We start from the raw sequence: 57,671 nt of genomic DNA, 5'->3' as shown, positions 1-57,671 counted from the left end.
GACTCAAAGACATTAGTGAAAATATTCATATAATCAGCATTGTCGGCCGCTTTTTAGAACACTCTCGGATTTTTTATTTTCATAACAATACACAAGAGGAAATCTATATCGGCAGTGCTGACTGGATGCGCCGCAACCTAGATCGCCGAGTAGAAGTAATTACCCCAGTAAAAGACCCAGATATTGCCAAAGATTTGCAAGAAATTATGGGAATTATGCTCGCAGATAATCGCCAAGCTTGGGAATTACAAGGCGATGGCAGTTACATTCAACGCCGTCCATACAATGATTCTCCCGAAGCTAATTCACAAAAAATTCTCATGAATATGGCATTACGCTCAACTGGTGTAGCCTCAAAGCTGATTGATTAAAAAATAAGTTACTTCTACCTTGACAACTAGCTCAACTTAGTTTTTTATAAAACTTGACTTTTTTGAGAAGTTATCTAAGTTTTTTGTCATGGGTTAAGACAAGTTATTCAACCATAGGATAGAGTTAGTGCTGGCATTTGTTCCCATAGACTAGAGAGGTTCTTCTGAAATAATTTCGTCTTTTCTCTCAATGTTAATGTTATCCTGTGATCTTTCTACCTTGCGTGTTCTAGTAGTTGATGACCACGAACTGACTCGTTTAACCTTACAATTAATTTTTTCTTGCCAGGAAAATATTCAAGTAGTAGGTTTAGCCAGCAATGGTGAAGAAGCTATAGAAATGGTTAAACGTTGCCATCCTAATGTAATTGTTTTAGATTTACAAATGCCAGTCATGGATGGCTGGAGTGCGTCTAGTCACATTAAAGCTATATCGCCGAACAGCCAGATCCTTGCTTACTCCTCAGTGGAAGACGTAAATTTTCAGGGGACAAAGGCAATGTCTAACTTTGATAACGTTTGCAAGAAAGATGTACCTACAAGCGAACTTATTGCCTTAGTTAGGCAGTTAGGTCAAGGTGCAGGAGATCGTTCAGTTGTAGGATAAATGATACAGCTATGTTGCTTCGTCAACTCAGACTTAGTTAAATTCTGACGATTTGAAGACAATGATACTACTGAGTAACGTCGGTATAACCTGAAGTTGACGGTTAAACCGACGCAATTTTTGATAATTTCTACTCTACCGGAATGGTGCGTCTAAATTCATCAATTAATTCATCCAGTTCTTCCAAAGCCTGATTTACGTCAACTCTCAAAGTTCCCAAATTTGGTTGCTCTAGTAGCCCTAACAGGTACTCGCGTTTGCTTTGAACTGCGCCAATTCGTTGTTTTATAGTCTGTAAATCCATTTTTTTTCCTAATCTTTAACTACCTTTAAATTTAAAGTTAACTCAAAATCCAATATTCTGGGGCAATAATACGCCCTTACTAGTCTACTACACGAACTTTGTGGGTTAGAAATCCGTTTCCTTGCGTCTACGGAAATTCTTGTATAAAGAAGGCAGAACCTCTTGACTTCTTACGGTGTCAGTCTTTAGCTAGCAATTTTGAGTTGGTTGAATATTACCGTCTAGAAACGATGTTCTTCCCTAATTAGTTATTCATAGCCGATGATAATAAAACTGAGGTATTCAGACTTTATACTAATTTAAGCTCATGCTACGCCAAATTTCTTTAGGAACACTCGGTTTAACTATCGGCGGTATATTAACCATCATGGGTTTCGTCGCCTATGGTGCTAATAATGCCACATTAAATCTTGTCGGATTTTTTTACGGAATTCCTCTATTGTTGGGAGGATTGGCGCTGAAAGCTAATGAACTCAAGCCAGTACCCTTTACCCAAACTACGTCACCGTCAGCATTGATATTGCGCCAACAGCAAGCAACTGATACTCAAAATAAAATTCGCAAAGATATTACCCGATATTGTTACGGTCAAGATGCTCATCTAGATACAACACTTTCTTTTCTGGGTTTGAGTCCCTCAGACCAGGAACGACCAACAGTAACAGGTTTGCGAGAAACAGAAGTTAATGGCGGCTATGCCCTAGTTTTAGAATTTGATTCACCGCTAATACCAATTGATGTCTGGCAAAAAAAGCAGGAAAAAATGACCAACTATTTTGGCCCTGGATTGGAGGTTGAAATAACGCAGCCATCTGAAGATAAAATTGAGCTAGCACTGATCAATACTCAAAAAGAGTCATTAGTCAGTAGTCAATAGTCAATAACATAAGCTTCCGTGCGATTTTGCGTTTTTCCTGTGAGCGATCGCACTTGTGAGAGGCTGGGCAAAAAATAAAGGGATACCTGTAATAACAAGCACTCCAACAACGGAAGATGAAAAAAGCACAACTAATTTTCATCTATCTATAGGAATGTTTTTGCTCTAGCTAGGAAATTCCGTCAAGTAGCATCGGAATGTTTATGTCGTAAGAATAAGGGACTTCCAACAAATAAATTACCCAATCTTGTGGAGTGGGCCGAAAAGCCCGCCCTTGTATATAGGCGGGCTTTTCGGCCTACCCCACAACAAGTAGTTGAATATTTTTTTATTTGCAAGTCCCTAAGTGAGTGCAGCTTAGGTAATAAAAATGGTGCGTTAGCGCTTTGCGCTAACGCACCCGACTTTTGAGCAGAGTTGAAGCTTTAATTACGAATTAGTAATTATTTTTGAATGGTACTTAGTAGCTTAACTCAACTGTTCAAACTTAAATTTCCCTTTAATAAACTTGTTAAAGTATTGACCTTTAGACGGTGCATTGTCTAAGTCTTCCTTAATACTGGGAGGTACTTTGAAATACTCATAAACACTTCCACTATCAAATTCAATAGTTAGTGTTTGAGTTTTTGGCTCATAGGTAAATTCCTTAATAACGCTGCCTTCGGGCTTGAGTAGCGGGAAGGCGATCGCATCCCGAATACTGGCACAATCAGTTAATAACATTACTAAGCGATCAATCCCAATCCCTAAACCACCCGTAGGCGGCATACCGTATTCTAAAGCTGTCAAAAAGTCTTCATCTACACCTTGCGCTTCTAAGTCGCCAGCAGCTTTTCTTTCAGCTTGAGCTTCTAAGCGTTCTCTTTGATCGATAGGATCGGTAAGTTCTGAGAAGCTGTTCCCAGTTTCTCGCCCGACAATAAATAACTCAAATCTTTCCACCAAACCAGGTTGAGAACGGTGCGGTTTTGCTAAAGGCGAAATTTCTACTGGGTAATCAATTACAAAGGTAGGTTGAATTAAATTAGCTTCTACCTTCTCTTCAAAAGCTAAATTCAATAACTTTCCAATTGATTTGGCTTCATCTACAGCAGGAATACTAGCATTTTTACTTGCTGTTTTTGCTTCTTCCAATGTTTGGAAAGAATTGAAATCCAAGCCTGTAAATTCTTTAACTAAATCGTGCATTGTCACTCGCCGCCAAGGTGGTGTTAAATCTATAGATTCCCCTTGGTAGGTAATTTGCAATGTGCCGAGTACATCTTGGGCGACAGTGGTAATAATTCCTTCTGTCAGCGCCATCATATCGTTGTAATCGGCGTAGGCTTGGTAAATTTCAATTGTCGTAAATTCGGGATTGTGTCGAGTTGAAATTCCCTCATTACGGAAAACCCGCCCCAATTCGAACACCTTTTCAAAACCACCCACAATCAACCGCTTGAGATGAAGTTCTGTAGCAATTCGCAGATACAACTCCATTTCTAAAGTGTTGTGGTAAGTGATAAATGGACGCGCATCTGCACCCCCAGTTTCACTTTGCAAAACAGGCGTTTCAATTTCCAGAAAATTTCGTTCTTCTAAATAGCGACGAATACCGGCAGTAATTTGGGCGCGACGGCGGAAAGTTTGCCGTACTTGGGGGTTAACAATCAAGTCAACGTAGCGCTGACGGTAGCGCTTGGCAACATCCGTTAATCCATGCCACTTGTCGGGTAGCGGCAACAGGGATTTAGTCAGGATAGTATATTGTTTAACGTAGACAGATAACTCGCCCTTTTCAGTCCGTTTAATAGTACCTTTGGCTCCCAGGATGTCGCCTGCATCTGTGAGTTGTTTTAAATGATTGAAGGCATCAGCATCAATATCTGCCATGCTTTCTTGGATGCGATTTTTATCCAAATAAAGCTGAATTGTGCCAGTTTCATCTTGCAAAGTGAAGAAAGCCAGTTTACCAAAAACGCGACGCGCCATAATGCGTCCAGCGATCGCAACTTCTAAATCAACTTCTTCACCACTGGCTAAATCGGCAAACTGTTCTTGCAACTGCGCTGCATGATGGGTAGATTCCCAACGATAGGCGTAGGGATTAGTCCCTAGCTGCTTGAGTTGTTCTACTTTCTCCAGCCTTGCGGCCCGGATATCTTCTTCCGACATGGTAACGAACTTTCAGGGGGCAAGATTAATTATAGATGCTGCAATTGAGAGTAAGAGATATTTGTACTTTGCAGTTGATAGTAAGCTGAAAAACATTTAAATTGCATAATCAAATTAAATCAAACTCTTGTGGGGTGGGCCGAAAAGCCCGCCATAACTATGGAAGTTAAATGTGGAACAGCTTATCGCCAAACCAAATACAATGATACTCTCCCAAATCTGGGAGAGGGAGTTTGAAATTCTGGCTCCCCGAATCCCAGATTTGGGATTCGGGGTTGGGGGATGAGGGCAAATCCTTTTCATCATGGAATAACTATAGGTTTCAAGATAGACGTGGTTTAGTAATGAGATACCTACAAAAAAAGTGCGATCGCTTGATCGCATTTTATCCAAAAGGCTGTCATAGAAAATATGATTTATATCTTCTATGACAACGATTCAATAATCTAATGTACAAGTCAAACCTTTATTTATGGTCTATTGTTAGCAAATGCCTAGACGAAATAGCCTTCATTTTCAAGTTAGTAAATTGCATGATCGCCTTTACAAAATCTTGCTGTTCTGGTTGCAAATGCAGTTTTAGTTTTTCTAGGGCTTGATTGATATTATTACCAGCCCGGAGATTGTGATTAAGTTGGGTACGTTGTGATGTGTTTAAGACTGCCTCAATTTCCCTGTTTCTTCTCTGACGCACAGCCTGGAGTTCTTGGCGTTGTAAGGGAGTCAGATTAATCTCCGACGAGGTGGAGTAGCTTGCAGTTTTGGTAGTTTGGGCGGAAATAACACCATAAGTAGTATGGACTTTAACGGGTGCAGCTAAGGCAATTCCCGGCATGGAAAGGACAAGAGCTAGAATAACAGCGAACACAGAAAGCCGTTTTGTCAAGTGAATTGCCATATTCAGAAATGCCTACATCTAATTTAATGCTGAGATATAGTTAAGCAATTTTCAAGCCTTAATTTTGAATCTTGAATTTATCCACCCGTAAGAGGATGATAGTTCAGCTAGAAAATATTATCCGCTTTAAGGGAATCCAAAAAACTAGAATGGCAAACTTAACTGAATTATTTTTGCTAAAATAGAGACTCAAATTCAAGCTTTTACAAAATTATCACTTTATTGCTCATTTCTGTTAATCTGTACTCAGGACTCCAAACTACTCAGACCTTTTCATTCTGTCGATTTCCCGTTGTAATTCTTCAATTTGGCGGCGTAAAGTTTCTGTTTCATTTGCAGAAGATTCTGCTGCAACATTTACTGATCCTGAAGCAGGCGATCGCTGATAATTTCCTCGGCGAATTTGCTCGTATTCTTCGGATACTGCCCACGCCCGTAAGTAATGCAAGCGTTCCACTGGGAAAGGATGGCTCAACATCATACCCTGACCGCCATTGTAGATCAAGAATTTATATATCTGATTCAGTCCATCTTCATCGAGTGCCTGATAATTTTCTGACTGCTTGATAAACTCTTGTAAACTACATTCATTGGCATATTTGTTACTACCGCCAGAGAGTTTCATCATCGTTGACATGACGGGATTTAAGTCATCCATAACTAGTAGTGCGGCGCGATCTGAGGATAACTCAGCTTTCCGCCGCCACTCAAAAAAGGCGTAAATCAAACCTTGTGTGACAATATTACCGATGCCGAAGGTTAATTCTCCCAAGGCGGAAGCAGCACTCATTGCCCACATCGCCATTTGAATTAAAATAGTATGACCACATTTAATATGCCCCAGTTCATGGGCTAGCACCGCCCGAATTTCGGCTTCGTCGAGTAACTCTAGTATCCCTGTATTTATGACTATGTAAGGATTCTCTTGCCCCAGCGCATAGCTATTTGCTTGGGGATTTTGCGAGACAAACAGTGTCGGTTCTGGGTAAATGTCCAAATCTCGGACGCATTCCCGAAATATCTGGTAAATAGTGGAATATTGACGCGGCCCGACTTGGATGGTGTTACCCATTAGATAGACTAACTGAGGGCGTTCGTAGATAAATTCCACAAATTTACGAGCGATTAAATCAAATCCTGGTAAATTTCGTAAAGCTTGCTCGGCTTGGCGATCTAGTGGATGCCTAAAGGCTTCGCTGGAAATTCCTGTGTAAGTTGGCATAATTCAGGGTATTTAGGTGCTTGGTTATTGGTGATTAGTTATTGGTCATTGGTCATTAGTTTTGGATCAATGGCAAAGGACAAACGACAAATGACTAATGACAAGATAATAGAAATGGGGCTTTGTTCGTAAAAGTCACTTTGTATGGAATTAAAAGCGTGTGATTGAGGCAGAAGTTCATTTTTCACTACATAACTTTTTGCGATCGCAAGCGGGGTTCCCTTCCTGGCCCCATCATTTGACGATGGCACGGTTGGTAGCACGCGCCTTACGATTGGGACGTAGCGCCCTAATTCAAGTAGGGGCGGTTTGTGGCTATCAAGGGCGATATCGTACTAGTTTCGTAGCATCAGCCCTGATGTGGCATGGCCCTGTAATTATTGTTGCTCAAGAAGCCGTGCAGCAACTTCTGTTGCGGGTGGAAATTCCCCGTCTACAGCAGTGGCTACCAGCCAACAAAGCGATTAGGACAGGTGATGCTTGGCCTAGTGGCCAGTTCCAAGGGCTACTGTTGACCTCTCCAGAAGCTTGGTTAAAAGGACAATTTGCTGGTGGCTCATGCTTTCCCCAAGGCATCCCTACAATTATTGATGGAGTAGATGATCTAGAAGATTGGGTGCGCGATCAACTTACGCAAGATATTCAACCCCATGATTGGGAGCAACTCATGCTGGCTTGCCCAAATCAAGCTGAGGCAATTCGTGAAGCCCGGATACAACTTACACACGAACTTTTTCAGCATCCTGTCAATCCATATCAGTGCTACCTAATTTCCCAGCCAGAAATAGAAATTTTAAGCCGTCTCTATTTAGCTTTAGATCAAGCCAACCTCCCAGATAATTGGAAAAATTTCTGGCAACAATTTCAAACCCTTAATGAAAATCTTTCCTCCCCTGCCCCCCCTGCCTCCCCTGCCCCCCCTGCCCCCCCTGCCCTCTTCTGGGCGACTATTGCCCATCGACAAGGTTTATTTTCTTTGCACTATGCGCCAATGGAATTAGGGCAAATCCTCTCACCCTTATGGCAGCGACAACCAGTAGTTTTAATTGGCAGCGCCATAGAACCAGAAACTGAGGCTCCTCTTTTCCGACAGCGCCTTGGTTTGGACGATTTAACTTGCCTGAAGTTCTCTTCGGAGAGACAAGCCGAAGCAATTCAACTATATGTACCTTATAAATTGCCCTTACCCAACACGCCAGAATTTCAAGCGGCATTTATTCACAAAGTCCGCACACTGGTTTGTCTAAGTGCTACAGCACCAGGATTGACGGTTGTCTTGGTGGGGGATGTACCACTCAAGGCTCAAGTGGCGACAATTTTGGCTTCAGAATTTGGTTCGCGGGTGCAAGTAGAAAAAACTTGTTTAGATGAAAATGGTATTTTGATTAGCGGTTGGGAATTTTGGCGAGAACATCAGCGAGTCTTGCCAGCACCCCATTTGTTAATTATTGCTACTTTACCTTTACCATCTTTAGAAAATCCGCTAGTAGCTGGTAGGGTAGCTCGTTATAAGCGATCGCATCAAGATTGGTTCCGTTTATATTTGTTACCAGCAGCTTTGAATGAATTACAAAGAGCGATCGCTCCAGTCCGAGAAAGTCAAGGTATTGTTGCTTTACTTGATAGTCGTGTAGTTAATCGCAGCTACGGCGCTCAAATTCTCGCCGCTTTAAGTCCTCTGGCCCGCATTAACTATCTCGACCCCAGTCTGTTTTCTAATACCGATGAAGAAAATTCTGCTTAAAGTTCAGTTACCAATGCCCAATTTACATTTTGTCAACCAAAGCGCGATCGTCTAAAAGCAAGTACTATTATCAGTTTATTGCCTCTCTGTAGCTATGATTCCTGGCAAGATAAATTTAGATAGAACCTAAGTAAAAATTTGAGTTGCTGATTATGGGTGAAGCAAAGCGTCGTAAAACCACACTAGGGGAAACATACGGTCAAGAAACTCGCATCTTGCCTTGGCTTCCCATCACAAAAAAGCAAGCCGAATTATTTGTCAGTTGGACAAGTCGTGGTGCTTGGATAGGCATTGGCCTTATGGTTGTAGCATGGGCAACTATCCGTTTTATCGGCCCCGCCTTCGGTTGGTGGCAAGTAGTCTACTAAATGCTGCCGTAGAACCGCGTTATAGGGGTTTAGCGAAACGGGCGGTTAGAAACCGCGTCTACACAAACAAAACCCACCTCCGTGGGTTTCAAACCCTTAATTTGACCTTAGGAACTTGAAAGGGCTAGTCCTAAATTGGAATTTTCCCGCAGCTTTGGTCAGTATATGCTCTACGTCTTGAGTCTCTCTTTGTAGTATATAAAGAAGCACTTTTGACCTGAGATTATGCCATCCTCTAAAAAATCCCTTACCTACCCATCCAGCCATACAAGCAATCAAGTAGATAACTACCACAGTACTTTAGTCGCAGATCCTTACCGTTGGTTAGAAAATCCTGACTCTGAAGAAACAAGGGCTTGGATTGAGGCACAAAATCAAGTTACTTTTGGCTACTTGAGTGAAATTCCTACCAGGGAAAAAATTAAACAGCGCCTCACCAAACTTTGGGATTATGAAAAATATGGCATCCCTTTTAAAGAAGGTGAGCGCTACTTTTATTTCAAAAATGACGGACTGCAAAACCAAAGTGTCCTCTACACTCTGAAAACCCTCGACGACGAACCCAAAGTTTTACTCGACCCTAATAAACTTTCAGAAGATGGCACTGTTGCTCTTTCAGGATTGTCTATTAGCGAGGATGGTAAACTTTTAGCATACGGTCTATCCGTCTCTGGTTCTGATTGGCAAGAATGGAAGGTACGGAATGTCGAAACTGGTGAAGACCTCCAAGACCACCTGAAGTGGATTAAATTTTCTGGCGCATCGTGGACACATGATAATCAAGGTTTCTTTTACAGTCGCTACGATGAGCCAAATGAAAAAAGTCAATTAGAAGATGTTAACTATTATCAAAAGCTCTACTATCATCAACTAGGTAAACCCCAATCAGAAGATGCACTAATTTATCATCGTCCTGACCAAAAGGAATGGGGTTTTAGTGGCGGTGTTACTGAAGATGGACGCTATTTAATAATTTCAATTTGGTTAGGTACTGACTCCAAAAATTTAGTCTTTTTTAAAGATTTGACTAACCCTAATGCTGAAGTCGTAGAACTAATTAACCAATTTGAGGCAGATTACAGCTTTATCGATAATGATGATAGCGTGTTTTATTTCCGCACGGATTTAAATGCACCACGAGGAAGAGTGATTGCTATTGAAACCAAAAACTCTGCACCAGAAAATTGGCGAGAAATCATTTCCCAATCAGCAGAAACGTTGGAAAGTTTAGGCATCCTCAATAACCAATTTGTTGCTGATTACCTCAAAGATGCTCACAGCCAAATTAAAATATTTGACCTTAAAGGTGGGTTTATTCGTGAGGTAGAATTACCTGGACTCGGTTCAGCCGGCGGTTTTGGAGGGAAGCGTCATGATACCGAAACTTTTTATACTTATACCAGTTTTACCACACCAGGAACTATCTATCGCTACGATATGGTAACTGGTAAAAGTACCATTTTCCGCCAGCCACAGGTAGATTTTAGTCCTAATGATTACGAGACTAAACAAGTCTTTTATCATAGCAAAGATGGTACTAAAATACCAATGTTTATCACTTATAAAAAGGGCATAAATCTAGATGGAAATAACCCAACTTATCTCTATGCCTATGGTGGTTTTAATGCCTCAATGACACCTGGTTTTTCTGTGAGTCTTTTGGTGTGGATGGAGATGGGTGGTGTCTATGCTATGCCTAATATCCGCGGCGGTGGAGAATACGGCGAAGAATGGCATCAAGCAGGAATGAAGGATAAAAAGCAGAATGTTTTTGATGACTTTATTGGCGCTGCTGAGTGGTTGATTGCGAATAAGTATAGTAAGACTGAGAAGCTAGCGATCGCAGGTGGTAGTAACGGCGGTTTATTAGTGGGTGCTTGTATAACGCAACGTCCCGATTTGTTTGGTGCAGCTTTACCAGCAGTCGGCGTCATGGATATGTTGCGGTTCCACAAATTTACCATCGGCTGGGCTTGGACTTCTGAATATGGTTCAGCAGATAATCCAGAAGAGTTTCCAGCGCTGTATGCTTATTCGCCACTACACAACATTAAACCAGATACAGCTTACCCAGCAACCTTAATTACCACAGCCGATCATGACGATCGCGTTGTCCCTGCTCATAGTTTCAAATTTGCCGCAGCTTTGCAAGCAAATCACGCAGGTGATGCGCCAACGCTAATTAGAATTGAGACTAAAGCAGGACATGGTGCGGGTAAACCCACGGCTAAGATTATCGAAGAAGCCGCAGATAAATGGGCTTTTTTGGTGCGTACTTTGAATGTTGAAGTTTAGGGGTTAATTTATTTGTAGGGTGCGTTAATGCAGTGTAACGCACCGCATTATTTCAGAAGTGGAAACTACAGTTAAGTAAGTGGGCGCAAATAATCATCACTGGCTCGTAGTTGCGCTAAAGCGCAAGAGGGCGCAACTACGAGCCAAATATAGAGATTTTACTTTTCGTTACATAGTTTGGTTTTATCTTGCCTACCTACTTATATGATTCCCTGAAATTCTCCCCACATTGCAGTCATAGGTCTTAAAAGTCAAACTTCTCTATACTGTTATATTTCTCCTATTTCTCGGAGATAAGCAGGTCGGGGCATGAGTTGCCTAACCAGTGCAGCATCAACTGTCCAAAACTCCCCAGACACACTCTCGGCGCAAGCAAGAAAGGCGGCATCATAAAGGGTAGATAATCCGTATTTATCGGCAATTTTCCAGGTTATTGCTCTAATTGCCTCTTCTTCAATGTAATCAATAGGCAGTTCACAGAAGTCTTCAAAAAAACCTTGCGCTTCCTGTGTTGTAATTACTCCCAGGCGGGTTTTCTTTCTTAGCACAGATCCTATTTCTGCCCACGCAAAAGCCGGAGCCACTAACCGTATACTCAGACTTAAAGCTTCTGCTACTAGTTTTCTAGACTGGGGTTGATAAACTTCTGGTACAAGATAGGGAATCCAAACACTGGTATCTAAACACAAAACTCTAGTCACGTCGCCCTTCGTCCTCTCTGAGGCTGCGAATCAAATCTGTAGAGGCTGGTTGTATCCCCGTTTTAGCTTTAACGGTTTCACTGCGATCAATTATCCGTTGATGGGCTGACCATCCCCGGCGGCGGCTTACCTCACGTTCCAAAGCCTCAACCACTAAATCATTCAAGGATTCATTACCCTCTTTAATCTTCTTAGCTTTGACAAGTAAATCAGCCGGAAACCGAATTGTTAGAGCTTCGCGTTCCATAGCCATAAGTGCAGCCAAATATTGATACCATTTATTATAACCGTTTTATGGTGTAGTCTCTAATCATTTCACCTGTTGCCTTGAGTTCAATCGCCTGCTAATACCACTCACCCAACATATTTAGTATTGATTGCTTCATCAATTTGATAAATGCGATCGCTTCCACTTCTGGGTAAGTAAGTGGGCGAAAATAATCATCACTGGCTCGTAGTTGCGCTAAAGCGCAAGAGGGCGCAACTACGAGCCAAATACAGAGATTTTGCTTTTCGTTACATAGTTTGGTTTTATCTTGTCTAGCTACTTAAGGTGTATCCCAAATATGCACCAATAGTTGTATTTCCATGCTGATTTAAATTGGAGAGATGACATAGCATTAAATAATTATATAAAAGCGATCGCTCGTAAAAATGACAAGTTGGAAAGTTTGTTGTAATAAGCCATTAATCAAAATATGTTATCACTTAGATACCAAATTAAAAGGCAATCAGTTTAAGCAGTAAGGGTGGAGAGAAACAATTCTTTATTTCCACCTTACTCCTTTTCTTCATCTGAGCAAGAAGTTTAATTTTTTTTATCCCTCTTGTGCTTAAAACGCAACAGCTTGGGCTGTCCCCTTGAGAAGGATTGTTGTATAATTTTGTTGCTGCCCCTGGTTGAATTGAGGAATCACAGAAAAGCGGTTTTTTGTGGTAATTCCTTTAGTTTCAACTTTTGCTTCGTTGTTATTTCCAAGGTTTATACGAGGTATGAGCAAGGTAAATGTGGTGTTACCAGTATCTACTGTCTTTTTAATAGTCACAGTCACTAGCGTACCAATTTCCGTATCTACAGTACGGATTTCATCTCCCCCAAAGTTTAATGTCTGTTTCTGCTCTTGATAGTTGAAAAAGGGCTTACCAGTAATGCTTGATGTTGAGTAATTAATGCTAACTTTATTGCCATTTGAATTATACCCTGTGAAATTATACAAGTTTGGTGTTCTTGCGACTTGGGCATGAGATTGCAATACAGGTATTGCGGCTAAGGTTATACCTAATGTCAATGATGTAATTAAGTTTCTTGTTTGCATATTTCAAAAAGTTATTACTAGTTTAATAATCGTGCCAATTTTAGATTTAAGATTAATAAATTATTTCGGTTCATGCCTTAAGCCTTGTGGACAAAACAAATCCAAAAGACGCTCGCGGACTGGCTCTAAGCAAAGCTATAGCGCAGGGTTTACACTGCGGTATCGGCAATCCAAAATCCAAAATCCAAAATCCAAAATTGTTTGACGAATATATCTACCCTGATGGGATGACAAGGAATGAAACCAATTTTAAAAGTGGATATTCCGGAAAAGTTTTCAAATGAAATACATCGCAATCGTTGTTAACATACTTGTAACTATTTGTAATGGTGCATAAAGTCACATCTGTCTTGAAAATAGAGAATAAGTGGCAAGGAATAAGAAAAGCTATTTTTATACTTTTAGTGTAAGTTATTACTCGTAGATATCTGGCAAATAGGTAAACTTTAAAACCGACCATTACGGCGGCATGGCGGAAATAAAGCTACCATTAAAAATGGTAAAAAAGCCGAAAATGTAAGTCTTTTGACTTCCAGAAAGCGATACTAAGGTTTTGTTTTATAATTAGAAATTTTGCATTTCCCATTGCTTATGAAGCTACGCTCATATATGTTTGTAGGGTTTTTTCTTAGCCTCGTGCTAAGTATTGTCCCTTTTTCGGGCAATTTCACCAATGCTGCAACACCAACAGCAGTCGCACCTGTATCTGCTGTCTCATTCACCCAAGGGGTGCAAAAAACGCTATTAGACAACGGCTTAACAGTGCTAACTAAAGAAGTCCATACCGCTCCAGTAGTGAGCGTACAAGTTTGGTATAAAGTTGGCTCACGTAATGAGGTTAAGGGACAAAATGGCATTTCTCACCAGCTAGAACATTTGATGTTCAAGGGTACAACTGACCGTCCTGTGCAGTTTGGCAGGTTATTTAGTGCCTTGGGTAGCCAGTTCAATGCTTTTACGAGTTATGACGAAACAGCTTACTTTGGCACGGTGCAACGAGACAAGCTCGAAGCATTGTTGACACTGGAAGCCGATCGCATGGAAAACTCTTTAGTTGGTCCTGAGCAACTCACAAGTGAAAAGCGGGTGGTAATCTCCGAGTTACAGGGGTACGAAAATTCACCAGGTTATCGTCTGAGTCGGGCAGTGATGCGAGATGCTTTCCCTAATAGAGCCTATGGCTTACCTGTAGGAGGTACAAAAGCAGATGTACAGAAATTCACGGTAGAGCAGGTGCGGAATTATTACCAAACCTACTACAGCCCAGAAAATGCCACTTTGGTGATTACAGGGGATTTTGCTACAGAACCTGTACTCAAAGTTGTTAAAGAAACTTACGGGAAGTTGCCAAAACGAGCCAAGACGGCTGTATCTAAAAATTCCGCCCAGGTGACTGCTTCTACCTCTGCTGCGAAAAAAGCACCAATCGTCCTCAAGCAACCTGGAAGCACGGCACTATTGCAAGCAGTGTATCCTCTGCCAGATATCAAGCATCCTGATGTCCCAGCAATTGATGTGATGGATACCATCCTTACAGGCGGACGTAGTTCTAGGCTTTACCAAGCTTTGGTGGAATCTGGACTCGCTAGTTCAGCGAGTGGCAGTGCTTCCGAACTCATCGAACCAGGTTGGTATGAAATTAATGCTACAGCGGCTCCAGGTCAAGAGTTAGAGAAAATTGCCCAAGTGCTTCAGGAATCTTTAGCAAAATTGCAAGAACAGCCAGTTACTACTGAAGAATTGAACCGAGCGAAGACGCAACTACAAGCCTCGTATATCTTGGGTAACCAAGACATCACTAGTCAGGCAACCCAGCTGGGATATAACCAAACAGTGGCCGGCGATTATCGTTTTATTGAACAGTATCTAGCTGCGATCGCAAAAGTCACCCCAGCCCAAGTACAGAAAGTAGCGAAAACCTACCTAAATCCAGCTCAACAAACCATCGGCTTCTTTGAGCCAACTCAACCAGATGGTAAACCAGGGGCTTCTAGCGCGGGTTCTAGTCGCACAGTGGAAAATTTCAGCCCTGGTAAGCCTGTAGATCCAGCAGAACTGGCTAAATATCTGCCACCTACCACATCAGCGACAGATTCGACCAAACAATCATTACCAGAAGAGTTTACCTTGAATAATGGTTTGCGGGTTTTGCTGTTGCGCGATCGCAATCTCCCCACCATTAACCTGAGTGGACAAATTGACGCCGGTAGTGAATTTGACGGCAATCAAAAAGCTGGATTAGCGAATTTGACTGCGGCTAACTTAATGAATGGGACGCAGACTAAAAATGCTCTTACCCTAGCAAAAATCTTAGAAGACCGAGGAGCCGATTTGAACTTCGGTGCCAGCCGCGAGGGAGTTAGCGTTAGCGGTGAGGGACTTTCAGCGAACCTGCCGATATTGATTCAAACTCTGGCAGATGTGTTAGAAAACGCGACTTTCCCAGCCAACCAGTTAGAACTGAGTCGCCAACGCGCACTGACAAGTCTCAAAGTCCAGCTAGATGATCCCAAAGGTTTAGGACGACAAGTATTTCAGCAAGCAATTTACCCAGAAAATCATCCATTCCACAGCTTTCCCACAGCCGAGAGTTTAAAGAGTATTACTCGTAATGATTTGCTTGGCTTCTACCAGACACACTACCGACCAGATCGGACAACAATCGCCTTAGTGGGAGACTTTGATCCAGTTAAGGTAAAAGCTTTGCTGAATCAGGCGTTTGGCAAATGGTCAGCCACAGGTAAGCCACCTGTTCTCAAAATACCAACCGTGCCATTGCCCCAAACTTTGACACGTTTAAACAAAGTGATACCTGGTAAGTCCGAAGCTGTTACCTACATCGGCTACAACGGTATTTCTCGGAAAGACCCACGTTATTATTCAGCACTTGTACTGAATCAAATTTTAGGTGGTGATACCTTAGCGAGCCGCTTGGGTACGGAAGTGCGCGATCGCCAGGGTTTAACCTACGGTATCTATAGTGGTTTTGCCGCCGGAATCAATCCGGGCCCCTTCTTGATTCAGATGCAGACTGCTCCTCTTGATACCCAAAAAGCGATCGCTAGTACTCTCGCTTTACTCAAACAGTTACGCGAACAAGGAGTGACTGAGGCTGAATTGAACGCAGCAAAACGCTCAATTACTAATAGCTATCCCGTGGATTTAGCTAATCCTAGTGATGTAGCAAGCATCATTTTAGATAATGCTGTCTTAGGACTTTCACGATCAGAAATCCGAGACTTTCCCCAAAAGATTCAAGCAGTCACGATGGCTCAGATGCAACAGGCAATTGAGAATTTAATTAAGCCGGAAAATCTGATAATTGTCACTGCTGGCCCTGGAGAGACTGTACCCAAGGGTAGCTAATTAGCTCAAACTAAAACACAAAGGCGCTAAAAATTACTTGAAGCCTTTGTGTTTAGGAGCATCCCAAATGTGTAATACCGTTTCTTTGTAAAGCTGCATATATTTACCCCCCTGTACTTCCCCTTCCCAAGGGGGACTACAAAGGGGTCTTATTATGTGCATCTTCATACAGAATTTGTATAAAAACATATTTTGTCATTGCCTTGGCCTTTGGCGTTCCCGCAGGGTACGATAACTGCTATATTTGAGAATTTAAATGACAAAATAAGAGTGCGTAGACACAGACTTCTACATACATCTTTAAATGAATTATTTTTTCGGAAAATGAAGATGAAAATTAGTATAAAATCCCTCAGCAGAAAACCTATTTTTCCAGAGTTTTCGGCACTCATGCTGCAAATCTAAGAATTCTTGATCTGAAAGATTGCTATGAAATTCAGCTACTTTATCTGCAATATGTGGTATTTCCTTCTCATCTACCCATACGCAATATTTTTTCCAGTCAATTATAGAGTCGTCAGGTAAAACGCAGTCTGTATCAATAAAAATTGGAATCCGACCACAACTGAGAATTTCATATAATCGAATAGAATAGTTTGCAGAACCACGACAGCACAAAATATAGTCGCTCTCGACCATATTTTTCACATATTCATCACGAGTCTTCTGTCTTGGCTCTATATCTTGTGTAGTTAAAAATACTAATTTGTCTCTGATGATAAAGTTTGTGTTTACTAAAGAGGGGTTTTTTGCAAGTACTTTCAGAGCCTGACTACGCAAAATTTGTCCTTTGTAAGGCGAAACTCCAAACTCTGATGATTGGGTTAACATCACCCCATGAAATAAAATCGTTTTCAGTTTCTTTTCCCATGAATCCGTTATTGCTAGACCACAAAATCCAACAACAGGTTTCTCAGATTTTTGTCTGAGAGACATTTGTCCTCCTAAATATTCTTGAACAAAATCTTCAGTAAAAGAAGGCATAATAATATCGTTTTGCTTCCTTTTTGACCGATATGTTGCCATTCGCATTACTGTTGCATTCTTGATAGGAATTTCTTCGGCGCAACAATCACCTGCGAAAAAAACCACTAATTCTTTGCCGCTATTAGCTACTTTTTCGGCAAATTCAATAGATAGACTTTCTGCTTCTTTATTAACTTTACTTCTCCAACTCTCTCCTCTAATGAATCTCCAGTTTATAGGCATGATAACTAGGTCAGCTTCCTTTAAGGAAGTCATTTGAAAAAGGGAATTACTTACCTCTATATACTTGCCATACAATCTAGACCAAGGATATTCCCCACTAGGGATAAACTCTTTCCAAAAAGGATAAAGCATTGGAACTGGCTCTAATCCTTTAGGAAGATAATTTTTATCAGAATAGATGTTTAATTGCATATTTGAACCTGAGTTATGACTAGTTGAATAACTGAGGAATCATATAAAATAAATAGTTAATTTAAAACCACCTTTGGATAGATGTTTGGATAAATATATTTTTATAATAATTTTTTACTTAAAACCTGCATAGTTTATTAACTTTAAAGCTAATTTAAACTCATATTAAGGAGGAATAAACTAAAGTCTATGAATAATAAAAACTTAACTAGTCCGATTAGGCTACCGGACTTTAGTAATAACTCTCCCGATGTTTTTATCTAAGGGGAATTTGTTTAAAAAATAGGACTTACGCATTGACAGGAAAAACCAAATAGGTGGTAAGGATTTCAGTTATTAAACCTTGATTTATCGACACTTTTTAGGCGATGCCTACGGCGGGCTGCGCCTACGCTATTTATGAAAGGATGATTGATAAAAGCCTAAAACGACGTATTTTCGTTGATGCACAAGATAATGAATTTGTACAGTGCGTAAGTCCTAAAAAATAGCCGTTTCAAGGTGACTCGTAAAATAAGATTGTTTTTTCTCAGCGCTCTCTGTGCCTCTGCGGTTTAAAAGTAATTTATTTCACCTTATTAGGCGCAGAAAACACAGAGATAAGAGGTTAGAGAGGTATTTATTTTCGAGAATTTTTACCAACCTTGAAAGGGCTATTTCTCTGAGAGTGCCAATGATGTTATTTGCACGCCCCCACTACTACTAAAACAGAACGCGAACCGCCAAGCCATATTCGCTCAAGAGCATCTGGTAATTCAGCTTGTTGATCAACTCGAATGGCTAATGCTGTTTGTTTGCTGTCAAAGGTAAGTTTTAAACAATTTTTCATTTGTCAACAATACTGAGTGCTTAAGTTTTTCAGCGTATAACTTGGCAGCCATCTTCCGCAAGCGTTGTATTACGCACAGTAAATTACCGAAGCGTTCAGCTTTTTGTCTCACAGAGGAGCGATCGCAACAAGCTTTATTTAACGCAGCGTCAAAAAGCAACGTTATGATAATTAATCGTCTAACAATAAATAAGTTGGCACAAATAAACCTCAATAGTACGGAGACGATTAATCGCCTCTCTAGAGCAGTCAAAAATCATTGAACTATAGACTTTGAGCTATAAACTCTTAAGAGTGGACTGTTAGGTGCTATGCCCAACCAAAATCGACTGATGTATAAATTAAAACAAGGAAAATTGAAGTGACTAAGACTAACTCAGACTTTCTTACCTCCACCGATCCAGCGATCGCGGAGTTAATCAACGACGAACTACAGCGTCAGCGAGATCACTTGGAATTGATTGCTAGTGAAAACTTTACCTCTGCTGCTGTACTGGCGGCTCAAGGTTCAGTACTGACAAACAAATATGCCGAGGGATTACCTGGTAAACGCTACTATGGCGGTTGTGAGTATATCGACAAAATTGAGCAACTAGCGATCAATCGTGCTAAACAGATATTTGGTGCGGCTCATGCGAATGTGCAACCTCATTCTGGCGCACAAGCCAATTTTGCCGTGTTCCTGTCGCTGCTGCAACCAGGAGACAAAATTATGGGGATGGATTTGTCTCATGGGGGACATCTCACCCACGGTTCACCTGTAAATGTCTCAGGTAAGTGGTTCCAAGTTAGCCACTACGGTGTCAGTCAACAAACAGAACAACTTGACTACGACCAAATTCGGGAGCTGGCGCTAAGGGAGCGTCCTAAGCTCTTGATTTGTGGTTATTCAGCTTATCCCCGGATAATTGATTTTGAAAAGTTCCGTAGTATTGCAGATGAAATCGGCGCTTACTTACTTGCCGATATTGCCCATATTGCTGGTTTAGTTGCTAGTGGTCTTCATCCCGATCCCATTCCTCATTGTCATGTGGTGACAACAACTACACATAAGACTCTACGCGGTCCAAGAGGTGGTTTAATTTTGACCAGTGACGCAGAACTAGGTAAAAAGCTAGATAAATCTGTTTTTCCTGGTAGCCAGGGCGGGCCATTGGAACACGTCATTGCTGGTAAAGCAGTAGCTTTTGGGGAAGCCCTAAAGCCTGAGTTTAAAACCTATTCTGCCCAAGTGATTGAAAATGCTCGTGCTTTGGCAGAACAATTACAAAACCGGGGTTTAAAGCTAGTGTCTAATGGCACTGATAATCATTTAATCTTGGTAGATTTACGCTCTGTGGGTCTAACTGGGAAGCAGGCAGATCAGCTAGTTAGTACCGTAAATATTACTGCTAACAAAAATACTATTCCCTTCGATCCGCAGTCGCCATTTGTTACTAGTGGTCTGAGATTAGGTTCGCCAGCAATGACCACGCGAGGTTTAGGAGTAGCAGAATTTACCGAGATTGCAAATATTATTAGCGATCGCCTACTTTCTCCAGATTCCGACGTAGTAACCCAAGATTGTCGGCAACGAGTAGCAGCATTGTGCGATCGCTTCCCCTTATATCCTCACCTAGAAATTCCTGTACCAGCCCTAGCGTGACATTATAGTTAGGAGTTAAGAGTTAAAAGTGATGAGTTTTAAGTTTTGAACTCCTAACTCTTAACTCCTAACTCCTAACTTCTTACTAATCCTTCCAATGAGTGCAGAAATTATTTGTGTTGGTACTGAACTGCTGCTAGGAGATATCCTCAACGGCAATGCTCAATTTTTGGCGCAACAATTAGCGCAGCTAGGAATTCCCCACTACTATCAAACAGTGGTTGGGGATAATCCCGAACGGTTGAAGCAAGTTATAGAAATTGCTATTTCCAGAGCGCAAATTCTCATTTTCACTGGTGGACTCGGACCGACACCAGATGATCTTACCTGCGAAGCGATCGCCGATTTTTTTAAAGTTCCGTTGGTAGAACGTTCTGACATCATCGAAGACATAACCCAAAAATTCGCCCAACGAGGTCGGGTTATGTCACCAAGTAACTGCAAGCAAGCTTTGATTCCCCAAGGTGCAGAAATTCTCCCTAATCCCACTGGAACAGCACCCGGTATCATTTGGCAGCCTCGCCCTGAAATCACGATTCTTACCTTTCCGGGTGTTCCCAGTGAAATGCACCCGATGTGGGAAGAAACAGCCGTGCCATTTCTCAAAAGTCAAGGTTGGGGTAAAGAAATTATTTACAGCCGGAGTTTAAAGTTTTGGGGTATTGGTGAATCGGCTTTGGCGGAAAAAGTTGCTTCTTATTTGAAATTACCAAATCCCACAGTCGCTCCTTATGCAGGTAAAGGGGAAGTAAGATTGCGAGTCTCAGCTAAAGCCACTTCAGAAACAGCCGCAGAAACGTTAATTGCGCCCATTGAAAAACAACTTAAAGAAATTGCCGGACTGGATTTTTACGGCGTTAATAATGATACTCTTGCTTCCGTGGTTGGTCAGTTGTTGCGGGCATCAAAAGAAACGCTTTCTGTGGCAGAATCTTGCACGGGTGGCGGTTTAGGGCAAATGTTGACTGAGATTTCTGGGAGTTCTGATTACTTTTGGGGTGGCGTAATTTCTTATGACAATTCGGTGAAAGTTAGGCTGCTGGGAGTTAACCAGGAAGATTTAGATAAATTTGGGGCGGTAAGCGCAACTGTTGCAGAGCAAATGGCAATTGGAGTCAAAACCCGCCTTGCAACAACTTGGGGATTGAGTATTACTGGAATTGCTGGCCCAACTGGAGGGACAGATACTAAACCGGTGGGTTTAGTTTACATTGGTTTAGCTGGGCCAAAGGATGAAGTGGCAAGTTTTGAGTATCAATTTGGTACAGTGCGAGGACGCGCTCTAATTCGTCATCTGAGTGCAAATGCAGCGTTGGATAATCTGCGGCGGAAGTTGTTGACGAGCTAAGAGGTCTAGTACGTTTGTCATACAACTTGTATGACAATCGAACCTATTGAAAATCTGATGTTATGTTAAAAAACTCAATTACGAATTACGAACTTGTAGTGAGCGACTTGTGCCAAGCGTTGCCGAGGTAAGCCGAAGTATTACGAATTACGAATTATGCAGCTATGAGCAAAAATCCCATCCTCCAACCAAATCACTCATACACTTTCAGAAGCTATTTTGAGATGTCATTCGAGCCAGAAGATATACTGGCTGAATTTGGCTATTCTTTAAAACGTTCCTCTCTCAATCAACAAAAGTCCACCATTGAATTAGATAGACTTGCAAATCTCAAATCTAGAATTGAGGAGAGTTTGCCATATATTAGTTTGACTAGTGAAGCAGCTCGCAGAGAATTACTAATTGCCCCAATTTTACTAGATGTTATTCATTACACTCACGCCCAACTTAGAATTGAATATCCTTTAATTGTTACAGAACAATTAAAAGGTTCCCTTGATTATTATTTGCACGCAGACCGTAAACTCTTAGTTGTAGAAGCCAAAAATGCTGATTTGGCAAGGGGTTTTACTCAGCTTGCTGTAGAATTGATTGCTATTGATGCGTGGACTGATTCTCAAGAACCAAATTTAGAGGGGGCTGTTTCTACAGGGGATATTTGGCAATTTGCTCTATTGAATCGAGAAAGTAAACAAATAACTCAAGACCTCAATTTATATCGTGTTCCTGCTGATATAGAAGACTTACTTCGGATTTTGGTGGCGATACTGAGGTAAGGATGAAACACTATCATATTATAGCGGTTTCCATCGGATGCGGTACAATATTATACCGCCAGGTGTAGGGGCATGGCATTGCCATGCCCCTACGGATGTACCTCACATAAACATTCTTGAACCGAGATATCGTCCTGCAATTTACCAACTAGCCTCATGATTAGCAGAGAGGCGATCGCAGTTTGTGTAGTGTAGAGGTTGCGATCGCCTTGGGTAATAAATCTTAACACCAATATTCAGGTTATTTGATTGCAGCCAAATCACAGTTTAACTTTTTGTTAATAGAATCTATTACCTTAGCTTCTGCTGTTGTAATTACCCCATCTAGATGAGCAATTTTTTGACATTGAGCTAGTAAAGGTACGGCAAAATCAGTATTAATTTGCTCAGGTAAGGTTTCTAAAGATGGTTTTGTTTTAAACTAGTTTTTGGCGTAATTTTGGGTAAATCTAACCACTGACTTACCAGACTATTAATCGCATTTGTATCACCCTGCTTGGCAAGTTCTAGAATGTTTAGCTGTATCATACTTAGTACTGCTGAGAATCTAAGCAATAACTTAGTCCAATTATTCCCACTTACTACATTCAAAGTAACATCTAATACATTAACTTGGTAACCATCAGCCATCCTATACCCACCCATCAGCACAATTAATCACGGGATCGCTTGCTGTATTCTTGACAATTTGTTACAAAAGTACAAAGAACTTCTAGAGACCCAAAACCACATGTTCGGCGGACTTACTGGTTTACAAGATCCTAAAGGCACTGATTGGGGAGAGCGGATGCTCAATACGGTCGCCAGCCAAACGATTCGCCACCTGTTTAGCCAAAGCGAGTCAGTAGAAGTCTTTGTGCGCTGCTATCCCTCCAGCAAACTGTTGCAAGGCAGCATTGATAGCTTCAAAATGACCGGTCGTGGCTTGGTGATTCGGAAAGATTTCGCAGTAGAGGAGATGTCTTTTGAAACCGATGCGGTTGCCATTGACTTCGGCTCGGTTTTAAAGGGCAAACTCAGTCTTAAGCAACCCACTCAAGCGATCGCTCAAGTAATTTTATCAGAAGCAGGGATAAACCAAGCTTTTAACGCGGAACTGGTGAAAAAGCGCCTGCTTAACCTCACCGTACCATCACTAACAGAATTATCTGGCGGTGAACCTGTTTCCTTTACCGAAGTCCAGGTACAGCTATTGCCAGGAAATCGCTTACAGCTTGTAGCAAAAGCAGATTTAAATAATGGCGAACTCGTTCCCCTAAACATGAGCCTAGCTTTAGGCATTGAAAGACGGCGGCGAGTTTCCTTCAAAGATCCAAAAATCGAACTTGACCAAGTGCCAGAAGCACAACGGGAAATTTCGCAAACCTTGAGCGTGGCGCTGGTAGAAATTTTAGATAATATGGTCGATTTGGATCGTTTTGACCTTGATGGCGTGAAAATGCGACTCAACCGATTAGAAACTGAAGGTCAAAAACTTATTTTCAGTGGATATGCTGAAATTGAGCGTATTCCACATAGCGCTTGATTTGATATTCTCACGTAAAAATGCAAGCTAAAGTGAAGCTTTAAACAAATTAAATACCGCCTAGAATAATCTAGGCGGTATTTAAATCTTTAGGTTTTTAAGGGAGTTAGGAGTAATTAATTATGGGTTGTAATTAATTTTTATTGATAACTCCTAACTCCAAACTCCTAACTATCTATCTTCCCACACCTACATATTGGAATCCAGCCCGGATCATTACTTCAGGGTCGAGGAAGTTACGACCGTCGATGATAACGGGGTGGGCCATCAATTTTGCCATCTTCACATAGTCGAGAGTGCTGAACTGCTGCCATTCGGTGACGAGTACCAAGGCATCGCAGCCATCAGCTAGTCTTTCGGCATCGGTTTCTACTAGTACACCAGAAAGCCCATGACGTAAACCTGTTTGTGAAACAATGGGGTCGTAGGCTTTAACTTTGGCTCCCAGTCGGTTTAGCTGCTCAATTAGGTTGAGGGCTGGGGCGTCGCGCAAGTCGTCAGTATCGGGCTTGAAGGTGAGTCCGAGTAGCCCAACTGTTTTGCCTTTGAGAATTTTCAGAACTTTTTGGAGTTTTTCTAAAGCAATCAATCGCTGGCGTTCGTTGACACTGACAGCAGCTTTGAGTAATTGGGCTTCATAACCATAATCATCAGCAGTGTGAACCAGAGCGGAGACATCTTTGGGAAAACAAGAACCACCCCAACCAATACCAGCTTGTAAAAATTTGTTACCAATGCGGGAGTCTAGACCGATACCTTTAGCTACTTGGGTGACATCAGCACCGACGCGATCGCAAATATTAGCAACTTCGTTAATAAAACTAATCTTAGTGGCTAAAAAAGCATTAGCGGCGTATTTAATCATCTCCGCCGAACTCAGGTCTGTTGCCAAAATTGGCACGGGGGGTAAAGATTGATCGTCAGCGTACTTGCGTTCCACAATTGGGGCATAGAGTTGTCGCATTGAGGCTACTGCTCTTTGACTATTGCCTCCTAGTACAATGCGATCGGGGTTGAAGGTGTCGTGAACTGCCGAACCTTCGCGCAAAAACTCTGGATTGCTAATTACATCAAACTCGGCTGCAAACTCAGGTAATTTTTCATTACTCGGAACCCCACCTGCGGGTACTAATGCTTTCTGCCGTTCAGCAACACCATCTAGAACAAGCATCCGCACCCAGTCACCTGAACCAATGGGTACTGTAGATTTATTCACTATGACTTTATAACCACCGTTGAGATTTTCCCCAATCCCACGGGCTACAGCCTCAACATAACGAGTATCACTTTCACCAGTGGGTAAAGGTGGCGTTCCCACAGCAATAAACAGAATTTCGCCGTGGGAAACTCCAGCAGCGAGATCGCTAGTAAAATGAATTTTCTCTGTTTGAATGGCAGACTGGATAATTTCTGAAAGTCCCGGCTCAAAAATTGGCGACTGCCCAGACTTCATTAACTTAACTTTTTCTTCGTTGTTGTCTACGCAAATTACATCATGCCCAATATGAGCCAAGCAAGCACCTGTAACTAAACCAACGTAACCAGTACCAATCACGCAAACACGCATTTTTTAAATCCTCACTTTTTTTGGGGTTAGTCTTCAAAAAGAAGTATCAATATGACACTTAGACACTGGCAGTCAACTCAGCCACCAAGCATACTAGCTACCGATAGGGTGAGCTTGCATGAAATTTAGAGCAACGCTAGACGTTACTCAGGTGGTTGAATTATTTACATCGCTTTGAATGCGATCGCGAAAATCTTCTATTGTTAGTTTTAACCCCTCTTGCAGAGCAATAGTAGGTTCCCAATTTAACCAAGTTTTTGCCTTTGTGATATCAGGTTGGCGACGCCGGGGATCGTCCGAAGGTAGTGGCTCGAATTTAATCTGCGCGTCTGGGTTAATCATATTTTGCACAGCTTGTGCCAATTGCAAAATCGTATATTCACCAGGATTACCCAGATTCATTGGGCCTATGTAGTCGCTATTCATTAGGCGGATGAATCCTTCGACTAAATCGGAAACATAGCAGAAACTACGAGTTTGCGAACCATCACCGTAAACGGTTAAAGGATTACCCCGCAAGGCTTGAACTATAAAGTTGCTCACCACCCGGCCATCATTTTCTAACATTCTTGGGCCGTAGGTGTTAAATATCCGAACAACTCGAATATCAACTTTATTTTGCCTATAGTAATCAAACGCTAGAGTCTCAGCAATTCTTTTCCCTTCGTCGTAGCATGAACGTATCCCAATGGGGTTGACGCTACCCCGATACTCTTCAGTTTGGGGATGAACTTCAGGATCGCCGTACACTTCACTGGTTGAAGCCAAGAAAAACCTAGCTTTCACACGTTTAGCCAGCCCCAACATGTTGAGTGTTCCCATGACGTTAGTTTTAACGGTTTTAACTGGGTTGTACTGGTAATGTACTGGTGAAGCAGGACAAGCTAGATGATAAATTTGATCCACTTCTAAACGAATTGGTTCGGTAATATCGTGGCGGATCATTTCAAAGTACGGATTATCTAACCATTTAAGGATGTTCCGTTTGTGACCGGTGTAAAAATTATCCAAGCATATTACTTCATGCCCATCATTCATTAGTCGGTCGATGAGATGGGAACCAATAAACCCAGCACCACCCGTAACCAAAATTCTCATAGTTTCCCAGTTACTTACAAATATTTTCAGTAGCTATTGCACTTACTTTTAGATTACCCAGATTGGGGACAAAAATACAAAATAAAGAAAAGAACAAAATTTTATCTAAAAGTGTTGTTAAACTTACCTATTTTTCTCCGGTTATAGTTTTGTTATATTTTTACTTACTTCCTTAATAATTTAACTAGTAAAATAACTTAAATTCTTAGTCTTCCACCTAAATTTCATCAAATCTTCAATAATATAAAGTATTATTACGGTTACTACTGTTTTCTGTAAGATGCAGGAATAGGTTGATACTTTCCCCGGTTTAAAGTCTTACAAATAACCCATATTTTTGCAATAGTCAAGTTGTCGCATTTCCCAACATCCTGCTTTGTATTTAAATGCAGAGGCTTATATCATTTCAAGATATTTCTGTTATAAATACATACCTTTCTAAGAGCATACAGATGTACTTCTTTACAGCCGATTTATTTGTTGCAAAGATTTTTGTCAACGCGATGCCTTCGGTGATCACTGAGCGCGGCCGTTGTGCGGGCTACACCAACGCAGCCCAAGTCAAGATGAGTGAATTAAACTCTGCCTACTATCATACAGCAGAGGTAATGCTAGTAGCCTTTTTAGACATAACTAAATTTGTGGTTTGAGTGCGTTGCGGTTCTCCAAGCATGATAATTGAGCAGGTGAGTTGTCTGGCTAACTGAGTTGTGACATCGCTAATGGCTAACCCTCCAGGGCTGGTACGATTATGTATAAAAGGTAAAACTACTAGATCGTATAATCGTGCTGCCTGCAAAATTGCTTGAGCAACATTTTCATGAGCGATAATTTGAATTTCTGGGGCATTAGTCAAAGCCAATTTAGATACCAGTAGTGAGAGATGCGATCGCCTCCAAGCAATTTTACTCGAACTAGTCCGGCGATCGCACACATTTAGTACAGTAATGTGGCTCTGATTTGCCTCTGCCAGCATCTGGGCGAATTGTACAGGCTGTAATGTCGGTGCTGTTAAGTTTTCTACTGGTACTAAGATGCGCTGAATTTTTTTCGGTGATTCTACTAGACGAGTTACCGCTACTGGACAATGGGATGCCCAAAGCACACCATCAATCACATTGCCAAATAAACGCGCTCGTAACCCAGTCCGTTTACCCCAACCCATAATGATTAAATTAGCCTTTTGTTCACGAGCAGCTCTGCTAATTCCTTGAGCAAAGGCATCATCAATCCGCAGCATTGGTTCTGCGGCTACGCCCAATACTCGACTGTGTACCGTAGCTTTGGTTAATAATTGCTCACTTCGTTGTAGAGACGCTTCTAACTGCGGTGCATCCATTTGAGCGGTAGCATTAGCGATCGCAAGCGGTATAATTTTCCCTTTAGACTGACGCGCTAATAACGCCGCCATTTCAATCAAATACTGCTCGGTGTGAGGATTATAGACAGGTACGATTATATTAAAAGCACTGTCTGTTTTTGGTGCGTTTTGGTCAGGTTGGGGTGGTGCTGGATCTTTGACTGGTGAGGAATTCAAACCAACAGCTATTCTATTAGTGATCAACGGCCCCAAGCTTGATGTGACAACCATTAAGACAATCACGCTGTGTAATACTTCTAATGGCAGCAACCCAGCCCGGTATCCCACTAACGTTGCTGCTAACGTTGTCGCAACCTGTGGAAGTGATAGCGACCAGATGGTTAGCATTTCTTGCCAGTTATAGCGGTAAACCAGTTTTGTGAAAAAAGCTGCAATCAATTTACTGACAATCAAACCGACTATCATCAAGAGCGTTAACTTCAGCGTGTCTAGGTTGTTCACAAAGGCGGGTAGATTGATCGTTAAGCCAAGGTAAACAAAGAAAATCGGAATGAATAGCACACTGCCAATAAATACCACCTTTTGTTTGACTGGGCCTTCCCCTACAGCTTCATTTACCGCCAAACCTGCTAAAAAGGCACCAACAATTTTCTCTATCCCAATCAATTGAGCGCCCACAGCTGCTAAAAACACAGAAAGCAACACAAACAAAAACTTGTTTCCTTCGTCGTCTCCAGACCGTTTGAAAAATTCTTTGCCTATCCAATCAAAGCCTGTGACAACAGCAACAGAGTAAATAATTAACCAACCCGACAAGCTGAGTAGTTTAGCAAAGCTGAATTCTCCAACATGACCGACGGCTACACAAAGGGCTAAGATCAGTACTGCGCCAATATCTGTAAAAATCTTAGCTCCAATGGTGACCGTAACAGCTTCGTTATTGATTACTCCCAAACGGGTGATTATGGGATATGCCAAAAGAGTATAGGAAGCGAATAAAGAGCCAATTAATATTGAAGTATTCCAGCCATAGTCTAAAATCAGCCCTACTAAAGTTCCCATCACCAGGGGGACACTGAAAGTTAAGCTAGCAAACCCCAAGGCACGACTTTTTTGCCGACGAAACTGTTCTAGATCGACTTCTAGCCCTGCGACAAACAGCAAGTAAATTAACCCAATATCTGATAGCAGGTTAATCATCGGCGAGTCAGACTGAAATAGATTCCAGCCTGAGGGGCCCAGTACTAGCCCTGAGAAAACTAAACCCACTAATCCTGGTAATCTTAGCCGCTCAAACACGATTGGTATAACTAAGATGACCACCAGCAAAATAGCAAAGGGAACAATGGGTTCCTTGCCAAGAACTTGGGAAGTTGGTTCCAAAGCAAGAACTTGTGATGTGAGTTCCATCATGTAGGAATGAAGGGGCTATGGTAAAACTACGATTACCTTGGGGCGATCGCTTAATCAATATAAATAAATGCAGAAGTCACCCGATGAAAAATCAAATAAATCAAATATATTAACTTACATTAACTAGGCAATTGTCTCAGAACTAACTACCTATGGATGGATTTGACTCAAAATGAACCGTAAGCGATCGTAGTCGTCTTTAAGTAGCACACTCAAGCTACGTCCAGCTTTAATTAGCCATTCTCGGTCAGCTTTGCGTAACTGGTATATCTCTCGAATAGCAGCTGCGGTCAAAGACTCTACTGGCGCACCGTTAATACAAAGGAGTGTCCGCAAAAAATCTAGTTCTTCAGTAAATTTAATAATTGCTTCTGGTTCGCACCGATAAACAGCTTGATGAATTTGCGGGGGACGGGGTGGTAGATACTGATATATTCTTTGGTTATAACCTCGATTCTGGGAAGATTGCTCAAATCCCACGATCGCAGATCGAAATTCTGTTCTGAGCATAGCAAATATCTGGGGTTGTTCTTCGCGTAAGTCTTGCAAAGACAAGCCCAAAGCTCTAGCCCGGTGTACGGAATCTATGGGCATTGTTGTTGCATAATATACCACAGCATAAACTTGATTGCCCGATTCTTCATCTACAGAACAGACCCAACTACCAAAGGGTGGCATGGAGGGAAAGCTCAAATCTGGTGGTTCCAAACACTGAGCTAAAAATTCAGTACTAGTAGTTTCAATCACCTCCGCAATGTGATTCGGATGGCGATCGCCAGTAGTAAACTGTGGTAGGGGGAGGCGCATGGGAGTGCTGAGTTTGGAGTTAAGAGTTAGGAGTGATGAGTTAAGAGTTAAGAGTGAGGAGTGATAAGTTGAAGAATCATAATTCCTAACTCCTAACTTCTCACTCCTAACTAATCTCACTCCTAACTGCTAACTAAATATTATTTGGCTTTTTTACGTCCGGCTGTGGTTTCTACGAGTTCCAATTCGCTCAGGCGAAAGGTAACTAATTTATCCCAGTTACCACCCTCAAATAATACGGCTACTTTGCCATCACTCACCCGTTGCACGAGTCCTTCGGAGCGATAATAGGTATCTGCGGGATTCTTGACGCTAACAGTTGCTCCAGGCAGAATCATGTTTTTAGCCTCGCTTGTTTCCTTCTAATAGCTTAATACTTCTTATTAGTCATTTGCCCTTGGGGAAGTGCAAATGACTAACGCTCTTTTATTACTCTCGTGAGATTAAATTTGAAACCCTATTTTGGCGTTAGTCCGCGCAGGCGGACTAAGCTTTGTGTAGCCGCGATTTATAATCGCTTGGATTATTCTCTCTCCAGAGTCATAGAAGAGCGCTAATGACCAATGACCAATGACAAATCAATAATACTTCTGCCTTTGGCGAAAATTTGCTACTGATTCTACTATTCCCAAGGAAATGAAGTTGGTCAGCATAGCAGAACGACCGTAACTCATCCAAGGTAGGGGAATACCTGCCACAGGTGCTAAACCAACCGTCATGCCAACGTTGACAATTAGCTGAAACACAATCATAGACAAAACGCCAATAGCCAACAAGGAACCAAAGTTATCTTTGGCGGTTTGGGCAATATGCAGTAAACGCAAACAAATTAAGCAGAAGGCAAACAGCACTACCAAACAACCAACAAAACCGAATTCTTCCCCGACTGCGGAAAAAATAAAGTCTGTATGCTGTTCAGGTACAAAATTCAGTTGCGTCATTGGCCCCTTAAACAGACCCCATCCCCAAATTTCACCAGCACCAATAGCAATGCGAGATTGGATTAAGTGATACCCAGCACCGAGTGGATCGTGATCGGGATTCATGAATACGGTTAGTCGGTCTTTTTGATACTCTTTTAAAACATGGTTCCAAGCGAAGATTCCTAATTCGCCACCCAGTATATTGAGAGTCCACGCACCGATAGCACCTAAACCAAAACGACGCCAGGGCAGACTTTGCCAGCCCACAATAGCCATTGCAAATGACCAAACTATTCCTAATGGGCCAAAAGATAGTTCTTTGAATAAAACTATCGGCTCTGATAAAGGCCAAGATATACTAAACAAAATGGCGGCAACCACAGGAGAAATCATCAGAATTAACCAGCCTGGGTTAGCATTTGCCCAGTAAAGCATTCCTAAGACGATCGCACCAAATACTAGTGATGTTGCTAAATCTGGCTGTAAAAATACTAATCCCCAAGGTATAGCGGTGATTGCCAGAACGCGGAAAACACCTTCGAGGGTGGAAGCAGTGCGCCTGTGTAGTAAAGCTGCTAAGGTAACAATCATGCCGATTTTGGCAAATTCTGAGGGTTGCACGTTAAAGCCAGCGATACTAATCCACCGTTGCGCCCCTTTGGCGCTAGTACCAGCAATCATCACGGCGATTAAGCTGAAGTTCGTTAGTGCATAAGTTACCCAGTGCCACTGCATCAAGAGTTCATAACGGGTACGAGCTAAAAACAGCGCTATAAGCACACCGATACCCGCTACCATCCAGTGCCACCACCAGTCAGTTACTGGCTGCTTCAGTTCCGTACTGAGAATCATGACACCGCCAAAGATACTGACAGCAATCGGCAAACAAAATAGTAGCCAATCTACATATTGCCAGGGCTTAACCCAAGACTTCCAGCGAATTTTGGGGAGCGATCGTTTTAATAACATTGTGTAAGTTTAGACTTTAGCTTTAATTGTTGGGTATAGGGCATGAGGCATGGGGCATTGGTCAATAATCAATAGTTCTTCTTCTCCCAATACTGCTCGGATAAGACTAAAAACCTTGTGTAGAGACGCGAAATTTCGCGTCTCTATAGGTCTAAAACACTATCGAAAAATCCAAAAACCGAGTAGTATTGCTTCTTCTCCTACTCCCTCATCTCCCCACTCCCCATTCCCCATTCCTCAGTCCTCAGTATTCCCAAGCTATAGCCGAGGAATAAGATTGAAATTAAAATTAATTATGTCAACGCAGCAACTGATACTTTACCAGCAATGGCAAGAGCGATCGCTGTTAATGCTTTTGCTGAAGCTGAATCTGGATCGCCAACAACTATTGGCACACCACTGTCACCCCCTACTCGTGTGGAAATTTCTAGCGGTACGCACCCCAATAATGGCACTCCCAATTCGGCGGCTGTTTTTGAGCCACCACCGGAACCAAATATGTCATACTGCTTATCTGGTTGATCGGGGGGGATAAAATAGCTCATATTTTCCACGATCCCCAATACCGGAACATTCATCTGCTGGAACATCCGCAATCCCTTGCGAGAATCTAACAGGGCTACAGTTTGCGGCGTGGTGACAATTACTGCTCCTGCCATTGGCACTGCTTGGGTTAAAGTTAACTGAGCATCTCCCGTTCCCGGTGGCATATCTACAATCAAATAGTCTAGTTCTCCCCATTCCACTTGATAGAGAAACTGGCGAATTACACCATTGAGCATAGGCCCCCGCCAAATTACTGGCTGATCTCGGTCAATCAAAAAGCCCATTGAAACTAATTTAACGCCGTGATTAAAAGCAGGTTCTAGGATGTCACCTGTTTCACTCGAACGCACAGTAATTTGGGCATCAGCCAGCCCCAGCATTGTGGGATCATTGGGTCCGTAAATATCAGCATCTAGCAAACCGACTTTCGCGCCAGTTTGAGCTAGAGCCACCGCTACATTCACCGCCACCGTACTTTTACCAACGCCACCTTTGCCACTGGAAACAGCAATGATATTTTTCACCCCAGAAATACCAGTGCGGTCAGGTAAACTTTTTTGTTGCGGTGTTTCTGCCGTCACTTCTATGCTGACATCTGTAACGCCTGGGAGTTTTTTGACAGCTTTCTGACAGTCTTCGACAATAAATTCACGTAAAGGACAGGCAGGAGTGGTTAAGACTAAAGTGAAACTAACCTTACCACCGTCAATTTTCACGTTGCGAATCATATTCAGTTCCACCAGACTTTTGCGGAGTTCTGGGTCTTCTACTGGTCGCAAAACTTCTAAGACAGAGCGAGAATCGAGGACATCGTACATAAAAATTCAAAATTCAAAATGAATAAATACACTTATGGCGAACATCTTAGTTATTAACTCGATGCTTTCTTAAGTAAGGTCAGCTTAGTATTTTCACTGTCAATGCCGTAATAAAACTTAGCAAATTGCTGCATTATCACTAATAGAATCTTAACTTTCTTTGGGCATTGGGCATTGGCCACTTGTACTGAGCGGTGTCTAAGTATTGGGGATTAGTCAAAAATTCTTCCTCATCCCCCTCATCCCCCTCATCCCCCTCATCCCCAGTACCTAAAAATCAAAACAACTGTCATTAAGAGATTTTTTCTTACCAGATACCGTTGGTAATGCTGTCTTTTCTACTGCCTCGACTAAAGACCGTGCTACGCGGTCTGCATAAGGACGGGATAAAGACCAAATTAGGGGCGATAACCAACCCCGTAGTGTTACAGAATAAGACAAACATGTACCACAAACTGTGGACTCTACTTGATAAGTCACCCGTTCCTCTATCCCAGGAATCGCCATCACTCGGATACTCAGCATCTCCTTGTGATTGACGCGCTCCACAAAAATTCGGATGGGAATCGGCCAAAAGCGTGTTACAGCATGATAAATCAATCCTGGCTTGGGTACTAATCCGTAGGGTACGTTAGTACTCTTAAGTAGTGGATGCCAGGAAACATCTGTTAAGTCAGCGACTTTTTGCCACAGTTCGTCTACAGAAGCAGAACTTATCTCTCGATACGTCCGCACCAGAGAAGCACAAAACCGACGACGTTTGCGGTGGATGAATTTGGATAACCAACCTTGCATTTTCCTAATCCTCCTCGCTAGACACTTTCTGGTAACTCTGGTATTGTGGGCAACTACGCTCAAACCGTAATAGGACTTACGCAAAACTATACGCGCTCCGGGGCAATTCATGTAGACGCAAAGCGGCTTAAGGCAGGGTATTGCCCCTAAGAAGAAAATTATTCTTTTTAACTATTGTTTGCGTAACTCCTGCCTAAATTAAAACTTTCTCAGAAATGCCCTAAACATAGCAAGCCTGTATTCGTTACAGACGCTAACAGATAACATAAGCAATATGGCAAAGAAGTTTTGATCGGGGCAGTCAAACCCTGATAATTCAAGGTTACGACTAAAGTCTAGTGTTTATACCAGAATGTTCCGATTAAGAATTTCAAAAAAAAACTCAGTCAATATACAAGCCTATACGCATTTGAGGGAAAATAACTGTAGTGATGCCCATCAATCGGATAAATGCTTAACCAGTAAGAAAAAGCGGGTTGGGCAAATAGAGCTTGATTGTTGGCGCGTGTTTCCCCCAAATTTTAAGATAAGAAATTTGTGGCTTTCTGGAAATTGTAATTTTTTAGGTTCGGGAATCTATGTTGACCAACTCGCAAACACCAACTGTACCAGCAGAATCATCCAAGTCTTTGCCAGCACCTGACGCTCAGACTAGAGTCAGTCAGTTTATGAAACAGCTGCAAGACGAAATTACCGAATCATTGGCAAAATTAGATGGTGTGGCTAAGTTTCATGAAGATAGTTGGGAACGCCCAGAAGGAGGGGGAGGGCGATCGCGCGTGCTGCGAGAAGGTGCAATATTTGAACAAGCTGGTGTAAATTTTTCTGAAGTTTGGGGTTCCCATTTGCCAGCCTCAATTTTAGCCCAACGCCCTGAAGCCGCAGGACATGGCTTTTATGCCACTGGCACTTCAATGGTATTACATCCTCACAATCCTTACGTACCCACAGTTCATCTAAATTATCGCTACTTTGAAGCAGGGCCAGTGTGGTGGTTTGGTGGTGGTCTGGACTTGACACCTTATTACCCCTTTGCTGAAGATGCAGCACATTTACATAAAACGTTAAAACAGGCTTGTGACAAACACCACTCAGACTATTACCCGGTGTTTAAGCGGTGGTGTGATGAATATTTCTACCTCAAGCATCGTGATGAAACACGGGGTGTAGGTGGTCTGTTTTTTGATTACCAAGATGGTCAAGGTGGTTTATATCGCGGGCTAAATCCCAATGGAGAAGCAGCTATTTATAGCAACCAGGTGGGAACACCAGCAACCCGCAATTGGGAAGATTTATTTTCTTTTGTGCAAGACTGTGGTAAAGCATTTTTACCAGCCTACGTACCAATTGTAGAACGGCGTAATGGGATAGAATATGGCGATCGCCAACGGAATTTTCAACTCTACCGCCGGGGACGGTATGTAGAATTTAACTTGGTTTATGACCGAGGCACCATTTTTGGTCTCCAAACCAACGGACGCACCGAATCAATTCTCATGTCCCTACCGCCCTTAGTGCGCTGGGAATACGGCTATCAACCGGAACCCAATACACCCGAAGCCGAGTTGTATGAAACTTTCCTTAAGCCTCAAGATTGGATCAACTGGACACCCAAATAGTGCTGAGTTAGGAGTTAGGAGTTTGGAGTTAGGAGTTTGGAGTTTGGAGTTTGGAGTTTGGAGTTTGGAGTTTGGAGTTTGGAGTTTGGAGTTTGGAGTTATGATATTTATTCTTTATCTCCCTCATCTCCCTCATCTCCCTCATCTCCCTCATCCCCCCACTCCCCACTCCCCACTATTTTGCTGAGTTCAACTACTAAAGTTAAGCACTTAGCAAAAAAAAGGTGACAATTTTAGCTATAGCTTGTTAATCTCAAGTGGCAGTATTAGAAAATTCTGTAACTAGTTAATCTTTAGAAAAATGTCACGGGGAGAGCTTTAGTGATTCATATAGACCAAAAAACTTATACAACACAAGACGGAAACACCGTTATTGTCCTGACACCAGCAGGTCGCCTAGACATTACCACTGCTTGGCAATTTCGGCTGAAGTTACAGGAGTGTATTTCCAAACTCAGTCGCCATGTAGTTGTAAATCTGGCTCAGGTAAATTTTATTGATAGTTCTGGTCTTACGTCTTTGGTTGCTGGGATGCGTGATGCTGATAAAGTTAAAGGCAGTTTCCGCATCTGCAATGTACATCCAGAAGCCAAACTCGTGTTTGAAGTGACGATGATGGATACTGTGTTTGAAATCTTTGAAACAGAAGACGAAGCTTTAGAAGGTGTACCTCGTAGCATCGCTAGCTAAAAAAGAGTTAGGAGTTAGAAGTTAGGAGTTAGGAGTTAGGAGTTAGGAGTTAGGAGTTAGGAGTTAGGAGTTAGGAGTTAGGAGTTAGGAGTTAGGAGTTAGGAGTTAGGAGTTAATTCAAAATTCATAACTTATAATTCATGAATCATAACTTTATGTTATGGAATACTGATTTCGCTTGGTGTAGCGATAAGGCCCCATAATCGCTCCCCAAGTTGCGTTTCCAGTTGCTGGATCAATTCCTTTGTCGTAGCTGTGGAATTCTAAAGCAGTAGCTTCAAAACCCAAGGAAACATTGATGTTATTGCCAAGATAAGTAAAGCTGCAATAAGTCTCTGGTAATGGGGTAGCGATAAACTTATAGCGATCGCCAGCTAGGGTTTCGTGGCTAACTGTTAGGATACAACCTGGTAGTAAATCTAATTGTTTGGAAGTCAGTGTGTTAAGGAGAGCAGGGTTATTGCCTGCGCCTATTAAGGCATCTGGATCTTGAGGCATGTAGTATTGTACTTCCAGAGATGTGTCATTGCTACCCTGACGCAACCGCATAATTCGCTGGCGGTAAGGTTTATCCAGCTTAACAACGTTAGCCTGTTCGGCAAACAGGGTGATGCTATCTTCTGTGAACAGATTAATTGGTCTTTGCCACAGGCGGAGTTGGACATACCAAATTGGCTCTCCTATGGCTTGTTCCTGATTATCAAATTCACCAGCTAGATACTCACCCAAAGCAATTAACTGTGGCGGGAAGTTCATAAATGCGATAAACAAATCATTAAAGATAAATATTTTTGGCTAGTTTTTTAGAGGAAAGGGTCTTAATCCCCTGTGGCTACTAGCTTATAAAATACTTTTGATTTGTCTACATTGTAAATCAAACCGTCACCAGCCAAAAGCTCAACTTGGCAAAGTCGCCTTTAAGCGAGAAAATAAAGATACGTCGCCCTTAACATTTTCTTTGTGAATAACGTCCGTACTGTCTCTGATACCAAACGAACTTTTTACAATCTTCATACCCGTCCGATAAACACTATTTATCGTCGGGTAGTAGAAGAATTGATGGTGGAAATGCATCTGCTGTCAGTAAATATCGATTTTAGCTACAATTCAATTTATGCCTTGGGCGTCGTCACTACTTTTGACCGCTTCATGCAAGGCTATGAACCAGAACGGGATCAAGAATCAATTTTTAACGCCCTATGTCGGGCTATGGAACAAGATCCGCAACACTATCGACAGGATGCCGAAAGATTGGAAGCTGTAGCTAAAGGTTTGCCAGTTAAAGATTTAATTGGATGGCTAGGCCAAACTACTTTTTTAGATAGAGATGGAGACTTGCAAGCACAACTGCAAGCGATCGCCAACAATCCTAACTTTAAATACAACCGTTTGTTCGCAATTGGTGTATTTTCGTTATTAGAACAGTCAGATCCTGAATTAGTCAAAGATGAAAAGCAACTCACAGAGGCGCTGAAAGCGATCGCTGCTGGCTTGCACCTTTCTAATGACAAACTCAACAAGGATTTGGAGCTATATCGTTCTAACCTAGAGAAGATGGCGCAAGCGCTAATAGTGATGGCAGATATGCTCTCAGCCGATCGCAAAAAACGCGAACAACGTAAACAACAATCAACTACCCCCGTTGCTCCCCCAAGTTCCAACGAATAGTTAGGAGATGGAAGTTATGAGTTATGAGTTATGAGTTAAGAGTTGTTAATAACTCCTAACTCCTAACTATTGATTTTAGACGCCCAATAATGTGTAGATTAAGCTGTTAATTATAGTCAGCGCAAATGCCCCAATAACGGCACTCCAAATCCCGTAACGCAAGCGAAAGCCCTCTATTAACCAAGCAGCAAGACTAAAACAAACCACAGCAATCATAAATGTGAAAATGCTAGATAGTAAGTCCAATGTGAGTAAATTTGGTACTGCAAAAACGAGGCTTAAAATCGGTCTGACTATTGCCGTCACGATACCAAGCACTGCGGCAGAAAGAAAGGCTTTGCCAGGAGTATCAATTTCAACTCCCAAAGGTAATTTACTAATTATCAACAGGCTAATAGCTGTTACTAACCAAACAATTAAAAGCGTCACAATATTCATGCCACAAGCCCTGAAACGTGAATGGCAATTGGTGATAAATTACTTCACTTTATCAGTGGAAAAATCTTTAAAGCTCAACCAATTATCTATAAATTAGCAGTAAATTTTTCTCTAAGGGAATTTTATTTTAGATATCTTTAGGTTTGGCAAAAGTTTGAAGAGGAGTGGGGAGATGAGGGGGATGAGGAAGATGAGGGGGAAAATAAATTCCTCTCCTCTGCACCCTGCCCCTCTCTCTGCCTCTCTGCCTCTCTGCCTCTTGCCCCTGCCCCTATCTCATCTTTTAAGACTGGGTTGGCTCTTTTTGGGTGCTACAGGCGCTTGAGATGCTGGTGGGTTAGAAATACTAGGATTGATAGGACTTATACCTTGTCCAGATGGAGGCTGACTTATGCCAGGAAGGGGTACAGAATTAGGTGCTGAGGGAAATTTAGGGGTAAGATTCCCTTCGGGATTGATGCCTGGGAATGGTGCGGTTGTGGGTATTGGTGTTGCACCAGGATCGATTGGCAAAGAGGGTATATTAGGCTGGTTAAGTGAGTTTGTGGGTGATTGAGATGGGCCAGGAATAATTCCCAAAGAAACGCGATCGCCTCCTACTTGCCGTAGCAAATCCAATGTCTCAATAACATCATTATAAGTTGCTGTGCGCGAAGCATTCAGCACTACAAGAGCATTAGGGTTTGCTTGGAGATACTTTTTTAAACTCGCTCTCAAATCATCCCGTTTTATAGCCTGTTTTTCTATGTAAGTATTACCAACGGCATCGATAGTTACAATCAGACTTCCATTTTGTGATGTTATTCCAGATACTGAACTGGCGCTGGCTTTGGGCAAATCAACATTTATTGCCTGTTGGCGGGTAAATTGTAATGCCGCTAATAAAAAAAACGTCAGAACACAAAAAACAACATCTATTAAAGGGATGATTTGAATTTGGACTTCTTCAATTGGGGTATGTAGATTAACTTTCATTTTCTCAATTTAAACGCTTAGTTCGGGGGTTGAATTCTTGGCTAATTAGGTGAATTCGGGGGTTCAGGAGGTTCAGGTAACCTAGTCTTTCCTGGTTTGCGGGGTGGAGTGAAATTTTCTGGCACAATTGCTGATGTACTATTAGTAAAATTAGGGGGGGACTGGCGGTAGAGCAATTCCATCTCATTACCTGCCTTCCGAAAAACTTTGACTTGGTTGACTACAAAACTTTGAAATAGGCGATAAAATACTAAACTAATAATGGCAACTATTAGCCCAGTTGCCGTACTAATTAGGGATTCACCAATACCAGTAGTCACCCCGGCGGTAGATTCAGTTCCCAAATCGCCAATCCGAATTGAGCGCAGGGAGCGGATTAAGCCCAGAACCGTGCCTAACAATCCCAGCAGGGGCGCAAGGGCAATTACCGCTTCTAAAAGTTTTTCGCCCCGCCGCATTCCAGCCAACTCATCTTCTGCTGTAGCCTCCAGTGCTAATCGAAAGGTTTCTGCATCAGTTTTTGAAAAACGTAAGGGAGCATAGAGAAAACGCCCGACAGGCTGATGGCTTGCTTGTTTGGCGATGTCAGCAGCTACTTGCCAATTATCCTGAGCAGCATCCAGGATGCGATCGACTATTTGCTTTTCCTGAGTTAAAATTCGCAACCAGAACCACAAACGCTCAAAAATCACACTCAAAGACAGAATCGAGAGAACAAGCATTGGCCACATCGCTGGCCCGCCCTTATAAAATAAATCTAAAATATCCACTGTTTAAGTTTCCTCCCTCCATGACTAAAGCAAATGTGCTAAGGCATTTTAATTCTAGAGATTAATGCAAAATGAGGGACTTCCAAAATATAAATTTACCAAAAACCTAAAAAGACAGTGCAAGCATGGGGTATTTGACTTAGAATCCCGAATTACTAATGAGCAGACGTTCTAATTTGTCAAACCCTTCCGGTATTAAACTCTTATGGAGAATAACAGAATAGGTATTTGGTGAGAGATTACGAGTAGCGTCTTCCAGACTAACTAGGGCGGTTATTCCCACCGGGAATTTTTAGGATAATTTGTCAAAATTAAAGATAACTGGAGGTTCAAAATATATGAAATTTTCAATCGAATCACTTTACACCTGGTATCGCAGTGTGCTTCGTAATCCGAAGTACCGTTGGTGGGTAATTTTAGGAACACTCGCCTATTTGGTTAGCCCATTTGATATTCTTCCAGATTTTGTACCCGTTGTGGGACAGATTGATGATGTTTTTCTTTTGACTCTGCTAGTTTCTGAGGTGTCTGGGCTAGTAATTGAGGGCTGGAAAGCTCGTAAGGGTGATGTGGGTACTGAAGTACCTAATACTACCGAGGGTTCTACCTCTACTGAAAGCACCATTGATGTTGATGCTGTTTCTGTTAAGTAGATTTAATAAAACCCCTACTTTTAGAATCGGAGGTGGGGGATATTTTTTTTCAACGCAAAGTAACGCAAAGGGAAGCGCAGAGGTTCGCAAAGAGGGAGAGAGGGGGAGAGGGAGAGAGGGAGAGTTAGAGGTTGTTGGCTACGCGTTTTATACCTTCTTTGAGGTGGAGGACATTAAAGTTGAGGAGAAGACCTAGTTTGCAGTTTGCGAGTTTGAGATAGGTTAGGAGTTGAACGGAGTGAATCGGGTGGAAGGATTCTACAGATTTAATCTCTACAATTACTTTGTTTTCGACTATCAAATCTAATCGATAAACGCATTCCAATTGCACATCTTGGTAAACTAAAGGCAATGGAATTTGCTTACCAACATTCAACCCGGCTTTGTTCAACTCATAATTCAAACACTCCTCATAAGCCGACTCCAACAAACCAGGTCCCAAAGCAGTATGCACCCTCATTGCACAACCAATAATCACCCCACTCAACTCATTCTCTCTCATCCTCTGCGCTCCTCTGCGTTTCCCTTTGCGCCCCTCTGCGTTTAAAAATCTTTCACAAATTCCGTCAAGAACCGGAAAGCTTTCAAAATATAACCAGCACAATCTCTAGGAGAAGTGTTGTAAAACGATCGCCACGCACTCGCCTTATCCTCATCATACCGATCGCTGCGATGAGTATGATTTTCCAGCCACGCCAATCGCACTGCATGGCCAATTAACACATCCAAGACAATATATTCTTCAATTTGCAGCTTAGGATTATTGGCAGCGATCGCAGCTAATTCAATTAATGCTTCAATATTAACTTGGCGATATTCTGGAGCTTCGATTTTATTCAACAAATGCTCAATTAATAGAGCAAAATTTCTTTCCCCGGCTGTCATTTCTGACAACATTATCTCACTATCTAAACGATTGCGGCGCTCTAATTTATCGCCAATTACTAGACCCTTGCAATGTTGCATTAATAGCCAAACTTCCTTAAAAAATTCTTTTGGTACGCGCCCTGTCGCACCCTCGGCTTGGCGAAACCGTCGCCAACCTCCCGGCGGAACTTCTATTCCTTCGGCGATTCCTGGTAGAACCACCCAAGCTATATCACTTTCTTTTTGTTTGACGTGCAGTGATTCTTGCTGGCGTAACAAGTTACTCATGCCAGTATATCCAGTTAATACTTGACGCAAGCGCATTTTCACTTCAAAGGGTGAAAGTTGCATTAAGTGATCGTAAGCTTCATCTTGAGTGAGGTGCAATTCTCGCGCTAGTTCACTGGTTATCAATAAGATTAGATAACCAACTCTCAGCGTCAGTAGCCCCTGAAATAGTTCGGGTTCTGAGGGAATTAAGACACCAACATAGATTAAAATCTCTTGAGTGAGAACGCGATCGCGGATATCCTCACGACAAAAATGATTAATTTTATCGGCAATTTCATCATGAGACATGGGTACGCTAATCAAGGACGCTTCACTGTAAGCTTTACCCACAGCAATTTGCTTACCTCCTACCAAAATACTCGTGACTGCATCTGATAAACTGATATCAACCATTTGCCGTAACCCCGCAGCCCGTCGCACTACTGCCCAAATGCCTAAATCTCCAGCTTTGGTGTAAACTTCATCTAGTAAATCGCCTACGGTGACAGGATATCCAGGTCCACCATACCCCGTATCAAATTTCATTCCCTGCAAGCGAGTTAAAGTTTGCAATAACTCAATTTGCTCGTAAATATTCTCTGATGAACGCAAATAAGAAAGTAATAATCCCAAGTTGGTTTCATACTCCATTTGAAATTCTTGGGTATGGCCTAAGCGCCAGTTTTTATCAGGATGATATGCTAGATAATAGCAACGTGGGCTAGCATTTTTTACTGGCGATCGCGAAAATTCTGCATTAGGGAGAAAATCAATTCTTTGGATTCTGGCTGTTAGCATTAGCTGATTTAACCGCCCTAATTTCACCTGCACACCGTTACAAACACCATCTTTCAGTTCTTGCATTAGTTCTAGTAATGCTTCGGAACCTGCTTCTAGCATGGTGTGCGTCAACATTAAAGTCAAGGTAGGACGCCCTAAATCGCTCCAATATTTTTGAATGTAAGCTAGTTCACTTCTAATTTGATCCAGCAGAAAATGATAATCAAGGGTTAAATAAAACTGTTGAGAGTCTGAAAAGGAAGGTAAAAATACAATTGTTTCACCACTAATTCTAAAAATTCTAGATGTTGTCAAACTCCGTAACCGCCGCACTGGCCGCCCAGTTAAACCAAGTTTTTCATTACGTCCAATTTGGGTGTAAATAGCGGAAAATTCTCCAGCTTTTCTCACCTGAATCGGCTCTACTTGAGTAGGCGTTTGCGCTTCAATTCCGTGAACTTCTAGTTTCGTTTGTAAATCTTCATCTTCTGCTAATAAGGCAATTTGTACCAATGCCTCGCGCTCTTTACCCACACACAAATGTCTTCCCAAAGGGTCGATATCACCAACCGCTAGTAACCCCTCACTCAACATTTCACTTAGAAAATATAAACTCTGCGCCCAAACCAAGGGAATATTTTCATTAGGTAAACGTGGCTGCGTTTGAGGTGCTAACTTTTCTGTTTCTATGTTTTCTGCCAGAACATAATAAAGTTCTGGCAATAAACGTAAACCATTTTGTTCTATAAGTAATGATTCTAAAAGATTTTGGTATTTTTTAACTTGTTCTTGTTGGCCACGAAATAATCCATCTAGAACTAAATAAGTGAAAAATAACGGCCATTCGCATTCAATATGCTCAAATTGCTTGAGTTCCCACGGTTCGTAGTGTAAACGTTGATGATCTTCTAAAACGGTTTGGTGTCCATCACGCAGAAAGCGTTTGCAACCGTATTTACCTGCGAGTTTATTGATAATATCGTTTAAAGTGCGATCGCGTAACTCCAAATCTTCCACTGCAAAGGCAGGATAACTAATAATACTCAACAGCGCTGCATCAATTTCTTTGGAACCAGATTCTCTCGGCAATAACGATTCTAAGGTAATCCGGGCGCGGGCAATTTCATCTGGTAGCACATGAATTACCGATGCTTGACTACCATGCACACCAAATAAATCCAGTCCGTTGATAGCTTCTAAAGCAGCTTTTGCCATGCCTACAGAACTGGCATTTAATTCAGCACTACCACGATTAATTTTATTCCCACGTTCCCAAATGCCATAATCTGGTGTACGGTAAGCTCGTCCAATATAATAAACTAAATTTTGGACAAAATTAACTTCATCAATTGTATAAATTATTTGCAATCCTCCTGCCGTCATTTGCCCCAACATCAGCAAAAATATAGATGTGGCATCAAGTTGCAAATGTCCCCATTCATCATCACCAACAACAATGTCACCAGTCGCAGTATTATATTTGGCGTGCAGTCCATCCAGTAGCGACTGAGTATGTTTAAATGTCTCTACTTTATGAGCCTGTCGCATCATTGCAAATAGCAACCCGCGCATTAGTTTGATGACACTGTGTTCTAGTTCATAGGTGCGTCCTTCATCGTCGTCAATCTTGCGGTATGCAAGTCCTAAACCCCAAACTGCCAAAATGCTGTAAACGTTGTCTCGCACCCAGGCATCTGTATAATCGCCGTGGGCTGTAATCGCTGTACTCGCAGGTAGTAAACCAGTAATTGGATTTTGCCGAGTCAGGATGATTGTTTTGATTTGCTGATAGTAATAGTCCAGGCGAGTTAGCAATTTGGTAGATGTTTTCATGGTTTGGTTGGGAGCAGCTTGTAAAATTCGACCCTGTAACTGTGAAGTGAATTACCTGAACCAAGTCAGAACAAGCTCTGTAATGGTTGATGGGAAAACAGCTGAGGGTAGGGTGAGTTTATTATTATCTCGTGTTAATACGCCTGTGGTTACTTAATTTTGGCGATCGCAAACGAAAATATCATATTTGTTCAAATATTCATTATATTGTGTAAATTTTTATACTTTTGATTTCAGCTTTTTAAGGCATAACGAATTCTTTTTATTGATAATTCACCTTAGATAAACGACTAGCAGTTTCAGTTAAATTACGTATGCGTTGGTAACTATTATAGCTTTATAATAATTTTTAATTTGGAAATAAAATATTTGATTGAGTGGCGAACCAAACAGTAAGCCCTCATCAATGATTGCCTGTGTTATAAAATAACATCTCCAATTAAATTTTTAATTGCCTACTTACATTATAAAAATTATCACTAATCATGGTGATTTCACGAGCGGAGCGCTCGCACTAAACCCGAATGGCGAATTATACAGATTGGAATCAGGCTTTAATTGATTATTTTATAAAGGGTACACCACACGGTACAAAAATATATTTGAGCGTTGATGAAGATGTAATAGAACGCATTGGTTATCATTTTGGGCAATTATCTACAAGTGGTACTTGGGTTGATGACTTCTGCACAGCAGTGAGAAGAAAAGTCATCTTTGAGGGACAGGTTAATTTGCAGCATTTAAAAGAGCGTGATTCTCAAGGATTACCCAAAGGAATTGCTTTTTTATGCGCCACAATTTTAGCTGCTTCCCAAATGGCTCAAGAAGAAAAAATATCAGAAACTAATTATTTCAAACGCTTACGAGAGATTTTAGCCTTGCGTGGTTTTGCTCGTCCGCTAGGGATGAAATTAGGTAATGAAGCTGAAGAACCCCTTTGGCGAGAGTGGAATCATTGGCTAATGGAAGATAGATTTTTACCTTCAGCACAACGAGGTAGTGGTTCAGCTACCTATATTAATTATCCGATTTCTCAATCCCTACTGCGTCGCACTGATAAAGATAAATTGCGAAAACTATTCCAAGAGAAGCAATGGCAAGCAGAATGGGATGCCCAAACTTTGTTTGCTCATGTTCGACGATAAGCAGGAGGATTTTGCATCCATTTAAAAGATTTATTGACGGAAAATAAGCAACGCCATGAGGCTATTTTGGAAGCGTTACATCAAGTTTATGAACAGTGGAAAGCTCAAGGATGTCCGACAGCAGACAAGAATAATTATTGCTCTTGGAGTCGTCATATTTTCTGTGGTTTATATCGCACTGAAGATCCATTATTAGGTGAGGTAGATTATACTCTTTACCCCAAGCAGCAACGAGGACGCAGCCTAGAATCCGTAGAAGTTAAACAGGGATATAATACTCACTCATTAAGAGAAGAACGTCCTGGATGGTACTTTCCTTTAGAGTATTCAGTCAGTCAGAAGGAGTTGGATAATGGTGCTAAATACCAGATTACTTCTCCAGATGATCTAGATTACCTAATTTTACCTGCTCGTGACTTTTGGATACTAATTCCCGATCCTGAAAATCCTGATTCTGGGGCTTATGCATCTTGGGAAGCCCCATCATTAGGTACTCAGTTTATTCTCCTATGCAAACAAGAATTGCTCAGTGATATTGAACGCTTGCAAGATGAGAATTTACTAAAGTCGAGTTGTACACCTCAACCAATATTTAATAATTCGGGCTGGGTAGAACTTCAGCAGTGCATGGTTGTTTCTCAAGCTTGGGATGGAGTTTTTATCAAAAATCAAACTCTTAAGTATGCTTTGCAACTAAGTGTAAAATTATCAATTAGTTTGTCTGGCGGTTTGCGCGTACCTAAAATTGGTGCTTGGCTTATGAATCATAGCCCACAAATTACTATTTTTGGTTTCTATTCAACCGCAGAATTAAAAGTAACTCGATTATCAGATAATCAGACAATTCTGGAGAATTCACAAAATACAAATACTTCTATAACGCTTGATTTTGCTCATCCTGGGGATTATCTAATTGAAGCCACTTTTGCAGGTGAATCGAGTCAGCGTTTAGTCAAGATTGTAGATTGGAATTATCTAGACATAGAAAAATGTGTGTATCGAGAAGTAATGCCAATTAATTCTGCATATCATATTTTGGGCAGTGTAATTCAGCAAAACTCTTAAATTATTTATAGTCATCAGGATGTATCATGCCACAAGTTCAAAGATGGTATACAGGATTTTGTTATCGCGGAAATCCACAATACCTAATTAACCAAATTTCAGCACAAGTACAGCGTCATAATCTTAGTAAATTAGTGCCGCTTTTACGAATCGAAAAGGGTATAAAATCTCGAAAGCCGTTTTATTTCTTCCTCGCAATTGACGGTTGTGAAGTAGGTGAATTACCTACAGAATTACAAGCAAGTTTGCTGAAGTTACGGTTTTTCGAGTGTCCAATTAAAGCTAGTCGGGGCTTCACTTATGAACAGATAAAATTTATGGTTGGTGTAGCCCATGATGTTCATGATTATACCAGCCTTATTCCTTATGAACCTAGACAAAATCTCAGTGCTGAGAACCCGTTTGAACTGACAGAATTACACTCTATTAATCATGCTGATGCTGATTGGGTGAAAGCTTCCCAAAATAGCGATCGCTTCCTATACTGGTTATCAACCCTCGGCAATGGTAGCTGGGAATCCTTTCAAAAAAGCTGCAATGCACTCCAACTTCAGGAACCTAAACGCATCTTACGACGGTTACGCTTATTAGGACATCTTGAGTCTTCACTAGACGGCTCCAAATGGTCGGCGGCTCCTTCAAGCATTGTTCAAATTAACTCACATAGTTCAGAATTTATACTGTGTGGTCAACGCAGTATCAGCTTACTCAATCAATTAAAAGAATATGGTATTGTAGCATCTATTACTCCTCAACCCAGAGGGGAAGCACCATCGTGCATTCAACTGGTGGTGAATAACCCTGATGCGATAGCGAAGCGCTGCTGCGAAGCGCAGATCGCAAATAATTTTCCAATCATCAATGCGGGTGAAGCATCTACACAACTTGCTCAAATTCTACCTGATATCTCCACTTGGCAGCAAAATCTGAGGAATATGCCGGGGATTGTGCCGAGTCGCTGGGAATGGAAGCACTTTGAGGGTGATGATTTTGAAATCTGCGGTATTCCTCACGAAACAGGGATGTATCAGATGTGTGATGAAAACCGAAACCTCCGCTACACCCTTTTTTACAACCAAAACACTAACACTTGGTATCAAGGTGATTGGTATGGTTTGCGCTTTCTAGCTTTGTATCATCATGGTGCATCTTGCCAAGTTCATTACAATGTTGCTACAAAGTGTTTGGCAATATCAGTAAAGCAGCGCTGGCCGGAAATATATGAACGTGCTTTGGTGCTGGCATCTGGACAATTACCAACATATCAGGGTAACTGGTTACTGTATCAAAATGTGAGTGGGGAAGTTGTCCATCTGTTGAGTCAAAAACTGAATGTTAAATACGAAGAGGCTTTAATTTGTGCATGACGTAGTTGGAGCGTATCAACGACTTAACCATATCTATCAGCTATATATTAAAAGTGCCTTTCCATTACGTTATCGCTCTTTAGCCGCAGAACGCGATCGCCTTTTACAACAACCAGGTATTTTAAGCCAACCGCCTTTAATAGAACCAGTTCCTATTTATCCCTTATCTGGGAGAGACTTACAAACTGCTGCCAAACAACTGCCTGTAAAATACCATGATTTGGCACAACTGGGAAAAATGCTGTTTGAAGGGGGAATCGAACTTTATCAACACCAGTGGGAAAGTTTAAAAGAAGTCTTAATCAACCAAAAAGATTTAGTTGTTACCACTGGTACAGGTTCCGGTAAAACTGAGTGCTTTTTGTTGCCACTTCTCGCCCATTTAGCATGGGAATGCAACACTTGGGAAGCAAGTCCGCCTCCACCGAGTAATCATTGCTGGTGGGATGGAAAAGGCGATCGCATCTCTCAATGGAAACACGTAACTCGCCCCAAAGCCATGCGAGGTTTGATACTTTATCCTCTCAACGCTTTGGTAGAAGACCAATTGAGACGACTGAGAAAAGCCCTAGAAGCGCCAGAAGTACACGATTGGCTAGATAGAGAACGCGGCACAAACCGGATCACCTTTGGGCGTTACACTGGACAAACCCCGATTCCGGGTGAACCAACACCTGATAAAATTAAACGACTGCGAAACGAATTAGATGAGTGTGCCAAGCAGCAACAAAATTTACTTCAGGCTAATTTATCTTTAAATCCCGATTTACCTTACTACTTTCCCAGACTTGATGGTGGGGAAATGTGGTCACGTTGGGATATGCAAGATACTCCACCAGATATTCTAATTACTAACTACTCGATGCTCAACATTATGATGATGCGGAGCATTGAAAACGATATTTTTGATATAACTCGTGACTGGTTGGCAGAACCAAATCATCCAGAACGGCAATTTTTCCTGATTATTGACGAACTACACGCCTATCGCGGCACTCCAGGAACGGAAGTTGCTTATATTTTACGCTTGCTTTTTTCTCGGCTGGGTTTAACACCAGATTCGCCAAAGCTGCGGATAATCACGACTACAGCAAGTTTGGAAGATAACCCAGAAGGGAGAAAATTCCTACGCGAATTTTTTGGACGTGATGACAAACAGTTTGCTTTCATCACTGGACAGCAACAACAGCCAAAAGTAAATGCGAGAAAATCTTTGGTGAATTACCAAGATGCTTTTGCTGATTTTGCTCAATCTGTACAATCAGATCCATTGCAATCAATGGCGCAACCTGATATAAATAATCAGAATGTAGAGAACGCTAGATTAACTTTAGCTAACCAGTTGGGTTATTCAGCATCATCAGGAACAAGTGCAGAAAAACTTGGTGAGGCTTTAGCAACTGTAGATGCTGGTGAAGCTTTGCGGGATGCTTGTCAAGCGGTTAATGGCAGTGTTCGCGCTACAAATATTAAAGATTTAGAACAGCAGCTTTTTCCAAATTTGCAGAGTGCGACAAATTTTGTTTCTGACTCCATGCGGGGACTGCTGTTAGCGCTGGGGATGTCGAAATTGGGTAATGGGCGATCGCCCCAACCTGTGCGCGGACATCTATTTTTCCATAACTTGCAAAGCCTATGGGCTTGCTGTAACCCAAGTTGCAGCCAAGTTGATCAAATTCAGCGACAAACCGATCCGCCGACGATTGGTGCTATCTATGCTAACCATCGCCTCAGCTGCGGTTGTGGTTCCCGCGTTCTTGATTTAATTGTCTGTGAAGTCTGTGGAGATGTCTTTTTGGGAGGATATAAAAGTACTCGCAAGCTAAGTAACATTACAGTAGATATCCTCACGCCAGATCAGCCGAATTTAGAAGGTATACCCGATTTGGTTGTGATGAATCAACGTTACAGCAACTATCGGGTATTTTGGCCATTACCGGGAGAAACACCAGCCTGGACTACACAACCTCAAGTTCTAGAATGGACTGCTGATAAAATAAAACGCCAGTGGGTGAAAGCAAAGTTAGACAAACAAACAGGCGTACTGTTCCAGAATGCAACACCACCGAAACCTGATGAGATTCCAGGGTGGCTTTATCAGGTAAAGGGAGATGATTTAGATCAGCCAGCACTACCAACAAAGTGTCCTCGTTGTGATGCAGACTACGGTAAACGAGAGAAATTCCCGACTCCTTTACGTATCCACCGCACCGGCTTTCAAAAGGCTTGTCAAGTTATTGCGAGTGGACTGTTACGAGAAATGCCAGCACCTTCTCAAAAAGGGTTAGGTAGTTCTCGCAAGTTGGTAATATTTTCTGATAGTCGCCAAGATGCAGCTAAATTGGCTGCGGGAATGGAACTCGACCATTACCGCGATATGGTGCGTCTACTGCTGATCCAATCCTTCTATCAATATTGGGATGATCTTATAGCCTTTTTGCAGATTACTGCTGCAAATAACCCAGCCAGTCTCGCTAAATTGCAGACTTTAAACCTTAATCTTTATAATGCTGTTGTTCAAGCAGCAGATGATATTACTCGGCGCGATCGCTTTGCTAATGCTAATCCTACCTTAGTTACAGAGGCGCTTTTCTGGGTGATGGGTTTACCCACCAGTAATCAACAGGCGAGTAGTGCATGGCTTGGTTTACTGGAACGCTACCCCGAACGCATTCCTTTATTGGAATTACGGCAAAAAGTTAGAGATGCTTTATTAGAATGTGGGATTTGTCCCGGTGGTTCAAGTTTTCGCGCCTTGAATTACTGGGTTGGACAAAATCAGGGTCAGCAAAAACATCCTTGGTTTGAATGCTACAACTGGTCTGGTAATTCGGTGACAAGAATTTTTCCAGCCACACAAACCCAGACTGATCATGCTACCCGACTGGAAGATATGCTGACTGCTGAACTGATGAATCCATTGTTTGATCACATGATACGCACAATGGAGGGTTTCGGGCAAGGGTGGGTCAGCTATCAACCGCCAAAAAATACACCACTTAAGATCATTGAAGCAACTGATGCAGTCATCAGACAATTGGGCATCCGTCGCCGACATCAGTATTCTAAGTTTTTTTATCCCGGAACAGATAACAACTTACCCGGCTTTGCCCAAAAATACATTGAGTCTACAGGGTTAAAACCTCAAGATATACAACAGCAATTACTCCAGTCACAAGCGGGAATTTCTGCTAGTGGGAATTTGGCACTAGATCCAAATAAACTTTATTTAATGCTACCATCGGCCAAAAATCAAGGCTATCGGTGCGATCGCTGCAATGCTTTCTATCTGCATCCTGCTGCTGGCTTATGTCCTGAATGTAATAGCCGTACTAGCACCAATAAAAATCCTCAGCAACTCACCGCCGGAACACCCACGGGAGACTTCGATTATTATACTTATCTCTCTTCAGAAAAATCAGGTCAGCCTTTCCGCATGAACGCCGCCGAGTTAACCGGACAAACTGATCGAGATGAACGTACTAAGCGCCAACGCTGGTTTCAAGACATTTTTATCAATGATGAAATTGCCCGCGTCCAAGGTATTGATCTTTTAAGCGTCACAACTACAATGGAAGCGGGTGTTGATATCGGTGCGCTGTTGGCAGTGATGATGGCAAATATGCCACCCCGTCGCTTCAACTATCAACAGCGAGTTGGTCGCGCTGGTAGACGTTCGGCTGGAGTCGCCTTAGCTGTCACCTTCTGTCGTGGTAGAAGCCACGATGATTTTTACTTCCAACGCCCGGAAAGCATCACAGGCGACCCGCCACCGCCGCCTTATGTCGATATGACAAGCGTTCCCATTTTTGAGCGTGTTCTCATTAAGGAAGTCTTGCGGCAAGCCTTTGCAGATACAAATTTTAGTGGAGGTAGCGATAATGTACACGGTGAGTTTGGCAATGTAGCTGACTGGAATAATTACCAACCGGATATTCAAGATTGGCTGCGCGATCGCCAGAATGAGCCAGCTATAATCACAGTATTAGATAGCTTGCGAGTGCAGACAGCCTTAGCGAATGCCAGCAATGCTCAAATGTTGAGCTTTCTTCGCTATGATTTAATTCCAGAAATTCAAACAGTTGTAGAAGACAAGACCTACACCCAGGATCAGTTAAGTGAACGTTTGGCAAATGCCGGATTATTGCCGATGTTTGGCTTTCCGACGCGGGTGCGATCGCTTTATACCCGTTTTCCTGCACGCGCCAACCAATGGCCACCAACAGAGGGAGTGCTTGATCGCAATCTAGATATTGCCCTCAGCCAATTTGCCCCTCGTTCCCAAACAGTGAAAGATAAAGCTGTGCATACAGCCTGTGGTGTAGTCGAGTTATATCCCCAAGGTAAGAATATAGAATCTAAACCAGGACTTGTGCCAGCACTCACCCAAGAGAACAAATCTTTAGGACTTTGTGGTAACTGTCAAGCGGTGATCTATCCATACAAATTGTTAAATAAACCACATCCCGGATATCAGGAACCGCCAAAAGATATCTGTCCAGTGTGCGGGGTGGATGCTTTGCGTTGTCTAGATGCTAGAGAACCCAAGGGATTTTTTACCAACTTGCAACCCGAAGACTTTGATGGACAATTTGAGTGGCAACCAAACGCAACCAGACCATCTTTAAGTGTAAATGCTCAGGTAGGCAATGTCCAGCATACCCTTAACGCTTCCGTGTCTGCATTTAATGACCACATTATTTCTGTGAATGACAACGGCGGCAATGGCGGATTTGACTTTCAAAATGCCTTAATTTATGGTAAGACCAAACCCGGAGCTTATGCAGTTTCTTCAGATAAGAATAGCCCAGTAACTACTTCTGGTGATGCCTATCGGGTGGCGTTGTTATCTCGGCGCAAGACAGATATTTTGTTGGTAAATATTGAAAAGTGGCCTACTGGTGTTTTTGCAGATCCAACCACAGTTATCGGACGTGCGGCTTGGTATTCCTTTGCATTTTGGTTGCGGGTAGCAGCCGCCACCCAATTAGATGTAGATGCAATGGAGTTGCAAGCTGGGTTCCGATCGCTAGAGCAAAATGGATCTGTGATCGGACAGGCTTTTTTGTGCGATCATCTAGAAAATGGGGCAGGATATTGTCGCTTTCTGGAAAAGCCAAAAGAATTTAAAAAATTGATCGATTTAGCGAATCCCAATATTCTTAGTAGCATTGCCAGCAAGTGGATAAATCAGCCACATGGAAACGTTTGTGATACGTCATGCAACTTATGTTTGCGAGATTATCAAAACCTTGCTTATCACGGGTTATTAGATTGGCGATTGGCTTTGGATATGGCGCAGTTAGTATTATCAGCCTCATCCACAATTGATCTCAATTCCCCCAACGGCAGTATTCCAAATCCTTGGAGTGAACTATATCAAGGTATAAATGCACCAATTACCGCAACCCTTCAACGCCTTGGTTACGGCTTCCCAATTCAGTTTGGAACTCTCACTGGCTACATACACCAAAATCAAAAGCGTCAGACAATCTTGATTTTACGCCATCCTCTGTGGCAAGATGACCATCCTGAGTGGATTGCTTCAGTTGCGATCGCTAAAGCTCAAACACCTTGCCGCGACTATGAAGTGAAACCTGCCAACCCGTTTCTGATTCTCCGTCGTCCAGGTGACTATGCATGAACTTGCTTGATACTTGATATTACTTATTGATATTGTAAATATTTTAACCATGTAAAGTTTGCGAGTAAATTCGTTGATTGGCAAGACACATAGCTTCTGGCAGTAGTAAAATCTACCTTAAGTTAGACGAAAATTACCTGTAACTCAGGGCAATTAAACCGCGTCCATCTTGAAAACTGTAGATATTCCATGATGAAAAGAAAAAACCCTCATCCCCCAGCCCCTTCTCCCAAATTTGGGAGAAGGAGAGCCGCAAAGTTGTCCCTCTCCCTTCTTGGGAGAGGGATTTAGGGTGAGGGCAAAAACTACGGTTCTCAAAATAGATGAGGTTTATAATTACTCACTGCTGAGGAATATGACAGACACTGAATGCTAATATTCAGTATCTCCCGGAGAGCGCTATTCCGGGTTAGGATGATGACTAGCGATGCCTTGATTTAGATATCGATATTGAATTGTTGAAATTTTATGGGCCATAGTTCACCAGATGGCAGTATCAACCTCCTCTGAGCTGGCGAGGAAGTCTCCCAGCGCGGGGGAGACTTAGGAGATATATCTCATGCTCACACAAGATATTCGTGATTTGCTAACTGATGCTACCGATTTAAATCAGTTTAAATGTGATTTAAATCGTTTACAACCAGTGGATGTAGGAGACTACATTACACAATTGCCTGAACAACAACGCGCGATCGCATTTCGTTTACTCAACAAAGCTCAGGCAATTGATGTATTTGAATATCTGCCAACAGAAGTGCAAGAAGAACTAATTAATTCTCTGCATGATGTCCAGGTAGTGCAACTTGTAGAAGCCATGAGTCCCGACGAACGGGCAGAATTGTTTGATGAACTACCTGCTGGAGTAATCAAACGGCTATTACAAGAACTCAGTCCAGAAGAAAGGCAAGCAACAGCAACGATTCTCGGCTATCCAGAAGGCACGGCTGGGCGGGTAATGACAACCGAATATGTCCGGTTGCGGCAAGGATTGACTGTAGGTGAAGCTTTGAGCAAAATCCGCCGTCAGGATGAAGACAAAGAGACGATTTACTACGCCTACGTCACAGATGACAATCGGACGCTGGTGAGAGTGGTTTCACTGCGCCAATTGCTGTTTACCTTTCCCGAAGTTTTCATCAAAGATATTGCGAGCGATCGCGTCATCAAAGTTACAACTGAAACCCCTCAAGAAGAAGTGGCGCGAATCATGCAGCGCTACGACTTAATTGCTATCCCCGTAGTTGACCGAGAAGACCGATTGGTAGGCATTGTCACCATTGATGATGTCATGGATATTTTGGAAGAGGAAGCCACAGAAGATATCCAAAAACTGGCAGGTGTGAGTGGTGATGAAGCAGCTTTATCTTCTCCCTTACTCACCATCCGCAACCGCTTGCCTTGGCTGTTGGGCATTATGGCACTATATATTGGTGCCGCCAGTGCGATCGCGCCTTTTCAATCTGTAATTGCCGCAGTGCCAGTTCTAGCAGTCATCATGCCGATTTTTTCTAACACTGGTGGTACTGTCGGTATTCAATCATTAACAGTGACAATTCGCGGCTTAGGGGTAGGCGAGGTAACACCCAAAGATACCTTAAAAATTCTCCGCAAGGAACTTCTCGCTGGTTTAGGTACAGCCATAGCTTTAGCCACAACAATGATCCTGCTTTCCTTAATTTGGGCGCGACCCCAAGAGCGATGGGTGGCTTTAATTGCCGGAATGGTCATGGCAACTAATACAATTGTGGCTGTTACACTCGGCACTTTACTGCCAATGGCTTTGACACGGCTGAAGCTTGACCCTGCTTTAGTTAGTGGACCATTGGTAACTACAATGCTAGATACAATTGGGTTTTTAACATTCCTCAGCCTAATTTCTCTAGCTTTAAACGTTTTCCATTTACCAACTTAATGGACATATATGAAGGTCAAATTAAACTCTCTCAAAAGCACAAGTATTATTTGGGGTTTGTTTGGCAGGAATTGAAATGATAAATTCTGTGCCTTTACCCAGTTGGGAATGACATTCAATTTGACCTTGATGTTTTTCCACCACAATTTGATAACTAATAGATAATCCTAAACCAGTGCCTTTGCCAATAACTTTAGTAGTGAAGAAAGGATCAAAAAGACGCTGAATGATTTCCTTGGTGATACCAAGTCCATTATCTGCGATGCAAATCAGGACTTCCTCAGAATCACTGAGTTCAGTACGAATGCGAATTGTAGGATAGCTAGTGGTCAGTTGTTTGTTGTTCGTGGCTTTACTATGAACTACTAAATACTCACTTCTTACCACTAAGTCTTCTAAAGCATCAATTGCATTGGCAATAATATTCATAAATACCTGATTTAATTGTCCTGCGTAGCATTCTACCAGGGGTAATTGACCATACTCTTTAATAACTCGAATTTCTGGACAATCAGATTTAACTTTGAGGCGACTATGTAAAATCATCAAAGTACTATCAATCCCTGCATGAATATCTACCTCTTTAAATTCAGCTTCATCCAGGCGGGAGAAATTACGCAGAGACAAGACAATTTCCCGAATTCGATTAGCACCAACATCCATAGAAGATAACAACTTGGGTAAATCTCCCATAATAAATTCGAGTTCTACCGCCTCAATTTCTGCTTGGAGTTGAGGATTAGGGTTTGGATAGTGGTGCTGGTAGCATTGTAATAAGTGCAGTAAGTCTTCGGTATATTCTCTAGCAGGAGTGAGATTGCCATAGATAAAGCTCACTGGGTTATTGATTTCATGGGCAACACCAGCTACAAGTTGACCCAGACTAGACATTTTTTCGCTTTGAATCAGTTGAAGTTGAGCTTTCTGTAACTGCTTTAAAGTTTGTTCTAATTTTTCCTTTTCTTGAGTCAAAGCGATAGTGCGTTGCTGTACCCGAATTTCTAATTGCTGATTTGTTTGTTCTAAATTATGCAGTGCTTCTTGTAAAGAAAGTTCTGTTTGTTTGGGTTCGCTAATATCTATCAAAAAACCAAGCAATTGTGTATTATGGTCTGGCAAACTCACAACGTTTACAATATCTTTTAACCATACCCATCTAGCATCAGCCGTCAAAAACCGATACTCAATTATATAATCCTCTTGATCCTGTGCAACACTTTTATGATGCGTTATGACTTGAGGTAAATCTTCTGGATGAATGTGTGAATACCAAAAGTTTGGTTCATACCACTCGGCTAAATCATAACCAAATAACTCACTAGCTTGTGGCCCTACATAAGTAAATTGGCGAGTAATACCTACAGCTTCCCAAGGCACCAATTTGACATTTTCTACTAAACGTTTGAGCCGTTGTCTAGTTTGCTCTAAATCTTTTTCTGTTAGCTTACGCAAAGTGATGTCAGTAGACATAACAGTATACTTGCTGGTTATGCCTTCTGCATCGTGTATTGGCTGTCCATCTACTAAAAGCCAACACTCCCTTGAATCATGTGTTTGATAAGAAAGCTCAAACTTAAAACTTTCTCCCTTTAATAGTTGTTCACGAATGTAAGCTTGTTGAACATTTAATTGAGAGTTACGATCAAGTACAGCAAAAAATTTCTGTCCCGTTAGCGAATCAGATGCTAAACCAGTACGTTCAGCAAAAGCTTGATTGACCCACTCAATACGTCCTAATCTATCTGTCAATGCCATCAACAAATCTTTACGCTCTGCCAAGGCTGTAAACATAGTTAATGGCAGACTGGATGAGTCAACTAACAAATCCATATACCCATAACTCCTATTTAGAGTATTCCAGGGCATCACGTCTTCCAGCTATATAGAACCCATTTGACATCTTTTACTGTGTTGAAGTAAAGTGAGCGCAAAAGTTGTATAAAGTAGTAATGCCATACTCTAGCAGCCTCA

General features: G+C 42.0%; 46 protein-coding genes (1 of these 46 running past the window's edge). 20 read left to right on the top strand and 26 right to left on the bottom strand.

Annotation, left to right across the window (positions count from 1 at the left end; genetic code table 11):
* Together ppk1 and V7K32_RS24685 are read left to right on the top strand one after the other, a co-directional pair.
* Positions 1–371, top strand: the 3' end of a protein-coding gene (ppk1, locus tag V7K32_RS24690; protein ID WP_334996896.1) for a polyphosphate kinase 1. Its footprint begins 1,810 nt before the window's first position; 371 of the gene's 2,181 nt are visible here — the last part of the coding sequence; its start codon lies off the left edge, out of view; its stop codon occupies positions 369–371.
* Between the two features lie 190 nt (positions 372–561).
* Complete coding sequence (locus tag V7K32_RS24685) at positions 562–978, top strand: response regulator (RefSeq protein WP_334996894.1); 417 nt, start codon at positions 562–564, stop codon at positions 976–978.
* A gap of 130 nt (positions 979–1,108) precedes the next feature.
* On the opposite strand, the gene V7K32_RS24680 is transcribed toward V7K32_RS24685, so the two are convergent.
* Positions 1,109–1,282, bottom strand: coding sequence for a hypothetical protein (locus V7K32_RS24680; protein WP_334879022.1), 174 nt, complete (start codon positions 1,280–1,282; stop codon positions 1,109–1,111).
* Positions 1,283–1,589: 307 nt separating this feature from the next.
* Between V7K32_RS24680 and V7K32_RS24675 the strand changes: the two genes are divergently transcribed.
* Entirely contained in the window at positions 1,590–2,159 is a 570-nt protein-coding gene (locus tag V7K32_RS24675; protein ID WP_334996893.1) for a DUF2854 domain-containing protein, read from the top strand.
* A gap of 468 nt (positions 2,160–2,627) precedes the next feature.
* Here V7K32_RS24675 and lysS read toward each other — a convergent pair whose 3' ends face one another.
* The 3 genes from lysS to V7K32_RS24660 all read right to left on the bottom strand — a co-directional run bounded on the left by lysS (position 2,628) and on the right by V7K32_RS24660 (position 6,433).
* The gene (gene lysS / locus V7K32_RS24670; RefSeq protein ID WP_334996891.1) at positions 2,628–4,313 is read right to left on the bottom strand and encodes a lysine--tRNA ligase; all 1,686 of its coding nucleotides are present in this window, start codon (positions 4,311–4,313) and stop codon (positions 2,628–2,630) included.
* A 466-nt stretch (positions 4,314–4,779) separates the two neighbouring features.
* Positions 4,780–5,211 (bottom strand): hypothetical protein, encoded by a 432-nt coding sequence (locus V7K32_RS24665; RefSeq protein ID WP_334996889.1) that lies wholly within the window; start codon positions 5,209–5,211, stop codon positions 4,780–4,782.
* 259 nt (positions 5,212–5,470) lie between these two features.
* Positions 5,471–6,433 carry a M48 family metallopeptidase gene (locus V7K32_RS24660; protein ID WP_334996888.1) on the bottom strand — a complete coding sequence of 321 codons (963 nt, stop codon included), beginning with the start codon at positions 6,431–6,433 and terminating at the stop codon, positions 5,471–5,473.
* A 160-nt stretch (positions 6,434–6,593) separates the two neighbouring features.
* Between V7K32_RS24660 and V7K32_RS24655 the strand changes: the two genes are divergently transcribed.
* The 3 genes from V7K32_RS24655 (at position 6,594) to V7K32_RS24645 (ending at position 10,840) form a co-directional block, all read left to right on the top strand.
* The gene (locus tag V7K32_RS24655; protein WP_334996887.1) at positions 6,594–8,177 is read left to right on the top strand and encodes an ATP-dependent DNA helicase; all 1,584 of its coding nucleotides are present in this window, start codon (positions 6,594–6,596) and stop codon (positions 8,175–8,177) included.
* A gap of 152 nt (positions 8,178–8,329) precedes the next feature.
* On the top strand, positions 8,330–8,545 hold the full coding sequence (locus tag V7K32_RS24650) for a DUF2839 domain-containing protein (protein WP_229482725.1): 216 nt from the start codon (positions 8,330–8,332) through the stop codon (positions 8,543–8,545).
* 225 nt (positions 8,546–8,770) lie between these two features.
* Positions 8,771–10,840 carry a prolyl oligopeptidase family serine peptidase gene (locus V7K32_RS24645; RefSeq protein ID WP_334996883.1) on the top strand — a complete coding sequence of 690 codons (2,070 nt, stop codon included), beginning with the start codon at positions 8,771–8,773 and terminating at the stop codon, positions 10,838–10,840.
* A gap of 269 nt (positions 10,841–11,109) precedes the next feature.
* Here V7K32_RS24645 and V7K32_RS24640 read toward each other — a convergent pair whose 3' ends face one another.
* From V7K32_RS24640 to V7K32_RS24630, 3 genes are all read right to left on the bottom strand, one after another.
* Positions 11,110–11,541 (bottom strand): type II toxin-antitoxin system VapC family toxin, encoded by a 432-nt coding sequence (locus V7K32_RS24640; RefSeq protein WP_334996881.1) that lies wholly within the window; start codon positions 11,539–11,541, stop codon positions 11,110–11,112.
* The gene (locus tag V7K32_RS24635; protein WP_334996879.1) at positions 11,534–11,788 is read right to left on the bottom strand and encodes a YlcI/YnfO family protein; all 255 of its coding nucleotides are present in this window, start codon (positions 11,786–11,788) and stop codon (positions 11,534–11,536) included. Before V7K32_RS24635 ends, V7K32_RS24640 begins: the two co-directional genes overlap by 8 nt.
* A 586-nt stretch (positions 11,789–12,374) precedes the next feature.
* Complete coding sequence (locus V7K32_RS24630) at positions 12,375–12,857, bottom strand: hypothetical protein (protein ID WP_334996877.1); 483 nt, start codon at positions 12,855–12,857, stop codon at positions 12,375–12,377.
* A gap of 609 nt (positions 12,858–13,466) precedes the next feature.
* Here V7K32_RS24630 and V7K32_RS24625 point away from each other — a divergent pair.
* The gene (locus V7K32_RS24625; protein WP_334996875.1) at positions 13,467–16,223 is read left to right on the top strand and encodes a M16 family metallopeptidase; all 2,757 of its coding nucleotides are present in this window, start codon (positions 13,467–13,469) and stop codon (positions 16,221–16,223) included.
* Positions 16,224–16,532: 309 nt separating this feature from the next.
* Here the strand turns inward: V7K32_RS24625 and V7K32_RS24620 are convergent, their stop codons facing one another.
* Both V7K32_RS24620 and V7K32_RS24615 read right to left on the bottom strand, forming a co-directional pair.
* Entirely contained in the window at positions 16,533–17,624 is a 1,092-nt protein-coding gene (locus V7K32_RS24620; protein WP_334996873.1) for an exostosin domain-containing protein, read from the bottom strand.
* Positions 17,625–18,303: 679 nt separating this feature from the next.
* Complete coding sequence (locus V7K32_RS24615; RefSeq protein WP_334996871.1) at positions 18,304–18,453, bottom strand: hypothetical protein; 150 nt, start codon at positions 18,451–18,453, stop codon at positions 18,304–18,306.
* A gap of 361 nt (positions 18,454–18,814) precedes the next feature.
* On the opposite strand from V7K32_RS24615, the gene glyA reads away from it, so the two are divergent.
* The 3 genes from glyA to V7K32_RS24600 all read left to right on the top strand — a co-directional run bounded on the left by glyA (position 18,815) and on the right by V7K32_RS24600 (position 22,222).
* A complete protein-coding gene (glyA, locus tag V7K32_RS24610) occupies positions 18,815–20,098 on the top strand; it encodes a serine hydroxymethyltransferase (RefSeq protein ID WP_334996869.1) in 1,284 nt (427 codons plus the stop codon).
* Between the two features lie 97 nt (positions 20,099–20,195).
* Positions 20,196–21,446 carry a competence/damage-inducible protein A gene (locus V7K32_RS24605; RefSeq protein ID WP_334996867.1) on the top strand — a complete coding sequence of 417 codons (1,251 nt, stop codon included), beginning with the start codon at positions 20,196–20,198 and terminating at the stop codon, positions 21,444–21,446.
* Between the two features lie 164 nt (positions 21,447–21,610).
* Positions 21,611–22,222 carry a hypothetical protein gene (locus V7K32_RS24600; protein ID WP_334996865.1) on the top strand — a complete coding sequence of 204 codons (612 nt, stop codon included), beginning with the start codon at positions 21,611–21,613 and terminating at the stop codon, positions 22,220–22,222.
* Between the two features lie 89 nt (positions 22,223–22,311).
* Here V7K32_RS24600 and V7K32_RS24595 read toward each other — a convergent pair whose 3' ends face one another.
* Both V7K32_RS24595 and V7K32_RS24590 read right to left on the bottom strand, forming a co-directional pair.
* A complete protein-coding gene (locus V7K32_RS24595; protein ID WP_334996863.1) occupies positions 22,312–22,452 on the bottom strand; it encodes a hypothetical protein in 141 nt (46 codons plus the stop codon).
* 169 nt (positions 22,453–22,621) lie between these two features.
* Complete coding sequence (locus V7K32_RS24590) at positions 22,622–22,750, bottom strand: hypothetical protein (RefSeq protein ID WP_334996861.1); 129 nt, start codon at positions 22,748–22,750, stop codon at positions 22,622–22,624.
* A gap of 202 nt (positions 22,751–22,952) precedes the next feature.
* Here V7K32_RS24590 and V7K32_RS24585 point away from each other — a divergent pair, with 202 nt between their 5' ends.
* Complete coding sequence (locus tag V7K32_RS24585) at positions 22,953–23,747, top strand: LmeA family phospholipid-binding protein (RefSeq protein WP_334996859.1); 795 nt, start codon at positions 22,953–22,955, stop codon at positions 23,745–23,747.
* 175 nt (positions 23,748–23,922) lie between these two features.
* On the opposite strand, the gene V7K32_RS24580 is transcribed toward V7K32_RS24585, so the two are convergent.
* The 8 genes from V7K32_RS24580 to V7K32_RS24545 all read right to left on the bottom strand — a co-directional run bounded on the left by V7K32_RS24580 (position 23,923) and on the right by V7K32_RS24545 (position 34,004).
* Complete coding sequence (locus V7K32_RS24580) at positions 23,923–25,314, bottom strand: UDP-glucose dehydrogenase family protein (RefSeq protein WP_334996857.1); 1,392 nt, start codon at positions 25,312–25,314, stop codon at positions 23,923–23,925.
* Positions 25,315–25,461: 147 nt separating this feature from the next.
* Entirely contained in the window at positions 25,462–26,412 is a 951-nt protein-coding gene (locus V7K32_RS24575; protein ID WP_334996855.1) for a UDP-glucuronic acid decarboxylase family protein, read from the bottom strand.
* 592 nt (positions 26,413–27,004) lie between these two features.
* Positions 27,005–29,143, bottom strand: a complete 2,139-nt coding sequence (locus tag V7K32_RS24570) for a cation:proton antiporter domain-containing protein (RefSeq protein ID WP_334996980.1) — start codon at positions 29,141–29,143, stop codon at positions 27,005–27,007.
* 153 nt (positions 29,144–29,296) lie between these two features.
* On the bottom strand, positions 29,297–29,953 hold the full coding sequence (locus tag V7K32_RS24565; RefSeq protein ID WP_334996978.1) for an HAS-barrel domain-containing protein: 657 nt from the start codon (positions 29,951–29,953) through the stop codon (positions 29,297–29,299).
* Positions 29,954–30,093: 140 nt separating this feature from the next.
* The gene (locus tag V7K32_RS24560) at positions 30,094–30,291 is read right to left on the bottom strand and encodes an NAD(P)H dehydrogenase subunit NdhS (protein WP_334879066.1); all 198 of its coding nucleotides are present in this window, start codon (positions 30,289–30,291) and stop codon (positions 30,094–30,096) included.
* Between the two features lie 240 nt (positions 30,292–30,531).
* Complete coding sequence (gene rodA, locus V7K32_RS24555; RefSeq protein WP_334996853.1) at positions 30,532–31,845, bottom strand: rod shape-determining protein RodA; 1,314 nt, start codon at positions 31,843–31,845, stop codon at positions 30,532–30,534.
* Positions 31,846–32,138: 293 nt separating this feature from the next.
* Positions 32,139–33,209: an Mrp/NBP35 family ATP-binding protein gene (locus V7K32_RS24550; RefSeq protein ID WP_334996851.1), complete on the bottom strand. Its 1,071-nt coding sequence runs from the start codon at positions 33,207–33,209 to the stop codon at positions 32,139–32,141.
* Between the two features lie 270 nt (positions 33,210–33,479).
* Positions 33,480–34,004 (bottom strand): SRPBCC family protein, encoded by a 525-nt coding sequence (locus V7K32_RS24545; RefSeq protein ID WP_334996849.1) that lies wholly within the window; start codon positions 34,002–34,004, stop codon positions 33,480–33,482.
* Positions 34,005–34,582: 578 nt separating this feature from the next.
* Here V7K32_RS24545 and hemF point away from each other — a divergent pair.
* Both hemF and V7K32_RS24535 read left to right on the top strand, forming a co-directional pair.
* Positions 34,583–35,623, top strand: coding sequence for an oxygen-dependent coproporphyrinogen oxidase (hemF, locus tag V7K32_RS24540; protein ID WP_334996847.1), 1,041 nt, complete (start codon positions 34,583–34,585; stop codon positions 35,621–35,623).
* Positions 35,624–35,944: 321 nt separating this feature from the next.
* Positions 35,945–36,313, top strand: coding sequence for an STAS domain-containing protein (locus V7K32_RS24535; protein ID WP_114083376.1), 369 nt, complete (start codon positions 35,945–35,947; stop codon positions 36,311–36,313).
* 153 nt (positions 36,314–36,466) lie between these two features.
* Here V7K32_RS24535 and V7K32_RS24530 read toward each other — a convergent pair whose 3' ends face one another.
* Positions 36,467–37,069 (bottom strand): chromophore lyase CpcT/CpeT, encoded by a 603-nt coding sequence (locus V7K32_RS24530; protein WP_334996845.1) that lies wholly within the window; start codon positions 37,067–37,069, stop codon positions 36,467–36,469.
* 204 nt (positions 37,070–37,273) lie between these two features.
* Here V7K32_RS24530 and psb29 point away from each other — a divergent pair, with 204 nt between their 5' ends.
* Positions 37,274–37,981: a photosystem II biogenesis protein Psp29 gene (gene psb29 / locus V7K32_RS24525; RefSeq protein ID WP_334996843.1), complete on the top strand. Its 708-nt coding sequence runs from the start codon at positions 37,274–37,276 to the stop codon at positions 37,979–37,981.
* 75 nt (positions 37,982–38,056) lie between these two features.
* On the opposite strand, the gene V7K32_RS24520 is transcribed toward psb29, so the two are convergent.
* The 3 genes from V7K32_RS24520 to V7K32_RS24510 form a co-directional block, all read right to left on the bottom strand.
* Complete coding sequence (locus tag V7K32_RS24520; protein WP_334996841.1) at positions 38,057–38,419, bottom strand: phage holin family protein; 363 nt, start codon at positions 38,417–38,419, stop codon at positions 38,057–38,059.
* 276 nt (positions 38,420–38,695) lie between these two features.
* Complete coding sequence (locus V7K32_RS24515) at positions 38,696–39,394, bottom strand: ExbD/TolR family protein (RefSeq protein ID WP_334996839.1); 699 nt, start codon at positions 39,392–39,394, stop codon at positions 38,696–38,698.
* Positions 39,395–39,435: 41 nt separating this feature from the next.
* Positions 39,436–40,164: a MotA/TolQ/ExbB proton channel family protein gene (locus tag V7K32_RS24510; RefSeq protein ID WP_334996837.1), complete on the bottom strand. Its 729-nt coding sequence runs from the start codon at positions 40,162–40,164 to the stop codon at positions 39,436–39,438.
* A 338-nt stretch (positions 40,165–40,502) separates the two neighbouring features.
* On the opposite strand from V7K32_RS24510, the gene V7K32_RS24505 reads away from it, so the two are divergent.
* Complete coding sequence (locus V7K32_RS24505) at positions 40,503–40,817, top strand: YkvA family protein (protein WP_334996835.1); 315 nt, start codon at positions 40,503–40,505, stop codon at positions 40,815–40,817.
* Between the two features lie 124 nt (positions 40,818–40,941).
* Here V7K32_RS24505 and V7K32_RS24500 read toward each other — a convergent pair whose 3' ends face one another.
* Positions 40,942–41,319 carry a GxxExxY protein gene (locus V7K32_RS24500; protein WP_185581839.1) on the bottom strand — a complete coding sequence of 126 codons (378 nt, stop codon included), beginning with the start codon at positions 41,317–41,319 and terminating at the stop codon, positions 40,942–40,944.
* 41 nt (positions 41,320–41,360) lie between these two features.
* A complete protein-coding gene (locus tag V7K32_RS24495; RefSeq protein ID WP_334996833.1) occupies positions 41,361–44,567 on the bottom strand; it encodes a glycoside hydrolase family 15 protein in 3,207 nt (1,068 codons plus the stop codon).
* 524 nt (positions 44,568–45,091) lie between these two features.
* Between V7K32_RS24495 and V7K32_RS24490 the strand changes: the two genes are divergently transcribed.
* The 5 genes from V7K32_RS24490 (at position 45,092) to mgtE (ending at position 55,700) form a co-directional block, all read left to right on the top strand.
* Positions 45,092–45,712 (top strand): hypothetical protein, encoded by a 621-nt coding sequence (locus V7K32_RS24490; protein ID WP_334996830.1) that lies wholly within the window; start codon positions 45,092–45,094, stop codon positions 45,710–45,712.
* 33 nt (positions 45,713–45,745) lie between these two features.
* Positions 45,746–46,777 carry a hypothetical protein gene (locus tag V7K32_RS24485; RefSeq protein ID WP_334996828.1) on the top strand — a complete coding sequence of 344 codons (1,032 nt, stop codon included), beginning with the start codon at positions 45,746–45,748 and terminating at the stop codon, positions 46,775–46,777.
* A 26-nt stretch (positions 46,778–46,803) separates the two neighbouring features.
* Positions 46,804–48,144, top strand: a complete 1,341-nt coding sequence (locus tag V7K32_RS24480) for a hypothetical protein (RefSeq protein WP_334996826.1) — start codon at positions 46,804–46,806, stop codon at positions 48,142–48,144.
* Positions 48,137–53,788, top strand: coding sequence for a DEAD/DEAH box helicase (locus V7K32_RS24475; protein WP_334996824.1), 5,652 nt, complete (start codon positions 48,137–48,139; stop codon positions 53,786–53,788). The genes V7K32_RS24480 and V7K32_RS24475 overlap by 8 nt, the downstream gene beginning before the upstream one ends.
* A gap of 559 nt (positions 53,789–54,347) precedes the next feature.
* Positions 54,348–55,700: a magnesium transporter gene (mgtE, locus tag V7K32_RS24470; protein WP_334996822.1), complete on the top strand. Its 1,353-nt coding sequence runs from the start codon at positions 54,348–54,350 to the stop codon at positions 55,698–55,700.
* Positions 55,701–55,721: 21 nt separating this feature from the next.
* Here the strand turns inward: mgtE and V7K32_RS24465 are convergent, their stop codons facing one another.
* On the bottom strand, positions 55,722–57,530 hold the full coding sequence (locus V7K32_RS24465) for a PAS domain-containing sensor histidine kinase (protein WP_334996820.1): 1,809 nt from the start codon (positions 57,528–57,530) through the stop codon (positions 55,722–55,724).
* Positions 57,531–57,671: the final 141 nt, after the last annotated feature.

Origin of the sequence: Nostoc sp. (genome assembly GCF_036917635.1) — a bacterium.
Lineage (GTDB): Bacteria > Cyanobacteriota > Cyanobacteriia > Cyanobacteriales > Nostocaceae > Nostoc.
This window is presented reverse-complemented; position numbering and strand designations above follow the sequence as displayed.

What these genes read in the sequence shown, in the direction of transcription:
- V7K32_RS24630 (WP_334996877.1), bottom strand. Translation starts at nt 12,857, where the DNA reads ATGCAAACAAGAAACTTAATTACATCATTGACATTAGGTATAACCTTA.
- V7K32_RS24665 (WP_334996889.1), bottom strand. Translation starts at nt 5,211, where the DNA reads ATGGCAATTCACTTGACAAAACGGCTTTCTGTGTTCGCTGTTATTCTA.
- V7K32_RS24565 (WP_334996978.1), bottom strand. Translation starts at nt 29,953, where the DNA reads ATGCGCCTCCCCCTACCACAGTTTACTACTGGCGATCGCCATCCGAAT.
- V7K32_RS24465 (WP_334996820.1), bottom strand. Translation starts at nt 57,530, where the DNA reads ATGGATTTGTTAGTTGACTCATCCAGTCTGCCATTAACTATGTTTACA.
- V7K32_RS24600 (WP_334996865.1), top strand. Translation starts at nt 21,611, where the DNA reads ATGAGCAAAAATCCCATCCTCCAACCAAATCACTCATACACTTTCAGA.
- V7K32_RS24660 (WP_334996888.1), bottom strand. Translation starts at nt 6,433, where the DNA reads ATGCCAACTTACACAGGAATTTCCAGCGAAGCCTTTAGGCATCCACTA.
- V7K32_RS24620 (WP_334996873.1), bottom strand. Translation starts at nt 17,624, where the DNA reads ATGCAATTAAACATCTATTCTGATAAAAATTATCTTCCTAAAGGATTA.
- V7K32_RS24490 (WP_334996830.1), top strand. Translation starts at nt 45,092, where the DNA reads ATGGCGAATTATACAGATTGGAATCAGGCTTTAATTGATTATTTTATA.
- V7K32_RS24505 (WP_334996835.1), top strand. Translation starts at nt 40,503, where the DNA reads ATGAAATTTTCAATCGAATCACTTTACACCTGGTATCGCAGTGTGCTT.
- V7K32_RS24550 (WP_334996851.1), bottom strand. Translation starts at nt 33,209, where the DNA reads ATGTACGATGTCCTCGATTCTCGCTCTGTCTTAGAAGTTTTGCGACCA.
- V7K32_RS24605 (WP_334996867.1), top strand. Translation starts at nt 20,196, where the DNA reads ATGAGTGCAGAAATTATTTGTGTTGGTACTGAACTGCTGCTAGGAGAT.
- V7K32_RS24560 (WP_334879066.1), bottom strand. Translation starts at nt 30,291, where the DNA reads ATGATTCTGCCTGGAGCAACTGTTAGCGTCAAGAATCCCGCAGATACC.
- V7K32_RS24570 (WP_334996980.1), bottom strand. Translation starts at nt 29,143, where the DNA reads ATGGAACTCACATCACAAGTTCTTGCTTTGGAACCAACTTCCCAAGTT.
- hemF (WP_334996847.1), top strand. Translation starts at nt 34,583, where the DNA reads ATGTTGACCAACTCGCAAACACCAACTGTACCAGCAGAATCATCCAAG.
- V7K32_RS24515 (WP_334996839.1), bottom strand. Translation starts at nt 39,394, where the DNA reads ATGAAAGTTAATCTACATACCCCAATTGAAGAAGTCCAAATTCAAATC.
- V7K32_RS24480 (WP_334996826.1), top strand. Translation starts at nt 46,804, where the DNA reads ATGCCACAAGTTCAAAGATGGTATACAGGATTTTGTTATCGCGGAAAT.
- V7K32_RS24530 (WP_334996845.1), bottom strand. Translation starts at nt 37,069, where the DNA reads ATGAACTTCCCGCCACAGTTAATTGCTTTGGGTGAGTATCTAGCTGGT.
- V7K32_RS24675 (WP_334996893.1), top strand. Translation starts at nt 1,590, where the DNA reads ATGCTACGCCAAATTTCTTTAGGAACACTCGGTTTAACTATCGGCGGT.
- rodA (WP_334996853.1), bottom strand. Translation starts at nt 31,845, where the DNA reads ATGTTATTAAAACGATCGCTCCCCAAAATTCGCTGGAAGTCTTGGGTT.
- V7K32_RS24575 (WP_334996855.1), bottom strand. Translation starts at nt 26,412, where the DNA reads ATGAGAATTTTGGTTACGGGTGGTGCTGGGTTTATTGGTTCCCATCTC.
- V7K32_RS24580 (WP_334996857.1), bottom strand. Translation starts at nt 25,314, where the DNA reads ATGCGTGTTTGCGTGATTGGTACTGGTTACGTTGGTTTAGTTACAGGT.
- V7K32_RS24585 (WP_334996859.1), top strand. Translation starts at nt 22,953, where the DNA reads ATGTTCGGCGGACTTACTGGTTTACAAGATCCTAAAGGCACTGATTGG.
- V7K32_RS24520 (WP_334996841.1), bottom strand. Translation starts at nt 38,419, where the DNA reads ATGAATATTGTGACGCTTTTAATTGTTTGGTTAGTAACAGCTATTAGC.
- V7K32_RS24680 (WP_334879022.1), bottom strand. Translation starts at nt 1,282, where the DNA reads ATGGATTTACAGACTATAAAACAACGAATTGGCGCAGTTCAAAGCAAA.
- lysS (WP_334996891.1), bottom strand. Translation starts at nt 4,313, where the DNA reads ATGTCGGAAGAAGATATCCGGGCCGCAAGGCTGGAGAAAGTAGAACAA.
- V7K32_RS24615 (WP_334996871.1), bottom strand. Translation starts at nt 18,453, where the DNA reads ATGAAAAATTGTTTAAAACTTACCTTTGACAGCAAACAAACAGCATTA.
- V7K32_RS24650 (WP_229482725.1), top strand. Translation starts at nt 8,330, where the DNA reads ATGGGTGAAGCAAAGCGTCGTAAAACCACACTAGGGGAAACATACGGT.
- mgtE (WP_334996822.1), top strand. Translation starts at nt 54,348, where the DNA reads ATGCTCACACAAGATATTCGTGATTTGCTAACTGATGCTACCGATTTA.
- V7K32_RS24645 (WP_334996883.1), top strand. Translation starts at nt 8,771, where the DNA reads ATGCCATCCTCTAAAAAATCCCTTACCTACCCATCCAGCCATACAAGC.
- V7K32_RS24625 (WP_334996875.1), top strand. Translation starts at nt 13,467, where the DNA reads ATGTTTGTAGGGTTTTTTCTTAGCCTCGTGCTAAGTATTGTCCCTTTT.
- V7K32_RS24685 (WP_334996894.1), top strand. Translation starts at nt 562, where the DNA reads ATGTTAATGTTATCCTGTGATCTTTCTACCTTGCGTGTTCTAGTAGTT.
- V7K32_RS24590 (WP_334996861.1), bottom strand. Translation starts at nt 22,750, where the DNA reads ATGATACAGCTAAACATTCTAGAACTTGCCAAGCAGGGTGATACAAAT.
- V7K32_RS24500 (WP_185581839.1), bottom strand. Translation starts at nt 41,319, where the DNA reads ATGAGAGAGAATGAGTTGAGTGGGGTGATTATTGGTTGTGCAATGAGG.
- V7K32_RS24635 (WP_334996879.1), bottom strand. Translation starts at nt 11,788, where the DNA reads ATGGAACGCGAAGCTCTAACAATTCGGTTTCCGGCTGATTTACTTGTC.
- V7K32_RS24545 (WP_334996849.1), bottom strand. Translation starts at nt 34,004, where the DNA reads ATGCAAGGTTGGTTATCCAAATTCATCCACCGCAAACGTCGTCGGTTT.
- V7K32_RS24495 (WP_334996833.1), bottom strand. Translation starts at nt 44,567, where the DNA reads ATGAAAACATCTACCAAATTGCTAACTCGCCTGGACTATTACTATCAG.